The organism is Micromonospora sp. NPDC023966 (genome assembly GCF_040639095.1).
Lineage (GTDB): Bacteria > Actinomycetota > Actinomycetes > Mycobacteriales > Micromonosporaceae > Micromonospora.
This window is the reverse complement of record NZ_JBEZZJ010000032.1, coordinates 1-56,149: the sequence shown is the minus strand read 5'-3', so window position 1 is coordinate 56,149 and position 56,149 is coordinate 1. Positions and strand designations below refer to the sequence as shown.

General features: G+C 74.2%; 51 protein-coding genes. 31 read left to right on the top strand and 20 right to left on the bottom strand.

Going from position 1 to position 56,149, the window contains the following annotated elements; all coding sequences use genetic code 11:
- Positions 1-404 precede the first annotated feature (404 nt).
- Positions 405-764 carry an ankyrin repeat domain-containing protein gene (locus tag AB0F68_RS28380; protein WP_357343713.1) on the top strand — a complete coding sequence of 120 codons (360 nt, stop codon included), beginning with the start codon at positions 405-407 and terminating at the stop codon, positions 762-764.
- Positions 765-828: 64 nt separating this feature from the next.
- On the opposite strand, the gene AB0F68_RS28375 is transcribed toward AB0F68_RS28380, so the two are convergent.
- Positions 829-1,722 (bottom strand): sigma-70 family RNA polymerase sigma factor, encoded by an 894-nt coding sequence (locus AB0F68_RS28375; RefSeq protein ID WP_357343711.1) that lies wholly within the window; start codon positions 1,720-1,722, stop codon positions 829-831.
- 349 nt (positions 1,723-2,071) lie between these two features.
- On the opposite strand from AB0F68_RS28375, the gene AB0F68_RS28370 reads away from it, so the two are divergent.
- The 17 genes from AB0F68_RS28370 to AB0F68_RS28290 all read left to right on the top strand — a co-directional run bounded on the left by AB0F68_RS28370 (position 2,072) and on the right by AB0F68_RS28290 (position 18,242).
- Entirely contained in the window at positions 2,072-3,124 is a 1,053-nt protein-coding gene (locus AB0F68_RS28370) for a lytic polysaccharide monooxygenase (RefSeq protein ID WP_357343709.1), read from the top strand.
- Between the two features lie 163 nt (positions 3,125-3,287).
- Entirely contained in the window at positions 3,288-3,548 is a 261-nt protein-coding gene (locus AB0F68_RS28365) for a hypothetical protein (RefSeq protein ID WP_357343707.1), read from the top strand.
- Between the two features lie 97 nt (positions 3,549-3,645).
- Positions 3,646-4,695 (top strand): methyltransferase, encoded by a 1,050-nt coding sequence (locus AB0F68_RS28360; RefSeq protein WP_357343704.1) that lies wholly within the window; start codon positions 3,646-3,648, stop codon positions 4,693-4,695.
- A 25-nt stretch (positions 4,696-4,720) separates the two neighbouring features.
- A complete protein-coding gene (locus AB0F68_RS28355; protein ID WP_357343702.1) occupies positions 4,721-5,599 on the top strand; it encodes an FAD binding domain-containing protein in 879 nt (292 codons plus the stop codon).
- Positions 5,600-5,614: 15 nt separating this feature from the next.
- Complete coding sequence (locus AB0F68_RS28350) at positions 5,615-6,109, top strand: (2Fe-2S)-binding protein (protein ID WP_357343700.1); 495 nt, start codon at positions 5,615-5,617, stop codon at positions 6,107-6,109.
- Positions 6,106-8,466, top strand: coding sequence for a xanthine dehydrogenase family protein molybdopterin-binding subunit (locus AB0F68_RS28345; protein ID WP_357343698.1), 2,361 nt, complete (start codon positions 6,106-6,108; stop codon positions 8,464-8,466). Before AB0F68_RS28350 ends, AB0F68_RS28345 begins: the two co-directional genes overlap by 4 nt.
- Before the next feature lie 26 nt (positions 8,467-8,492).
- Entirely contained in the window at positions 8,493-8,864 is a 372-nt protein-coding gene (locus AB0F68_RS28340; RefSeq protein WP_357343695.1) for a VOC family protein, read from the top strand.
- Positions 8,865-8,976: 112 nt separating this feature from the next.
- Positions 8,977-9,990 carry an ATP-binding cassette domain-containing protein gene (locus AB0F68_RS28335; protein ID WP_357343693.1) on the top strand — a complete coding sequence of 338 codons (1,014 nt, stop codon included), beginning with the start codon at positions 8,977-8,979 and terminating at the stop codon, positions 9,988-9,990.
- A complete protein-coding gene (locus tag AB0F68_RS28330) occupies positions 9,987-10,796 on the top strand; it encodes an ABC transporter permease (protein WP_357343691.1) in 810 nt (269 codons plus the stop codon). The genes AB0F68_RS28335 and AB0F68_RS28330 overlap by 4 nt, the downstream gene beginning before the upstream one ends.
- Positions 10,797-10,938: 142 nt before the next feature.
- On the top strand, positions 10,939-11,310 hold the full coding sequence (locus AB0F68_RS28325; protein WP_091316676.1) for a VOC family protein: 372 nt from the start codon (positions 10,939-10,941) through the stop codon (positions 11,308-11,310).
- A gap of 3 nt (positions 11,311-11,313) precedes the next feature.
- Entirely contained in the window at positions 11,314-11,658 is a 345-nt protein-coding gene (locus tag AB0F68_RS28320) for a metalloregulator ArsR/SmtB family transcription factor (protein ID WP_357343689.1), read from the top strand.
- Complete coding sequence (locus AB0F68_RS28315; protein ID WP_357343687.1) at positions 11,655-12,095, top strand: SRPBCC domain-containing protein; 441 nt, start codon at positions 11,655-11,657, stop codon at positions 12,093-12,095. The genes AB0F68_RS28320 and AB0F68_RS28315 overlap by 4 nt, the downstream gene beginning before the upstream one ends.
- 134 nt (positions 12,096-12,229) lie before the next feature.
- Positions 12,230-13,432, top strand: a complete 1,203-nt coding sequence (locus AB0F68_RS28310; protein WP_357343685.1) for a cytochrome P450 — start codon at positions 12,230-12,232, stop codon at positions 13,430-13,432.
- A 42-nt stretch (positions 13,433-13,474) separates the two neighbouring features.
- A complete protein-coding gene (locus AB0F68_RS28305) occupies positions 13,475-14,686 on the top strand; it encodes a cytochrome P450 (protein WP_357343683.1) in 1,212 nt (403 codons plus the stop codon).
- A gap of 55 nt (positions 14,687-14,741) precedes the next feature.
- Positions 14,742-15,854, top strand: a complete 1,113-nt coding sequence (locus AB0F68_RS28300) for a class I SAM-dependent methyltransferase (RefSeq protein ID WP_357343681.1) — start codon at positions 14,742-14,744, stop codon at positions 15,852-15,854.
- Between the two features lie 34 nt (positions 15,855-15,888).
- Positions 15,889-17,349, top strand: coding sequence for an alpha/beta fold hydrolase (locus AB0F68_RS28295; protein ID WP_357343679.1), 1,461 nt, complete (start codon positions 15,889-15,891; stop codon positions 17,347-17,349).
- Entirely contained in the window at positions 17,346-18,242 is an 897-nt protein-coding gene (locus tag AB0F68_RS28290) for an NmrA family NAD(P)-binding protein (protein ID WP_357343677.1), read from the top strand. Before AB0F68_RS28295 ends, AB0F68_RS28290 begins: the two co-directional genes overlap by 4 nt.
- Before the next feature lie 120 nt (positions 18,243-18,362).
- Here AB0F68_RS28290 and AB0F68_RS28285 read toward each other — a convergent pair whose 3' ends face one another.
- Entirely contained in the window at positions 18,363-18,866 is a 504-nt protein-coding gene (locus AB0F68_RS28285) for an ester cyclase (RefSeq protein ID WP_357073795.1), read from the bottom strand.
- A gap of 36 nt (positions 18,867-18,902) precedes the next feature.
- On the bottom strand, positions 18,903-19,331 hold the full coding sequence (locus AB0F68_RS28280; RefSeq protein WP_357343675.1) for an ester cyclase: 429 nt from the start codon (positions 19,329-19,331) through the stop codon (positions 18,903-18,905).
- Positions 19,332-19,529: 198 nt separating this feature from the next.
- On the opposite strand from AB0F68_RS28280, the gene AB0F68_RS28275 reads away from it, so the two are divergent.
- Together AB0F68_RS28275 and AB0F68_RS28270 are read left to right on the top strand one after the other, a co-directional pair.
- Positions 19,530-20,666 (top strand): FAD-dependent monooxygenase, encoded by a 1,137-nt coding sequence (locus AB0F68_RS28275; protein WP_357343673.1) that lies wholly within the window; start codon positions 19,530-19,532, stop codon positions 20,664-20,666.
- A gap of 10 nt (positions 20,667-20,676) precedes the next feature.
- Positions 20,677-21,933 (top strand): AarF/UbiB family protein, encoded by a 1,257-nt coding sequence (locus AB0F68_RS28270; protein WP_357343671.1) that lies wholly within the window; start codon positions 20,677-20,679, stop codon positions 21,931-21,933.
- A 62-nt stretch (positions 21,934-21,995) separates the two neighbouring features.
- On the opposite strand, the gene AB0F68_RS28265 is transcribed toward AB0F68_RS28270, so the two are convergent.
- Genes AB0F68_RS28265 through AB0F68_RS28255 form a run of 3 tightly spaced genes read right to left on the bottom strand, consistent with a single transcriptional unit; the run spans position 21,996 to position 25,236 of the window.
- Positions 21,996-22,847 carry an AraC family transcriptional regulator gene (locus AB0F68_RS28265; protein WP_357343740.1) on the bottom strand — a complete coding sequence of 284 codons (852 nt, stop codon included), beginning with the start codon at positions 22,845-22,847 and terminating at the stop codon, positions 21,996-21,998.
- Positions 22,848-22,852: 5 nt separating this feature from the next.
- Positions 22,853-23,704, bottom strand: coding sequence for an SRPBCC domain-containing protein (locus tag AB0F68_RS28260; RefSeq protein WP_357343670.1), 852 nt, complete (start codon positions 23,702-23,704; stop codon positions 22,853-22,855).
- Positions 23,705-23,742: 38 nt separating this feature from the next.
- On the bottom strand, positions 23,743-25,236 hold the full coding sequence (locus tag AB0F68_RS28255; protein ID WP_357343668.1) for a KR domain-containing protein: 1,494 nt from the start codon (positions 25,234-25,236) through the stop codon (positions 23,743-23,745).
- Positions 25,237-25,382: 146 nt separating this feature from the next.
- Here AB0F68_RS28255 and AB0F68_RS28250 point away from each other — a divergent pair, with 146 nt between their 5' ends.
- From AB0F68_RS28250 to AB0F68_RS28240, 3 genes are all read left to right on the top strand, one after another.
- Positions 25,383-26,708 (top strand): HEAT repeat domain-containing protein, encoded by a 1,326-nt coding sequence (locus tag AB0F68_RS28250; RefSeq protein WP_357343666.1) that lies wholly within the window; start codon positions 25,383-25,385, stop codon positions 26,706-26,708.
- A gap of 21 nt (positions 26,709-26,729) precedes the next feature.
- Complete coding sequence (locus AB0F68_RS28245) at positions 26,730-27,362, top strand: DUF6073 family protein (RefSeq protein ID WP_357343664.1); 633 nt, start codon at positions 26,730-26,732, stop codon at positions 27,360-27,362.
- 117 nt (positions 27,363-27,479) lie between these two features.
- Entirely contained in the window at positions 27,480-28,592 is a 1,113-nt protein-coding gene (locus AB0F68_RS28240) for an SRPBCC domain-containing protein (RefSeq protein WP_107079666.1), read from the top strand.
- A gap of 32 nt (positions 28,593-28,624) precedes the next feature.
- On the opposite strand, the gene AB0F68_RS28235 is transcribed toward AB0F68_RS28240, so the two are convergent.
- Genes AB0F68_RS28235 through AB0F68_RS28225 form a run of 3 tightly spaced genes read right to left on the bottom strand, consistent with a single transcriptional unit; the run spans position 28,625 to position 31,153 of the window.
- On the bottom strand, positions 28,625-29,197 hold the full coding sequence (locus AB0F68_RS28235) for a copper resistance CopC family protein (RefSeq protein ID WP_357343661.1): 573 nt from the start codon (positions 29,195-29,197) through the stop codon (positions 28,625-28,627).
- On the bottom strand, positions 29,194-29,760 hold the full coding sequence (locus tag AB0F68_RS28230) for a hypothetical protein (RefSeq protein ID WP_357343659.1): 567 nt from the start codon (positions 29,758-29,760) through the stop codon (positions 29,194-29,196). Before AB0F68_RS28230 ends, AB0F68_RS28235 begins: the two co-directional genes overlap by 4 nt.
- 31 nt (positions 29,761-29,791) lie before the next feature.
- Positions 29,792-31,153, bottom strand: coding sequence for an AarF/UbiB family protein (locus AB0F68_RS28225; protein ID WP_357343657.1), 1,362 nt, complete (start codon positions 31,151-31,153; stop codon positions 29,792-29,794).
- A gap of 108 nt (positions 31,154-31,261) precedes the next feature.
- Between AB0F68_RS28225 and AB0F68_RS28220 the strand changes: the two genes are divergently transcribed.
- The gene (locus AB0F68_RS28220) at positions 31,262-33,163 is read left to right on the top strand and encodes a BTAD domain-containing putative transcriptional regulator (protein ID WP_357343655.1); all 1,902 of its coding nucleotides are present in this window, start codon (positions 31,262-31,264) and stop codon (positions 33,161-33,163) included.
- Here AB0F68_RS28220 and AB0F68_RS28215 read toward each other — a convergent pair.
- Positions 33,127-34,053, bottom strand: a complete 927-nt coding sequence (locus AB0F68_RS28215; protein WP_357343653.1) for a hypothetical protein — start codon at positions 34,051-34,053, stop codon at positions 33,127-33,129. The two genes, AB0F68_RS28220 and AB0F68_RS28215, sit on opposite strands and share 37 nt — an antisense overlap.
- Positions 34,054-34,122: 69 nt before the next feature.
- Between AB0F68_RS28215 and AB0F68_RS28210 the strand changes: the two genes are divergently transcribed.
- Positions 34,123-34,797: a helix-turn-helix domain-containing protein gene (locus AB0F68_RS28210; RefSeq protein WP_357343651.1), complete on the top strand. Its 675-nt coding sequence runs from the start codon at positions 34,123-34,125 to the stop codon at positions 34,795-34,797.
- 5 nt (positions 34,798-34,802) lie between these two features.
- Here AB0F68_RS28210 and AB0F68_RS28205 read toward each other — a convergent pair whose 3' ends face one another.
- From AB0F68_RS28205 to AB0F68_RS28180, 6 genes are read right to left on the bottom strand one after another with little or no spacing between them, the layout of a single operon-like run.
- The gene (locus AB0F68_RS28205) at positions 34,803-35,459 is read right to left on the bottom strand and encodes an NADP oxidoreductase (RefSeq protein WP_357343650.1); all 657 of its coding nucleotides are present in this window, start codon (positions 35,457-35,459) and stop codon (positions 34,803-34,805) included.
- Positions 35,456-35,890: an acyl-CoA thioesterase gene (locus AB0F68_RS28200; protein WP_357343648.1), complete on the bottom strand. Its 435-nt coding sequence runs from the start codon at positions 35,888-35,890 to the stop codon at positions 35,456-35,458. The genes AB0F68_RS28205 and AB0F68_RS28200 overlap by 4 nt, the downstream gene beginning before the upstream one ends.
- A gap of 4 nt (positions 35,891-35,894) precedes the next feature.
- Positions 35,895-41,606, bottom strand: coding sequence for an SDR family NAD(P)-dependent oxidoreductase (locus AB0F68_RS28195; protein WP_357343646.1), 5,712 nt, complete (start codon positions 41,604-41,606; stop codon positions 35,895-35,897).
- 33 nt (positions 41,607-41,639) lie between these two features.
- A complete protein-coding gene (locus AB0F68_RS28190; RefSeq protein WP_357343644.1) occupies positions 41,640-42,629 on the bottom strand; it encodes an enediyne biosynthesis protein UnbU in 990 nt (329 codons plus the stop codon).
- Between the two features lie 28 nt (positions 42,630-42,657).
- Positions 42,658-44,556, bottom strand: coding sequence for a CRTAC1 family protein (locus AB0F68_RS28185; RefSeq protein ID WP_357343642.1), 1,899 nt, complete (start codon positions 44,554-44,556; stop codon positions 42,658-42,660).
- Between the two features lie 59 nt (positions 44,557-44,615).
- Positions 44,616-45,602: a DUF1702 family protein gene (locus AB0F68_RS28180; protein ID WP_357343640.1), complete on the bottom strand. Its 987-nt coding sequence runs from the start codon at positions 45,600-45,602 to the stop codon at positions 44,616-44,618.
- A gap of 202 nt (positions 45,603-45,804) precedes the next feature.
- Here AB0F68_RS28180 and AB0F68_RS28175 point away from each other — a divergent pair, with 202 nt between their 5' ends.
- From AB0F68_RS28175 to AB0F68_RS28165, 3 genes are read left to right on the top strand one after another with little or no spacing between them, the layout of a single operon-like run.
- On the top strand, positions 45,805-47,682 hold the full coding sequence (locus AB0F68_RS28175) for a BTAD domain-containing putative transcriptional regulator (protein ID WP_357343638.1): 1,878 nt from the start codon (positions 45,805-45,807) through the stop codon (positions 47,680-47,682).
- Positions 47,683-48,279: an NTP transferase domain-containing protein gene (locus AB0F68_RS28170; protein WP_357343636.1), complete on the top strand. Its 597-nt coding sequence runs from the start codon at positions 47,683-47,685 to the stop codon at positions 48,277-48,279. It begins immediately after the preceding gene.
- On the top strand, positions 48,272-49,387 hold the full coding sequence (locus tag AB0F68_RS28165; protein WP_357343634.1) for an XdhC/CoxI family protein: 1,116 nt from the start codon (positions 48,272-48,274) through the stop codon (positions 49,385-49,387). Before AB0F68_RS28170 ends, AB0F68_RS28165 begins: the two co-directional genes overlap by 8 nt.
- A gap of 8 nt (positions 49,388-49,395) precedes the next feature.
- Here the strand turns inward: AB0F68_RS28165 and AB0F68_RS28160 are convergent, their stop codons facing one another.
- From AB0F68_RS28160 to AB0F68_RS28145, 4 genes are all read right to left on the bottom strand, one after another.
- Positions 49,396-49,851, bottom strand: coding sequence for a DUF6098 family protein (locus tag AB0F68_RS28160; RefSeq protein WP_357343632.1), 456 nt, complete (start codon positions 49,849-49,851; stop codon positions 49,396-49,398).
- Positions 49,852-49,926: 75 nt separating this feature from the next.
- The gene (gene argS / locus AB0F68_RS28155) at positions 49,927-51,645 is read right to left on the bottom strand and encodes an arginine--tRNA ligase (protein WP_357343630.1); all 1,719 of its coding nucleotides are present in this window, start codon (positions 51,643-51,645) and stop codon (positions 49,927-49,929) included.
- Between the two features lie 283 nt (positions 51,646-51,928).
- Positions 51,929-52,987, bottom strand: a complete 1,059-nt coding sequence (trpS, locus tag AB0F68_RS28150) for a tryptophan--tRNA ligase (protein WP_357343628.1) — start codon at positions 52,985-52,987, stop codon at positions 51,929-51,931.
- A 307-nt stretch (positions 52,988-53,294) separates the two neighbouring features.
- On the bottom strand, positions 53,295-53,738 hold the full coding sequence (locus AB0F68_RS28145) for a PRC-barrel domain-containing protein (protein ID WP_357343626.1): 444 nt from the start codon (positions 53,736-53,738) through the stop codon (positions 53,295-53,297).
- A gap of 271 nt (positions 53,739-54,009) precedes the next feature.
- On the opposite strand from AB0F68_RS28145, the gene AB0F68_RS28140 reads away from it, so the two are divergent.
- From AB0F68_RS28140 to AB0F68_RS28130, 3 genes are all read left to right on the top strand, one after another.
- Positions 54,010-54,480 (top strand): hypothetical protein, encoded by a 471-nt coding sequence (locus tag AB0F68_RS28140; protein ID WP_357343624.1) that lies wholly within the window; start codon positions 54,010-54,012, stop codon positions 54,478-54,480.
- Positions 54,481-54,549: 69 nt separating this feature from the next.
- Entirely contained in the window at positions 54,550-55,110 is a 561-nt protein-coding gene (locus AB0F68_RS28135; protein WP_357343738.1) for an alpha-ketoglutarate-dependent dioxygenase AlkB, read from the top strand.
- 41 nt (positions 55,111-55,151) lie between these two features.
- On the top strand, positions 55,152-55,409 hold the full coding sequence (locus AB0F68_RS28130) for a hypothetical protein (RefSeq protein ID WP_357343622.1): 258 nt from the start codon (positions 55,152-55,154) through the stop codon (positions 55,407-55,409).
- The last annotated feature ends 740 nt before the right edge of the window (positions 55,410-56,149 follow it).

Genomic DNA, 56,149 nt, shown 5'->3' with positions numbered 1-56,149 from the left:
GATGAGAACGCCTCGCGGGTCTGCTTCGAGCTGACCCTGGTGTAGATCTCCATCGTGACATTGAAGTCAGCGTGCCGCAGGATCTGCAGCGCCACCCGTGGGTGTGGTGGGATGCCCGCACATTCTCGCGGGCTCAGACCATCCGTGGCGGTGAAAGCTGCGTAAGAACGACGGTGGCTTGCGCGTGTGGTCCGTCGAGCTGCGTCCGTGGTGCGGGACGCATGTGCGGACCGGCGCCCGCCGGCGATGAGGACCAGGGCGTGGCCCGGAGATCCTGAAGCTACGGCTAGTTCGCCGGGCCGGGCGGGTCTCGTCAGGCAGCAGTCGTTCGAGCACCTCGCCCTGTCACATTGGCTCGTGGCCTGGGCTCATAGGTACGAGTGCAACCACGCGAGGAGGACGCAATGCAGTTCAAAGACGCCGCCGAGGCCGCCGACGAAGCGACGATGCGGTCGATGCTGGCCGCCGATCCCGGGCTGCGCGATCGGCACGCAGACCTGGTTACGCGGATGGCCGAGGCTCGCAACTGGTCAACGGTCCGTCTGCTGATCGAGCATGGCTTCGACGTCAACGGTGTAACGGCCGACGGCGCGACCGCCTTGCACTATGCGGCGGCGGCTGGCGAGCTGTCGATCGCGCGCCTGCTGGTCGAGCACGGTGCCGACCACACCGCCCGCGAACCTGGGTTCAATGCGCAGCCGGCGGGCTGGGCACAGTATTTCAAGAAGCGGGAAACCCAGAAATATCTCGAATCCCTGGCCTGATACCGCGTGACCGGGCGGCGCGGCAACAGGCCCCAGGCTCGTCGAAGTAGGGCGCGCTCGCCATTCACCGCCCTGTTCGCTCGGTCAGGTGGAGGAAGGCGGACGCGAGGCGGTGGACGCGGTCGGGGTCGCGGACAACGTCGATCCTGACGATCTTGTTGCCCGCGACGGTGAAGGCCATGACTGAGAACGGCCGCCCGTCGCGGGTGATCAACGTTCCGATCGCGCCGTTCACCAGGGCGGGGCGCAGTTGGCCACCACGTGGGGCGCGGGCCTGCTTGGCCACGGCTGGCGCGCCGCGGACGACGGTTGGCGGCCGGGTGGTGCCGAAGTCGGTGCGCAGGACGACGTCGGGGTCGAGGACCTGGACGAGGGCGTCGAAGTCGCCGTTCCACGCAGCCGCGTAGAAGGCACGGACGACCTGTCGCTGGCGCGCCAGATCCGGGTCGGGTGATGGGATCTCGGCACCGCTCACTCGGCGTCGTGCCCGGCTGGCGAGTTGCCGCGCGGCGGCCGGGGTGCGGCCCACGATGCCGGCGACCTCCTCGAAGGGCAGTTCGAACATGTCGTGCAGCACGAACGCCAACCGTTCAGCAGGAGTGAGCTGGTCGAGCACGACGAGCAGGGCCAAGCTCACCGAGTCGGCCAGCAACGCCTCCTGCTCAGGGCCGAGGTCCCCGTCCGGGATGACAACCAGGTCGGGCAGGTGCGCGGCGAACGGATCCTCCCGGCGGCGTCGGCGGGAGCGCAACACATGCAGGCACTCCCGGGCGACGACAGTGGTCAACCATCCGCCGAGGTTGTCGATCTGCTCCGCGTCGGACCGACTCAGCCGTAGCCAGGCATCCTGAACAGCATCGTCCGCGTCAGCCAGCGAACCGAGCATTCGGTAGGCCACCGCCCGCAGCCGAGGTCGGTGCTGCTCGAAGCGCGCGCCCAGCCACTCATTCTCATCCATCGGTCACACCATCCCATCGCCAGGGCTCACAGAAGTGAGCCCTCAGACACGGCGAATGTGACACGCCTGGCCCGGCTCACCGTGAGCCTCGCGTTGAACGCCGCGCGCTGACGCAGACGGGGGTTTCGTCGCGGCGTGGCGATTCGCGGCCTTTGGGGCGACTTCCGGAAAGATTCGCTTGTCTCGATTTCTCTAGTACCCTCCTGGTTGGGAGCCGCCAGCAGGAGCAGGCAGTCGCAGCCATATCGCCTGCTCCATCGAGATCGTTCAAGTCGATCGACGCTTGCCTCTCCGGGTTGGGCATCCCGGCGAGCGACACACCTGCGTCGGCGGATCAACCGGAGCATCGATGAAATTCTCACGAACAGCACGCCGTCTGGGACTCGGCGCGGTGACCGTGCTCGTCGCCGCGTTCACGATGGTCGTCGTCAACCATGCCGGCCCGGCCTCGGCGCACGGATCCGTGACCAACCCACCGTCCCGCAACTACGGATGCTGGGAGCGCTGGGGTTCCGACCATCTCAACCCGACCATGGCCCAGACCGACCCGATGTGCTACCAGGCCTGGCAGGCCAACCCGAACACGATGTGGAACTGGAACGGCCTGTTCCGCGAGAACGTCGGCGGCAACCACCAGGCCGCGATCCCGGACGGACAGCTGTGCAGCGGCGGCCGTACCCAGAACGGCCTGTACGCCTCGCTCGACGCGGTGGGCGCGTGGACCGCGAAGCCGATGCCGAACAACTTCACCCTGACGCTGACCGACGGCGCCAAGCACGGTGCCGACTACCTGTTGGTCTACATCACCAAGCAGGGCTTCGACCCGACCACCCAACCCCTCACCTGGGGCAGCCTGGAGCTGGTGCTCCGCACCGGCAGCTACCCGACCACCGGGCTCTACGAGGCTCAGGTGAACGCGGGCAGCCGCACCGGGCGGCACGTCGTCTACACGATCTGGCAGGCGTCCCATCTCGACCAGTCGTACTACCTCTGCAGTGATGTGATCTTCGGCGGTGGCGGCACCCCGCCGCCCACCACTCCGCCTCCGACCACTCCGCCGCCCAGCACTCCGCCGCCGACCACCCCGCCGCCGACCGGCAACGGTGCCTGCACCGCCACCTACCGCAAGGCCAGCGAATGGTCCGGTGGCTTCGGCGCCGAGGTCACCGTCCGGGCCGGGAACAACGCCATCTCCGGGTGGACGGTGAGCTGGACGTGGCCCAACGGCCAGCGCCTCACCAACTTCTGGAACGCGTCGATAACCTCGAACGGATCGTCGGTCACCGCCGCGAACGCCAGTCACAACGGCGCCTTGGGCGCCAACAGCAGCACCACCTTCGGATTCAACGGTTCGTGGAGCGGCACCAACTCCGCACCCACCCTCACCTGCACCGCCAGGTAACAGCACCCCTGACGGGGGTGGCGCCCAACCAGCGCCGCCCCCGTTCGGTGTCGGCCCTGGAACTGGCCCGCGCATCGGCACGCTGATCGCGACGGCGCCGAGCCAGGCCAGGGTGCCCATCACCGCGACGGCCCGGAGGCCGCCGGTGATCCAGCAGGCGAGGATGACGGCGAGTCCGCCGGCCGCGACGCCCCAGCCCCACCGGGTGGGCAGGTGCCGCAGCGCCGAGCCGACCAGCACGGCCAGCGCCAGCGAGGCGATCGGGGACACCGCGGTCCGCCTGGCGAAGCATGACGTGCACGTGGCGATCGCGTACCAGCGACCAGCCGGTACTGGCGTTCCAGTGGCTGGAGCGTTCTACCTGGTGCTGGCCGGGCTGTTGGCCGGCTTCGGGTTCTGGCGGCTCCAGCGTCGCCCGAGCTGAGCCCGGACACCTTTCCAGCAACCGAGAAGAAGATCCGGTACGTCCCGCCTGGATAGCTTGAGTGCGACGCAGCCGACGGGCAACGGGAGGCCGAGCCATGGAAAACCCACCGCAGCAGTTCGCGCCCCCCGTGTCGGTGACCGTGCTGGAGAAGCTGCTCGGCCGGTTGACCTCGGTCTGCATCCAGGTGGCGACGGCCGGCCTCGATCTGCCCGACCGGCTCCGGGACGGTCCGAAGTCGATCGACGAGTTGGCCGCCGAGGTGGGCGGCGACCGGGATGTGCTGCTGCTCTTCATGCGGGCGCTAACCAGTGAGTCGATCTTCCAGGAGGTCGAGCCGGGGGTGTTCGCGCACACCGAGGAGTCGCGCTGCCTGATCAGCGACGCGCCGAACTCCCTGCACAGCATCGCCGAAATGCTCGGGGCCGAGTGGGCCTGGAAGGTGTGGGAGCCGGCCGAGGTGCTGCACACCATCCGGACCGGGCAGCCAGCCTTCGAGCACGTCTTCGGCCGGGACATCTGGGACTACATGACGGCCAACCGCGACCAGTACGCCGTGTTCAGCCGTGCCCAGACCATCTTCTCCGGCCCGAAGGACGACGCGATCGTCGACGCGTACGACTTCGAGGGGGTCAAGACGATCGTCGACCTCGGCGGTGGCGAGGGCACCTTCCTGGAGAAGATCCTGCTCAAGCACCCGGGGATCGAGGGCGTCCTGTTCGACCTGCCGCCCGTGGTGGAGCGGGCCCGGGCGCGGGTCGCCGGCAGCGCCGTCGCCGACCGCTACACCTGCACGGGCGGCAGCCTCTTCGACCGGGTGCCGCCGGGCGCCGACGCGTACGTGCTCAAGCAGGTGCTGCACGACTGGAGCGACGACGAGTCGGTGGAGATCCTGCGCAAGGTCCGCGAGGTGCTGCCGCCGTCGGGCCGGATCCTGGTCGCCGCCCACCTGGTGCCCGCGCCGCCGCGCCGCCCGCTGAAGTACCTGATGGCCGGCATGTGGGTGCGGCTCAACACCCCCGGCGGCTACGAGCGGACCGAGCAGGAGTTCCGCGACGTGTTCGACCGGGCCGGCCTGGAGCTCATCCGGATCCTGCCCACCGCCTCCACGCACAGCATCCTGGAGACCCGCCGCGCCGAGGACTGACCGGCCGAGCCGAGGGAGGTGGCGCGTGAAGGCCGCGCCCTTCGACCACCACGCCCCGACCAGCCTCGCCGAGGTGCACGACCTCCTCGCCCGCCACGGCCCGGACGCCACGCTGATCGCCGGCGGGCAGAGCCTGGTGCCGCTCATGGCGCTGCGGCTGGCCCGGCCCCGGGTGCTGGTCGACCTCAACGAGGTGGCCGGGCTGGCCGGGATCCGCGACGAGCCGGACGCGGTGACCGCCGGCGCGCTCACCAGGCAGCGAGCCGTCGAGCGGTCCCCCGTGGTGGCGGCCCGGCTGCCGCTGCTCGCCGCGGCGGTCGGCCGGATCGGCCATCCGCAGGTGCGCAACCGCGGCACCGTCGGCGGCAGCCTGGCGCTCGGCCACCCCGCCGCCGAACTGCCCGCCGTCGCGCTCGCCCTGGACGCCACCCTGGTCCTCGCCGGCATCGGCGGGGCGGAGCGCGAGATCGCGGCCGGGGACTTTTACCCCGCCACCGGAGGCACCGGGCTGCGGCCGGGCGAGGTGCTGACCCGGGTCCGGTTCCCGGTGCCGCCGGCCGGCGCCGGGTACGGCTTCCACGAACTGGGCCGCCGGTCGCGGGACTTCGCGCTGGCCGGCGCCGCCGTGGTGCTCGGCCGGGGCGTCGACGGCGAATGCGCGTACGCCCGGGTTGCGGTGCTGGGCGGCGGCCCGGTGCCGCGCCGCGTGCCCGGCGTGGAGCGGGCGCTGCGCGGCGGACCGCTCGACGCCGACGCGATCGCCGAGGCCGCGGACGGCGTCGCCGGTGAGGTCGAGCCGGTCGGCGACGTCCAGGCCGACGCCGGGTACCGCCGCGAGGTCCTCGTGACGCTGGTCCGGCGGGCCCTGTCCGACGCGGCGCGCCGCGCCGACCCGACGCACTGACCTGGGGAGCGACGCATGGAGTCCGTCGAGCTGATGGTGAACGGGGTACGCCGGGAGGGGCGGGTCGAGCCGCGCCGGACGCTGGCCGACTTCCTCCGCGAGGAGCTCGGGCTGACCGGTACGCACGTCGGCTGCGAGCAGGGCGCCTGCGGGGCCTGCACGGTGCTGCTCGACGGCGAGCCGGTCTACGCCTGCCTGCTCTTCGCGGTGCAGGCCCGGGGCCACGAGATCACGACGGTCGAGGGGCTCGCCGCCCCGGGTGAGCTGGATCCGGTGCAGGACGCCTTCCGCCGGTGCCACGCGCTGCAGTGCGGCTTCTGCACCCCGGGCATGCTGCTGGCCGCGCACGGACTGCTCGCCGACGACCCGGACCCGGACGAGGCCGACATCCGGGGCGCGCTCGCCGGCAACATCTGCCGCTGCACCGGCTACCAGAGCATCGTGGCCGCGGTCCGCCTCGCCGCCGCGGAGCGGCGCCGGCCGGCCGCGCCGGAAGGAGCGGCGCGATGACCGGGGAGCCCGAGGAGGGCCGGATCGGCAGCCCGGCCCGGCGGATCGAGGACCCGCGCCTGCTCACCGGCCGCGGCCGGTACGTGGCCGACCTGACCGCCCCCCACCTGGCGCACGCGGCGTTCCTGCGCAGCACCGTGCCGCACGCCCGGATCACCGTGGACGCCTCGGCCGCCCGGACCGCCCCCGGGGTGATCGCCGTGTTCACGGCGGCGGACCTCGCCGGGACGCTCGGCCCGGTCCGCTTCGACGCCTCGATCCCCGGGATGACCCAGCTCGTGCACACCGCGCTGGCCGACGACCGGGTCCGGCTGGTCGGCGACCCGGTGGCCATGGTGGTGGCAGAGAGCCGCTACCTGGCCGAGGACGCGCTGGAGCTGATCGAGGTCCGGTACGACGAACTGCCCCCGGTGCCGGACGTGGCCACCGCCCTCGACCCGGCCGCCCCGGCCCTGTACGACGTGGCGCCGGGCAACGTGCCGTACCACGACTCCGCGCGGTACGGCGACGTGGACGGCGCCTTCCGCAGCGCGGACCGGGTGATCGGCCGGACGCTGCGGCAGCACCGGTACATGGCCGCCCCGCTGGAGACCCGGGGCGGGCTGGCGGTCCACGAGCCGGCCGGCGGCGAGCTGACGTACCACGCCAGCGCGCACGCGCCGCACCTGATGCGGATGGTGCTCGCGGCGCATCTGCGGCTGCCGCCGCACCGGGTGCGGGTGGTGGTGCCCGACATGGGCGGCTCGTTCGGGTCGAAGTGGGGGATCACCCGGGAGGACCTGCTGGTCTGCGCCGCGGCGGTGCGGACCGGCCGGCCGGTGCGGTGGATCGAGGACCGCCGGGAGAACCTGCTGGTCGGCGGGCACGCCCGGGACGAGTCGCTGCACCTGGAGGCGGCGGTCCGGGCCGACGGCACCCTGCTCGGGCTGCGGGCGAAGCTGGTCATGGACATCGGGGCGTACTCGGTCATCCCGATGAACCCGGCGTTCTTCACCCTGGCGCTGCGGCTGCTGATCCCCGGCCCCTACCGGGTTCCCGCCTACGACTTCGAGGTCAGCACGGTCTGCACCAACAAGGGGCCGTACGTGGCGTACCGGGGGCCCTGGGCGGTGGAGACCTGGGCTCGCGAGGTGCTGCTCGACATCGTCGCCGGTGAGCTGGGGCTGGCTCCGGAGGAGATCCGGCGCCGCAACCTGGTCACCCCGGCCGAGCAGCCGTACCGGACGGCGGCCGGGTGGCGGCTGGACGGGACGCGGGCGCCGGCCACCCTGGAGCGGGCGCTGGAGCTGGCCGACCTGACCCGGTTCCGGGCCGAGCAGCGGCGTGCCCGGGAGCGGGGCGAGGTGCTGGGCTTCGGGCTGGCCACCTTCATCGAGCCCTCGCCGGGCGGCGCCGAGTTCCTCGCCATGTCCGGCGGCGGCAAGGAGACCGCCCGGGTCCGGGTCGAGCCGACCGGCGAGGTCTCCCTGTTCACCTCGCAGATCCCGCACGGGCAGGGGCACGAGACCACGCTCGCCCAGGTGGTGGCGGCCGAGTTCGGGCTGCCGTACACCGCCGTGCGGGTGGTGCACGGGGACACCGACGCCACCCCGTTCAGCATGGTGGGCACCGGTGGGAGCCGGGCCGCCACCTTCGGCAGCGGCGCGGCGACCCGGGCCGCCCGAGCGGTGCGGGACCAGGTGCTCCGCCTGGCCGGCGGCATGCTCGGGGCCCCGGCCGACGAGCTGGAGCTGGCCGGCGGCCGGGTCTACGTGCGGGAGCGGCCGGCCACCGGGCTGAGCATGGTGCAGCTCGCCGGCATGGTCTCCCTGGCCCCCGCCTACCTGCCCCCGGACACGCCGACCGAGCTGGCAGCCACCGCCACCTACGACGGGGCGGACGGCGGGTTCGCCCAGGCCACCCACTGCTGCTGGGTACGGGTGGACCCGGGCACCGGGCAGGTGGAGATCACCCGCTACCTGGTGGTCGAGGACTGCGGCTCGATGATCAATCCGGCCGTGGTGGAGGGGCAGATCCGCGGCGGTACCGCGCAAGGGGTGGGCGGGGTGCTCTACGAGCGGCTGCACTACGACGAGGCCGCCCGGCCGCTCACCGGCACGCTCCGCGACTATCTGCTGCCCACCGCGGCGGACGTGCCGCCGATCGAGATCGTGCACCTCGGTCCAGAGCCCGGGGCCGGCCCGCCGGACCATCGGGGGGTCGGGGAGGGGGGTGCCATCTGCGCGCCGCCGGCCATCACCAACGCGCTCTCCGACGCGTTGGGCACCGAGATCACCCAGCAGTCGGTGACGCCGTCGTTCGTGCTGGCGGCGCTGCGCAAGGCCGGCGCGACACTCGCGGACCCGCTTGACAGGTAGGAAGTTCCCTACCTATCGTCGTCGGCATGAGCATCAAGGGAATCAAGTTGATCACCGTGCCCGTGTCCGACCAGGACGCCGCCAAGCAGTTCTACGTCGAGCAGCTCGGCTTCGAGGTGTCGCAGGACTCCCAGATGGGGCCCATGCGCTGGCTCGAGGTGGCGCCCAAGGGATCGCCGGTCAGCTTCGCGCTGCTGCCGAGCGTCCTGGGTGTGCCCGTGGGCGGCCTCAAGGGCGTCCAGCTCTTCACCGACGACCTCGACGGCGACTGCGAGAGCCTGCGCGCCGCCGGCGTCAAGGTGGACGGGCCGAACGCTCGCCCGTGGGGTCGTGACGCGAACTTCTCCGACCTGGACGGCAACGGCTTCGTCCTCATGTCGGTGCCCGGCGGCCAGTAGGCCGACGCGCCCCGGCTCGGCCGCCCCGACCTCTCCCCCCGAGGTCGGGGCCCCGAGCCGGGCACGGCCCGACGGATTCCCGGTCCTCAGTTGAGAGAGTGCCATGTCATTGATGATCGAGGCCGTGGGCCTCAGCAAGTCCTTCGGGAAGGTCGTCGCCCTCAACGGGCTCGACGTGCGTCTGGAGTCCGGCCAGGTCGCCGCGATCCTCGGCCCCAACGGGGCCGGTAAGACCACCTTCCTGCGCATGATCTCCACGCTCACCCGGCCTGACGGCGGCACGCTGCGGGTCTGCGGCATCGACGTCACGGCCGAGCCAGCGCGGGTCCGCCAGCTGATCGGCCTGGCCGGGCAGCACGCCACGGTCGAGCCCGCGCTGACCGGGCGGGAGAACCTCCAGATGATCGCCCGGCTGTTCGGCCAGGACCGGCGTACCGCCCGGGCCAGCGCCGAGGAGACGCTGGAGCGGCTGCGCCTCGGCGAGGCCGGCGACAGGCTGGTCCGCACCTACTCCGGCGGCATGCGGCGCCGGCTCGACCTGGGCGCCAGCCTGGTCGGCCGTCCGCAGGTGCTGCTCCTCGACGAGCCCACCACCGGGCTCGACCCGCAGAGCCGGATCGAGCTGTGGGACACCATCCGGGCACTCACCACCGAGGGCACCGACGTGCTGCTCACCACGCAGTACCTGGAGGAGGCGGACCGGCTCGCCAACACCATCCTGATCATCGACCACGGTCAGGTGATCGCCTCCGGCACGGCGAAGGAGCTGAAGAGCCGGGCCGGCCGCGACATCGTGGAGATCCACGTCCGCGACCGGGAGGATCTCGATCCGGCCGTGCGGGCGCTGACCCGGATCGGCGCCGAGGCGCCGGTCGTCGACCACGGATCGCTGATGGCCTCGGTGGCGGTCGACTCCGGCCCGGAGCGGCTCCGCGAGGCGTTGCAGGAGGTCAGCGAGCTGGGCGTGCACGTCGAGGACGTGGCCCTGCGCCGGCCCACGCTCGACGAGGTGTTCCTGTCGCTGACCGGGTCGACCCCGGCCGGCGAGCCCCGCGGCGGCGAGCCGCGGTCGCCCGAGTCCACCGCGGGCGTCGAGCCCGAGACCGTGTCGAGGAGTGCCCGATGACCGCCGTGGCCGCGCCGCACCCGGCCAACAACGCCCGCCTGCTGCCCAGCGTCGGCGTGCTCACCGGGCGCGCCCTGCGCATCTACCGGCGCACGCCCCAACTGCTGATCCTGCGGATCGTGCAGTCGGTGGCGTTCCTGCTGATCTTCCGGTACGTGTTCGGCGGCGCGATCGGCACCGGCACGATGCGCTACGTCGACTTCATGGCGCCCGGGCTGCTCACGGTGGGCATCATGTTCGCCACCATCGGCACCGCGCTCGGGGTGGCCGAGGACCACGTCGGGGGCCTCTTCGACCGGCTGCGGTCGCTGCCCATGCCGCGCAGCGCCGTGCTCACCGGCCGGGTCCTCGCGGACCTGGCCATGACCGTCGCCGTGCTCATACCCACCATCGCGATCGCCTTCGCGGTGGGGATGCGGGTGCACACCGACTGGGCCTCCGCACTCGGCGCGCTGGGCCTCCTGGTGCTCTTCGGGTTCGCCTTCGTCTGGATCTTCGTGGCGGTCGGGTTGCTGGCCGGCAGCGTCCAGGCGGCGCAGGGCATCTCGTTCATCGTGATGCCGATCAGCTTCGCGTCCAGCGCCTTCGTGCCGACCTCCAGCATGCCGGGCTGGCTCCAGGCGTTCACCGAGCACCAGCCGGTGACGGTGGTGGTCAACGCGGTGCGCACCCTCACCCAGGGTGCGCCCGCAGAGGCGCTGCTCGGCCACAGCACCGGCTACTACGTCACCCGGGCGCTGATCTGGATCGTCGCCCTGATCGTGGTCTTCGCGGGCCTGGCCATCGCCCGCTACCGGAGCCGCTGACCGGCGGCCCCTTGCGATGGTCCGTGCCGTGCCGCCCGTCCCGTGGCGGTACGGCACGGACCGGCGTCATGTTTTCTCACCCTCTGCCATAGTCGCGTCACTCGGTTGACAGGTAGGAATTCTCCTACCTATCGTCCTGTCCATGACCATCACCCAGATCAGGCTCATCACGGTCTCCGTGTCGGACCAGGACCGGGCGAAGGCGTTCTACGCCGACGTGCTGGGGTTGACGGTCGTGCAGGACCTGACCATGGGGCCGATGCGCTGGTTGCAGGTGGGTCCGGAAAAGGGCGCCACTGGTATCGTTCTGGTGCCGGGTCGCACCGGTTTCGGGCCAGGTGACCTCCAGGGAGTCCAGTTGGAGACCAACGACCTCGACGCCGACTGCGCGCGCCTGCGCGCCGCGGGCGTGGCGGTCGACGGCCCGCACGACCGGCCGTGGGGCCGCGACGCCACCTTCGTCGACCCAGACGGCAACGGCTTCGTCCTCGTCACCCGCGAATCGGGCGGTTGAGCCATGTCCTCCGCCACGGGAGTGGACGTCTTCGCGGCGCTGGCCAGCCCGGTGCGGCGCGACCTCATCCGGCTGCTGCGCGACGGCGGCCCGCAGTCGGTGCAGGATCTGGCCGCCTCGTTCGACATGCGCCGTCCCAGCGTCTCCGAGCACCTCAAGGTGCTCCGCGACGCCGGCCTGGTGACCGAGCGGCGGGCCGGCCGCAAGCGGCTCTACCGGCTGGAGCCGGAGCCGCTCATGGACCTGCGTGACTGGCTCACCCCCTACGAGCGGTTCTGGCGCGAGCGGATGAGCGACTTCGCCGCGCTGGTCGCCGAGGAGGCCGCGACCGAGGGGAAGTCGGTGTGACCGAACCCGACAAGATCGAAGTCGACCAGTTCCTGCCGTACCCGCCTGCGCAGGTGTGGCGGATCCTGGTGGATCCCGATCTGATGGCCCGCTGGCTGATGCCCAACGACTTCAAGCCGGTGGTCGGTCACCAGTTCACCTTCCAGGCCAAGCCGATGCCGGCGCTGCACTTCGCCGGCACCATCCACTGCGAGGTCCTCGCGGTCGAGCCGGAACGGCTGCTCCAGATCACCTGGGCGGACCGCAGCGGCAGCGGGCTGGACTCGGTCGTCACCTGGCGGCTGGTGCCCGAGGGCCGGGGCACCCGGATGCTGATGGAGCACAGCGGCTTCGACCTCGACAGCCCGTTCCAGGCGGTCGCCCACCGCACCATGGGCAGCGGCTGGCGCTCCTCGGTGGTGCGCTCCATGCTCACCGTGCTGGAGCAGGAGTCCTGACCCTCCGGCGGGCCTGACCGCCGGAGCAAGGTGGAGGAAGCCTCTCCCCGTCGCCGACGCATAGCGTGGCCGTACGCCGCTGATCTCGAAAGCGGTGTCCCCGCCCGCATCGCGCCGGAACGGCAGGTGGCCCCGTGAGCAGTGACGATTCGGCCCCCGCGTACCCGTTCACACGGGACGTCGGCCTGACCATCGACCAGCGGTACCGGCAGCTCCTGCACGAGCGGCCGGTCTCCCGGGTGACCCTCCCGTACGGCGGCGAGGCCTGGCTGGTGCTGGACCACGCGGCGAACCGGACGGTGCTGGCCGACCGCCGGTTCAGCCGCGCAAAGATTCTCGGCGCCGACCTGCCGCGGATGTTCCCCCAGCCGATGACGCAGGTGTCCCTGCTCAGCATGGATCCGCCCGACCACACCCGGATCCGCCGCCTGGTGGCGAAGCCGTTCTCCCAGCGCCGGGTCGAGCAGCTGCGGCCGGAGATCGGCCGGCACGTCGACCTGCTGCTGGACGACGTCGAGCGGGCCGGCGCCCCGGCGGACCTGATGTCGCTGGTCGCCGCCCGGCTGCCGCTCCGGGTGATCTGCCTGATCCTCGGCGTACCGGAGGAGGACCGGTCGCAGTTCGACGCCTGGTCCGAGACCGCCATGTCGATCTTCACGCGGACCCGGGCGGAGACCGCCGAGGCGCTCGGCCACCTCTCCCGCTACATCGCCGGGCTGGTCGCCCAGCGCCGGCTGCGTCCCACCGACGACCTGCTCAGCGAGCTGGTGGCGGCGCGCGACGGCACCGACCGGCTCAGCGAGGACGAGCTGGTCTTCCTCGGGGTGACCCTGCTGGTCGTCGGGCACGAGACCGCGGAGAAACAGATCGGCAACCTGGTCCACACCCTGCTGACCCACCCTGACGAGCTGACCGAGCTGCGCAAGCGGCCGGAGCTGGTGCCCGCCGCCGTGGAGGAGCTGCTCCGCTACATCCCGGTGCAGACCGCGCACGGGGTCTTCCCCCGGGTGGCCACCGAGGACGTGCAGCTCGGCGACGTGCTGATCCGGGCCGGGGAGACGGTCTTCCCGTTCTCCTCGGTCGCCAACCGCGACCCGCGGGCCTTCGACCACCCGGACGAGCTGGACTTCGACCGGGAGTCGAACCTGCACCTCGCCTTCGGCCACGGCATTCACGCCTGTCTGGGCTCACAGGTCGCCCGGATCGAGCTCCAGGAGCTGGTCCGGCGGCTGCTCGACCGGTTCCCGGAGCTGGCGCTCGCCGTACCGGAGGCGGAGCTGGCCTGGAGCACGGAGGGATTCGTCCGAGGTCTGCGGGCGCTGCCGGTCACCTGGTGATCCGGCGGGGCCAGAAACCGATCCGACCATGGAGGCCGCAGCATGAGCACCCAGTCCGAGGCGACCGGCGCCCGCCACGCCACCTTCCCGTTCCCGCAGGACGACCCCTGCCTGCCGCCGCCGCAGTACGCCCGGCTCCGGGCCGAGGAGCCGGTGACCCAGGTCGTCCTGCCCACCGGTGACCGGGCCTGGCTGGTCACCCGGCACGCCGACGTGCTCACCGTGCTCGGCGACGAGCGCTTCAGTCGCCGCGCGCTGACCGGCCCGGACGCGCCCCGGCTCGCCCCCATCCCGCCGCTGCCGTCGCTGTTCTACCTCGACCCGCCGGACCACACCCGGGTCCGCCGGCTGGCCGCCCGGGCCTTCGACCCGGCCCGGCTGGCACGGCTGCGGCCCCGGGTCGACCGGGTCGTCGCCGCCCACCTGGACCGGCTGGCCGCGGCGGACCAGCCGGCCGACCTGCTCGCCACGGTGGCCCGGCCGCTGCCGCTGGCCGTGGTCGCCACCGTGCTCGGGGTGCCGGACGACGAGTACGAGCCGTTCGCCGGCTGGATCCGCACCGCGTTCAGCTTCGGCGCCGTCCCGCTGGACGAGCAGATGGCGGCGATGGGCGGCCTCCAGCAGTACCTGGCCGGGCTGATCGGAAGCCGGCGCAAGGAGCCGGCCGAGGACGCGCTCAGCGACCTGGTGGCCCCGACCGGCGACGACCAGCTCGCCGACCACGAACTGGTCGCGCTGGTCTTCGATTTGATCGGTGCGGGCGACCAGCCGGTCACCGCGGAGATCGTGCACCTGGTGCTCAACCTGCTGCGCGACCCGGCCCGGCTGCCGGCCCTGCACGCCGAGCCGGAGCTGGTGCCGACCGCCGTCGAGGAGCTGCTCCGGCACTCCCAGTCCGCCGGCGGCGGCCTCGGCTCGGTGCGGATCGCGGTGGCCGACGTGGAGCTGTCCGGCGTGACCATCCCGGCCGGCGACCCGGTGATCCCCTCGTTCAACGCCGCCAACTTCGACGAGGCGGTCTTCCCCGACGCGGACCGGATCGACCTGGCGCGGCGGCGCAACCCGCACCTGACCTTCGCCCAGGGAATCCACCACTGCCTCGGCGCCCCGGTCGGTCGGATGGAGTTGACCGCCCTGCTCGCCGGCCTGGCCCGGGACTTCCCGGGCCTGCGGCTGGCGGTGCCCGAGGACCAGCTCCGGTGGCTGCCGGTGCCCGCGTTCCGGACCCCGGGCGAGATCCCCGTGCACTGGTGACCCTGCCCGCCCCGACCGACCGGCCACGAGCCCCCTCCCCTCCGAGGTGATCACCGTGAACCAGCCCACCCTGACCTCCGAAGCCCAGCAGCCGCCCGGCCCGCCGGGGCAGTTGGACATGTCCGCGCTGATGGCCTTCATGCAGCGCTTCCTCGCCGACGTGTCGGCGGCCGGCGTGGTCGTCATGTGCGCCCTCGGCAGCCGGCTCGGCCTCTTCGCCGACCTGGCCCGCTCGGGGCCGGCCACCGCCGGGGAACTCGCCCGCCGCACCGGCAACCACGAGCGGTACGTCCGCGAGTGGGCGCTGGCCCTGGCCAGCGCCGGCTACCTGACCCGGGACGCCGAGGGCCGGTACGCCCTGCCGCCCGGCCCGGCCGCCGCGCTCGGCGACGAGAACGGGCCGTTCTACCTCGGCGACATGGCCCGGCTGATGCCCGCCCTGTCGGCGGTGCTGGACGGCGTGATCGAGGGCTTCCGCACCGGCTCCGGGCTGCACCCCGAGGAGTACCCGGCGGAGCTGTTCGAGACCGTCTGGCACAAGGACGCCAACCGGCTCGGCAAGGTGCTCGTCCCGCAGTGGGTGGTCGCGGTGGACGGCCTCACCGAGCAGCTCACCGTCGGCGGCCGGGTGGCGCAGGTGCACTGCGGCGACGGCCGGGCGCTGATCCTGCTCGCCCAGGCGTTCCCGAAGCTGGAACTCGTCGGGTACGACCCGGTCGAGATCAACGTCCGCCGGGCCCGCGCCGAGGCGGCCGCGGCCGGCGTGGCGGACCGGATCCGGTTCAGTACCGCCGACCCGGCCGAGGACCTCGGCGACGGACTGGCGCTGGTGCTGGCGATCGACGTGCTGCACGAGGCGCCGGACCCGGCCGCGCTGCTGCGCCGGATCCGCGGCTCCCTCCAGTCGCACGGGGTGTTCCTGCTGCTGGCCACCAACGGCGAGGACGTGCCGCTGGCCAACGCCGGGCCGGTGAGCAGCATGCTCTACGCGATCAGCACCCTCCAGCACGTGCCGCAGGGCCTCGCGACCGGCGCCGCCGACCCGGCCGGGCTGATGGGGCTGCCGCCCGCGCTGCTGCGCCGGCTGTGCGAGGAGGCCGGCTTCGCCAGCGTCGAGAAGCTGCTGGAGCCCAGCCCGTTCAACACCCTCTACGAGCTCCGGGCCTGACCGGCCAGCCGCGGCGACGAAGGGAGAACGTCACATGTCCGCCGATGTTCTGCGTACCCCGACCAGCGACGGGCCGGCCGGGGGCGACCTGGCCGGCTACCACCGGCAGCGGCTGACCTGGCAGCCGGCCGAGGGCGAGGCCGGGGCGGAGACCACCCGGGTCACCGTCCCGCTCGACTACCGGGATCCCGCCGGGCGCACCATCGAGATCGCCGTGGCCCGCCGGCCGGCCGGCGACCCCGGGCGGCGGATCGGGGTGCTGATGATCGCGCCCGACGACCCGGGTAACCGGGGCATCCCGCTGATCGGGCAGCTCGTGGGTGCGCTCCCCACCGAGGTGCTGGACCGCTTCGACCTGGTCGCCTTCGACCACCGGTTCAGCGGCGACAGCCACCCGATCGAGGTGGACTGGACGCCCGAGGAGCGGCTCTGGGTCTTCCACCGGCCGCAGAGCCTGACCGAGGAGATCCGGTTCCAGTCCAAGGTGGCCGCCAAGGTCGCCGACGTCGCGCTGGACCTGCTGCCCTACGCCAGCACCCGCAACGTGGCCCGGGACATGGACGTCGTCCGGGCCGCCCTCGGCGAGGAGAGGATCTCCTACCTCGGCTGGTCGTACGGGACGTACCTGGGCGCGGTCTACACCCAGCTGTTCGGCGAGCGGGCCGAGCGGGTGGTGCTGGACAGCGTGCTCAGCCCGGACTGGCCCTGGCGCGGGCTCTTCCTCAACGTCGCGGCCAGCACCGAGGCGGCGGTGAACCGCTGGTGCGGCTGGGCCGCGGCGCGCGACGGCGAGCTGCGCCTGGGTGACACCGCGGCGGCGGTCCGGTCCCGCTACGACGAGCTGCTGGAGCGGGCCGGGCGGGAGCCGCTGGCCGTGCCCGGGCTGCCGATGCCGCTGGACCGGTTCGCGCTGGAGTTCTTCACCGTGGTGATGCTGACCGCGGACCGCACGTACCCGCTGCTCGGCACGGTGCTGAAGGCCGCGGTGCACGGCGAGCCGGTGCCCGGCCCGGCGGTCGGCGAGCTGATGGGGCTGGTCAACCAGCGCCAGGACAGCACCCCGGCCGGTCAGCTCGCCATCCTCTGCGGGGAGTCGAGCTGGCCGCGCGACCTGGACACGTACGAGGCGGAGATGGCGAGTGTGGGCGAGGAGCTGCCGTTCATCGGGCGCACCCTGGCCTCGGTGAAGGCCGGCGCCTTCTGGCCGACCTCCCCGCTGGAGCCGCTGACCGAGATCGGGCCGGGCAACAGCGCCCGCTCGATCCTGCTGGTGCAGTCCGAGGCGGACATCTTCACCCGGGCGGTCGGGGCGTGGCGCCTGCGGGAGCTGTTGCCGGAGAACAGCCGGCTGGTGCTGGCCGCCGACACGGCTTGCCACAAGCTCTTCCCGTTCGGCGGGCACCCCGTGGTCAACGAGCTGACCACCCGTTACCTGCTAACCGGTGAGCTGCCGGAGAAGGACGTCACCGTCGAGAACCACCAGGAGTCGGCATGAGCGGGACGATCCTGGTCACCGGGGCCACCGGCCGGGTCGGGTCGGAGCTGGTCCGGCTGGTCGCCGCGGCCGGCTTCCGGCCCCGGGCCCTGGTCCGCGACGTCGAGCGCGCCCGGGAGAAGCTCGGTGACACCGCGGAACTGGTCGCCGGCGACCTGAACCGGCCGGCCGAGCTGGACGCCGCGCTGGCCGGGGTGGACCGGCTGTTCGTGCTCACCGCGACCAGCCGGGGGCAGCTCACCCAGGAGCGCAACGCGATCGACGCGGCGGTACGGGCCGGGGTGCGGCACGTGGTGAAGCTGTCGGTGCTGGACGCCGGCCGGGAGTCGCCGCTGCGCCACGGCGTCTGGCAGGGCGACGCGAACGCGCTGCTGGTGAACTCCGCGGTCGACCACACCGTCCTGCAACTGGCGTTCTTCATGCAGAACCTGTTCGGGATGGTGGCCGGGGGCGCGATCCGCAGCTCGGCCGGGGACGGCCGGGTGGCGATGGTCGACGCGCGGGACGTGGCGGCCGCCGCGGCGGCGGTGCTCACCGACTGCCCCGACTGGGCGCGCAACCAGACGCTGGCGCTGTCCGGGCCGGAGGCGCTCTCGTTCGACGACACGGCGAAGGTGCTGGCCGAGGCGACCGGGATTCCGGTGCGCCACCTGGCGGTGCCGCGCGAGCAGGTGGCCGCCATGCTGCGGCAGTTCGGCGCCGAGGAGTGGTACGCCGAGGACGTGGCCGTCTTCAACGACCTGATCGCCGCCGGCCGGGTCCAGGCGGTCACCGACACCGTGCGGCGGCTGACCGGCGCCGAACCCCGGTCGCTGGGCGACTTCGCCCGCGAGCACGCGGCCGTCTTCCAGCGGGCCGCCGCGCCGCCACCGGGCGGGTGGCGGGCCGGCTGACGGGCGGGACCGACGAGGAGACCCGGGCATACGCCCGGGTCTCCTCGTTGCCGCGTCGAGCCGTACCCATGACGTGGGCCCCGCCGGATCGCCGGCGGGGCCCATCGGGGTGGCGGGTCGTCAGCCCTTGCCGGCGGTGCCGATCTCCTCGCGGTCCCACATGGACGACCAGCCGCCGGTCGCGCCCGGCTCGCCGGCCAGCAGGTCGGGGATCTTCGCGACGTCGAAGACGCCCCAGTGCTCCGCGATCCTGCCGTTCTCGAACCGGAAGGTGTTGGACCCGCCGATCTCGAACCGGCGACCGGTCGCCGGGATGCCCATGAACGGGCCGGTGTGCTCGAAGTGCAGCAGGATGGCCTGGGCCAGGATGTCGCCCTCGCACACCGACACGAGCACCTCGACCTTGCGGGTGGTGAGCACCTGGTTCGCGTGGTCGAACCGGTGCGCCACGCCGTCGCGGCTCGGCGGGTCCCACGGCGGGGCGAAATGGTCGACGAAGCCCGGCGCGAGGACGTGCTGCACCGCGGTGAGGTCGTAGTCGAACAGCACCGCCTTGCGGAAATTCCGCACGGTCTCCTCGAACTCGCGTTTGCGCTGCGCCAGATCCGGGTGGTGTCCGGTCATGTCGGTCTCTCCGTTTCCTCGAAATTGCCCGGCTGCTCAGGAAAAGGCGTTGGACAGTTCGGACGGCAGCATTCCGATCTGCACGAGGATGCCGAGCGCGTCGGCCACCCCCCAGTGGTCGACCACGACGCCGTCGACGATCCGCAGCTGCCCCATGAGGGCGCAGCTCACCGGGCGGCCGGTCGGCGGGATGCCCATGTACGCGCCGGTGTGGGTGGCGTGCACGGTCATCCGGGTGGCCACCAGTTCGCCCTCGGAGACGATGCTGTGCAGCTCCATGCGCAGGTCGGGGAAGGCGTCGAGGAACCGCCGCATCTCGGCCGCGGTGTCGTCGGCGCTGATGGTGCCGGCCCGGCCGTGGTGCACCATCGTCGGGGACCAGAAGGTCATCAGGGCGTTGATGTCGCCGTTGTTCCAGGCGTCGATGAGTTGCCGCACGACGGCCTTGTTGTCAGGTGCTGACACCGCAACCTCCGAATAGATGGGTCGTACCGGGCCGCCGCGGCACCCGGGATCACCCATCGATCCTCGCCCGCGGCCGGCCCATTCCCTTATCCGGTGTTGCTGTCTTTCCGGCCCCGGAAACGGAACAGCAATCGGCGAGAACCGGCCCATCGGCCCGTCGCTCTACCGTTTCGGCAGATGAGGCGGAAAGGCGGCGACATGACGACTCGACGGGCACTCGTCGTCGGCGGCGGACCGGCCGGCCTGGCGACCGCGCTCGCCCTGCGGGATGCGGGCTGGGACGCGGTGGTCTTCGAACGCTCCGCGGACGAGGGGCCGTCCGGGGTCGCCCTCACCCTCTGGCCGAACGCGCTGTCCGCGCTCGCCGCCGTCGGCGCCGACAAGCCGGTCCGGGCGGCCGGCTGCCCGGCCGACGGCAACCAGATCCGCGCCGCCGACGGGCGGATCCTCGACGACGTGCCGGGGCCGGTGATGGCGGAACGCTTCGCCGGCCGCGGCCTGGCGCTGCTGCGCGCCGACCTGGTGGACGCGCTGCGCGCCCAACTCTCCCCCGGGATGCTGCGCACCGGCGCCCGCTGCGTCGGGTGGACCGAGGCGGGCCACCGGGTGCGCGCGCTCTTCGAAGACGGCGGCACCGAGGAGGGCGACCTCCTGGTCGGCGCGGACGGGCTCCGCTCGACGATCCGCCGCCAGCTTCTCGGCGGCGGCGCGGACCCGCTGCGCTACGCCGGCTACCCGGTCTGGCGGGGCATCGCCCGATACGACCTCGGCGCCGCGCCGGGCCTGCTCACCATGGGGCGGGCCGCCCAGTTCGGGCTCTTCCCGTTGCCGGAGGGGCGGGCGTACTGGTTCGCCACCCTGCCGCTGCGCCGGGGATGGGGCGAGCAGTTGCCGCGCCGGGTCTGGTCGGCCCGGTTCGACGGCTGGCACGCGCCGATCCCGCAGGTGCTGGCCGCCACCCCCGACGAGGACATCCTGGTCACCGACATCTACGACCGCGCGTCCGTGCCCCGGTGGAGCGCCGGCCGGGTGGTCCTGGTCGGCGACGCCGCCCACCCGAGCACCCCGAACCTGGGCCAGGGCACCTGCCAGGCGCTCGAGGACGCCGTGGTGCTGGGCCGCTGCCTGCGCGACCACGACGTGGTCCGGGCGCTGCCCCGCTACGAGGCGGCGCGCCGGCGCCGGGCCGACGGCCTGACCCGCCAGGCCCGGATGCTCGGCCGGGTCGGCCAGTGGAGCAACCCGGTGGCCTGCTGGATCCGGGAGCAGATGATCCGCCGCGCCCCGGCCGGCCCCCGGCTGCGGCAGATGGCGGAGATGTTCGCCTTCGAGTGAGGAGTGACCGATGTCGCTGCGGATGTTCCTGCGGGTGCTGGCCATCGTCGCCGTGGCGGCCGGGGAGGCGCTGCGGACCCTGCCGGCGTCCCTCGTGCTGCGGGTGACCCGGGGGCCGGCGGCGGCGGCCGATCGCCGGTACCGGGGAATGGTGCGGGCGCTGCAACGACTGGGCCCGACCTTCGTCAAGTTCGGGCAGATCGCCGGCACCCGCCGGGACGCGCTGCCGCCCGCGCTCTGCGCCCGGCTCGGCACCCTCTTCGACGAGGTGCCGCCGATGTCCGCCGCGGCGGCCGGCGAGGCGCTGCGCCGGGCCCGGGCGGAGCAGCCGCGGCTGGTGCTGCGCTCGGTGGACCCGGAGCCGCTGGCCAGCGGCAGCATCGCCTCGGTCTACCGGGCGGTGCTGGACGACGGCACCGTCGTGGCGCTGAAGCTCAAGCGACCGGGCATCGACGACCGGATGCGGGCCGACCTGCGGCTGATCGAGCTGATGGCGCGGCTCGCCGCGCGGGCGCCGAAGATGCGGGGCATGCCCATCGCCGACCTGGTCGGCTACCTCAGCGCGGCGATCCTCGGCCAGCTCGACTTCCGCCGGGAGGCGGAGAACAGCGAGCGGCTCCGCGCCGAGCTGGCGGAGCTGCCGGAGGTCCGGGTGCCCCGGCTGCACCGGGACCGGTCGGCGTCGAACTGCCTGGTCTTCGAGTACCTGCCCGACCTGGACGGGCGGACCGTCGAGCTGCTCGACCCGCGGGTGCGGGCGCACCTCGCCGAGGTGGTGCTGGCGGCTGTGCACCGGCTCTTCTTCGGCGCCGGCTTCGTCCACTGCGACCTGCACCCGGGCAACCTCTACCTGACCCGCGACGAGCGGGTGGTCGTCCTCGACGCCGGCTACTGCGTCCAGCTGCCCGACGACGTACGGGCGGCGATCGGCGAGTTCTTCGCCCGCCTGGGGGCCGGCGACGGCCGGCGGTGCGGGGAGATCGTGCTGGCCAGCGCGGTGAACGCCGGCGCCGGTCTGGACCGGGACGGTTTCGTCCGGGACGTGGCGGAGCTGGTGGCCCGGACCGCCGGCCCGGACAACGAGTTCGACATGTCGGTCTTCGGCAACGGCGTGTACGACCTCCAGCAGCGGTACGGCATCTACGCCGCCTCCGACTTCGCCTTCCCGCTGATGTCCCTGCTGGTGGTGGAGGGCACGGTGCGCGGGATCAGCCCCGACGTCGACTTCCAGCGGGTCGGCGGCCCGGCGCCCACCCCGCACGCCTGACACCCCCGCACCGGACGCGGTGGCCTCCCGGGCAGGGGAGGCCACCGCGGACGCGTCCCGGCTCACGACCGGGCGGCGAGAGGAAGCACCGGCAGTCCGGTGAGGATCGGCGGGTCGATGGGGCGGGCCGGGGAGAGCCGCACGGCCAGCGGGCCGGTGGTCCGCCCCGGGCGGACCACCACCGGCGCGTCGGCCACCCCGACCCAGACGTCCGGATCGCGGGCGCCGGCCAGCACCTCGCCGACGGTGACCGCCTCCGGGTGCGCGCAGGCCAGCAAATGCCAGGTGCCCTCGGGCGCGCCGGTGAGGGCGAACGGGCCGTCGCCGGTGACGCTGGTGCAGGCGACGGGGAGGCCCTGCGCCAACGGGGTGGGGAAGAGCCCGAGCAGCACCAGCCGGGCGTCCTCGGCAGGGGTCTGCACGGTGCCGGTGACCACGCCCCCAGGCACCTCGTCCTCCTCCGCCGGCTCGGTGTCGGCGGCGACCACGTGCTCCAGTGGCCGGCCCCCGTGGGCGGCGTCCAGCCGGCGCAGCCGGCCCGGCCCGACCCCGATCTGCTCGGTGAACTGGGTGGTGAAGGTGCCCAGGCTGCTGTATCCGACGGTGGTGCAGATGTCGGTGACGTTCATCCGGCTGGAGACCACCAGCCGGCGCGCCTCGGCCATCCGCAGCGCGGACAGGAACCGCCCCGGCGGGGTGCCGGTGACCAGCCGGAACACCCGGCTGAAGTGGAACGGGCTGAGGTACGCCACCTGGGCGAGCCGGGACAGGGTCCACGGCTCGTCGAGCCGGTCCCGCATCGCCCGGATCACCCGGGAGACCGCCTCGCGGTGCTGCTGGAGGACGGTCGACCGGCCCGGCCGGTGCGCCGGCTCGGTACGGTCGCCCCGGACCGCGGCGCGGTCGTGGGCCATGGCGGTCACGGCAGCTCCTGCCGGGTCCGGGCGCACTCCTCGGCCAGCGCGAGCGCGGCCGTCCAGGTGGCGGCGAACCGGTGTCGCAGCGTCCGTTCCTGCAGGTCGCTGAGACCGAGCCGGTGCCAACCCTGGTGCGAGACCGAGAGCGTGCGGCCCCGCTCGCCCGGTTCGGTCCGGACCTGGCAGACGGTGACCGTACGCGCGGCGGGGATCTCGATCGCGAAATCGAGCGTCCGCTCCCGGTCGAGCTGCCAGTCGCGGAGGGTGAACCGGCGCGGCCCCTCCTCGTCGACCACGAAGAACCAGCCGGGGCCGGCGCCGTCGGTGGCGATGGGGAGCCAGTCGACCACCGTCTCCTCACGCAGCGGGTGCCAGGAGCCGTTCGGCAGGACCACGCTGCCGTCGATCTCCTGTCGCCACTCGTAGCGGGAGGGGCGGCCGGTCTCCAGATAGCGGGCCAGCCGGCCGACGAAGTCCAGCCAGCCGGCCTTGAGCTGGGCCACCTCGGACCCGGGACGGCCGGGGCAGCTGTCGTCCACGGTCAGCGTGGTGGCCGCCGCCCCGCCGGTCAGCGTCCAGCCGACCTGGCACTCCGGGCCGACGCCGAGGAAGCTCCAGCGGAACAGCAGGCGGTCGCGCGGCTCGACGTGGTCGACCTCGATGTCGAAGAAGTCGCCGTCGCCGAAGTCCACCCGGGTGCTCGCCCCGGTCGTCATGGGCGCGGACAGGTGGCCGAACCACTGGGCGACCCGGCGCGGGTCGGTGACCGCCTCCCACACCTCGTCGATCGGGGCCGGCACGCTGACCATCACGCGCACCCAGTCGTCGGGCAGTTTCAGATATCCGTCGGGCATCGTTCTCACCTCTCTCAGGAGCGGGCGGACCGGATGTCTCAGGTGCCGGCAGGCAGCAGCCGGTAGCGGGAGCTGCGCAGCGCCGGCCCGTCCGGGTCGGCCCCGGAGCGGACCACGCACTCCACGCCGTCGCCGGTGACCGTGGCCCGGACCAGCAGCGGGGCGCCGGGGCCGGCCGTCCCGTCCGGGATCAACGCGGCGCCACCGGCCGCCGCCTCGGCCACCGCGCGCATCGCCCGGTCGAGGTCGCCGCCGGCCGGCACGACCAGGGCGGCGTCCACCCCGGGTACGCCCTCCGGCCGCCCGGACCAGGCGCCCTGCGTGCCGGGGCGCTCGCCGCAGACGAGCAGCGAGTCGGGCAGGTCCTCGTCGGGCGGGGCGTCGACCAGCACGGCGAGCAGCCTGGCGGCCGCGGCAACCCCGGTGGCCACCGGCACCGGCACCATGCCGAGCTGCCGGGCGGCGACCCGGGCCACCTGGCGGGCCATCCCGGCGCCGGACCAGAGCGACCACTCGGCGGTGCAGCAGCGGACCGCGGGGTGGGTGGCGGCGTACCGGGCGGTGGCCCGGTGCAGCAGTTCGTTGGCGAGGGCGTAGCCGGCGAGCCCCGGGTGGGCGCCGTGCGCGGTGAGCGAGCCGAAGGTGAGCACCGCCCGCAGTCGCTTGGTGCGGACCGCCGCGAGCACCGTCTCCAGGGTGGCGACCTTCGCGGCGACCAGCGTGTCGACCTCGGCGGGGCCGAGCCGTTTCCCGGTGCCGCCGGCGATCCGGCCGGCGCAGTGCACGATCGCGGTGGGCCGCAGCCTCGCCAGGGCCGCGCTGGCCGCCGCCGGGTCGGTGAGGTCCACGGTGAGCAGCCGGGCCCGCGGGCAGCGCCGGCGCAGCACGGCGAGCATCCGGCTGACGTCGGGCGGGGCGTCGTCCGGCGTACGCAGGTCGAGCAGGACCGGGACGGCGCCGGCGACGGCCAGCGCGACGGCGAGGCGGCTGCCGAGCCCGCCCAGCCCACCGGTGACCAGGACGGTGGCCCCGGCGAAGCGCGGCGCCCGGCCGGGCAGCGGGGCGGCCTGCCAGCCGAGGGTGTGGACGGTGCCGTCGGCGGCCACGGTGAGCTCGTCGCCGGCGGCCGGCGCGGCGAGCAGTCCGGCGGCCCGGCGCAGCGCCGCCGGGGTGGGCTCGCCGAGCGCGACGGTGCCGATCGCCCGGCCGTCCCCGGCGGCGAGCCCGCGCAGCAGGCTGCCGCCGCCGGCTCCGTTGTGGACCAGGGTGAGCTGCCGCCCGGCGGCCCGTTGGTAGGCGTCGAGCAGCCCACCGGCACCGCCCGCCGGCCACCGTCCGTCGAGGACCAGCACGTCGACCTCGGGTCCGGCCGCCGGATAGGGCTGCCGGCGCAGGTGCCGGACGAGGGGATGGTCGGCGGGTCCGGTCACTCGCCAGCGGGCCGCGCGGGGGGTGGGCCGGACGGGGGTGGGCGTGGGCCGCAGGGCCCGCAGGGCGATCCGGGAGGGGCGCGAGAGGGGCTCAGGTGACATGGGGCACCTTCCACTCAGCAACTTCATAAAGATATATCGATCGTGGTCTTGAAGCAATCAGAAGGCTGAGCAACTTGAAAGAAATATAGGGAAGGCGGAAGCCCTAGCGTCGAGGCACAGGCCAGAAAGCGCCGAAGGAGGCAGCAATGGCAATCGATCTCTGCAACAAGTCGCCGGGTGCACTCGCCGAGGGTGCCCAGGGTGCGTGGGAGGAGGCGGTCCCGGCCGAGGCCGCCCCGGTCAACCTGGACGCCCTCACCGCGGACCAGCGCGACGCGCTCAACTTCTCCTACCGGACCACGCTGCCGGCGATGGACCCGCGCTTCGTCGCCGGTGACCCGGCGGCCTGGGCGAGCGACTTCGGATACGCGCTGAACAAGGTCGCGGTCCGGCTGGACAACCGCACCAACCAGGAACTGCGCGACGCCGCGTTGAACCACCCCGACGCGGCCATGCGCGAGCAGGCCCTGTTCGAGTACGCCGACCGCGACCTGCCGGACGCGATCGAGCTGCTCGGCCAGGCCGTGCTGCACGACCCCAACCGCGAGGTCCGCTGGGACGCGCTGTGGGCCATCGAGAAGCTGGGCGGCGCCCACGCGGTGGCCAGCCTCAGCAAGTTCGCCAAGGACGCGGACCCGGAGATCGCCGAGTGGTCGCACCTGTTCCGCAGCGAGCTGCAGACGGGTGACCCGGCGTTCGACGGCCGGGCCGGCAAGTTCACCGCGGGCCGCACCTTCGACGAGACCATCTACCTGCTGATCCACTGCGACCTGTACGTGCGGCTGGACGACTCCAACCAGCACTGGGGCAAGATCTCGCTGGCCCCGCAGGGCCTGGCCCGGATCTACGGCCAGGCGCACGCCTGCCCGAACGTGGCGACCCGCGAGCGGCAGCTCGTGATCGCCAAGACCATCGACGGGCTGCACGCCGACGGCTCGCCGCACTGCGACAACTACCTGTTCCGCGGGTTCACCGACCGCACCCGCCGGGACCGGGGGAACTTCTTCTTCGAGTCGCTGGTGCCCCGGACGTTCTTCAAGTCCGGCCACGCCGACGACCCGAGCGAGGGCACCCGCCAGGCCAACATCGGCTTCGCCCGGTACGGCACCTGGCACCTCGACCCGAAGTTCCAGATCCACGACGAGGCGGCCATCCGCTACGTGCGTGGTCGCTTCCAGGGCTGGGGCTACATCAACCTGGCCCGGATCGCCGGCCGCTCCATGGAGGAGATCCTCCAGCCGGGCAACGGCGTGCTCTCCACCCTGCACGACCCGGAGATCGGCCACATGACCAACGCGTTCATTTTCGGCACCTTCAAGGGGAAGCTGAACGACTGGGACGGCGACGGGGTCATCGACATGAACTCCCGCGACGTCTACTCGACCGTCGACGGCGAGATCGACATGAACCAGGACGGCGTGGCGGACCAGCCCGGCCTGACCTGCTGCGACCACACCACCCTGCTGCCGTAACGAAGGAAGAGGACACCAGAGATGAGCACCAAGAGCGTTCTTTTCGGTCGCCCGGTCCAGACCGAGGGCGTGCCGAACGTCTACGCCGGCGCCCCGGTCGTCCCGTGGACCCCGCCGGAGCCCGGCATCGACAACCTGGGCATCAACTCGATCGACACCTTCGCGGTGCCGGGCGTGGGCGAGTACACCGTCGCCTTCGACGGCTGGGTGCGGGTGGTCCGGTCGCCGTCCACCTCGGGTGACTGGGCCGACGCCGAGGTCTACACCAACCTCATCGAGATGAAGATGGTCGGTGAGTGCGAGGAGCTCGGCAAGATCACCGTCACGCTCAACCCGGACTGCCTCTCCGCCGGCCAGATCCGCACCCCGTTCGACCCGTACGCGGGTGAGGGGCCGTCGGCCAAGGCCTGCCGGATGGCGGTCGGCGCGATCTTCGACATGCCGAAGCTCGGGCTGAAGCTGATGAACCGCGAGCCGATCATCCTGACCATCGACGACGTGCGCAGCATCCCGCCGGCGGGCGCCCCGGGCAAGGGGCAGATCTACCGGATGATGCCGCTGCTCGACGTCAATGACCCGGACGGTCAGCCGGTCGCGTACCTGACCAGCCTCCGGTTCAACATGGGCGGCTACCTGCAGCCCGACCAGATGTGATTCCCCGCGGTGCGGGAGGCCGGCTCCGGCCGGTCTCCCGCACCGGCGCGACCGCCCCGCCCGGTCCCAGGGGCGGGGCGCGGCAACCCGAAGGAGCGACCACAGTCGGAGGTTGGCATGCCCGTGGACGACCGGAGCGCACCCGCTCCCCGGTTGGAGCCCCGACCGGGCTTCACCGGGGTCGAGCCCGATGACTTCCCGTTGCTGCACCGCAACGGCGGCTATCCGCTGGCCCAGGACCGCTGGGAGCGGCTGGTCAGCCAGGTCCACATCCCCGCGCCCGCCGACCGGGTCTGGTCGGCGCTCACCGATCCCGAGCAGGTCGCGCAGTGGCTCGCGGTCTGCCGGGGCGGGTGGGCCACCGCCGACGGCGAGGCGATCCTCGACTTCGAGGACGGGGAGTTCTTCTTCTGCCGGATCCGCGACGTGCGGGAGCCGGCCTCCGGCGGCGAGGGCCGCCTGTCGTACCTCTGGCGCTGGGTGGGGGTGGGTCCGGCCACCGAGGTGACCTGGCAGCTCACCGCCACCCCGCACGGCACCCAGGTCACCGTCGTCGAGGAGGCGTTCAACCCGCCCTCGGACTGGCGGTCCTGGAACGGCATGGGCTGGCCCGGCATCCTCGACCAACTCGCCGACTTCATCCGCACCGGGGTGCCGTGGCGCTGGCCGTGGCGCCGGATGGGCCCCTACGTGCAGACCGAACTGCCCGGCACCACCTTCGAGGTCTGGGGGCTGCTCACCTCGACCCCGGCCACCCAGTTCTGGCTCAGCCGCACCAGCGGCAGCCTGGACGCCGGCAGCGAGGTCGGCCTGATCCTGGGCGACGCCAGCGGGGTGGCCACCATGAAGGTCACCCGGCACGTCGAGGCGTACCAGCAGTTCCCGTCGTACCTGCCGCGGCTCGAGTTCAACCTCCGGCGGCCGGGCTGGCCCGGTGAGCTGGAGGGGCACCTCTGGATCGAGCCGGCCGGGCTGGGCGGCAGCATCATCCAGGTCTTCCACTCCAACTGGGAAGCGTTGAGCACGATCGCCCCGCCGCTGGACGAACGCAAGATCCTCACCGGTTACTGGGTGGGCGCGTTCGGCCGGGCCGCGCTGCTCTGCCAGCGGGCGTTCGGGGACTCGTTCCCGGCGGCGCCGCCCGGACGGGACCTGGACATCCCGGCCGACCTGAACGGCACCGGGAACGGCCAGCGGGTCGACGCCGGCCCGCACGGCTGGAGCCGGTAGGCCACGGTGGCGGCGCCGGCGGTGGGCACCCATCAGGACCGCCGGCGGCGTCGCCACCAGGCCAGCCGGGCGCCCAGCACCACCAGCACCACGGCGTTGGCGCCCAGCGCCACCAGGGTCAGCGGATCGGGCGGCCCGGCGTGCCCGGCGTGGCCCTCGGCCGCCGCCGGAGCCGCCGCCCCGGCGTCCACCGGGGGCGGCGGACCCGCCGGGCGGCCGACCGCGAAGGCGTACGCGCCGCTGGGCTCGGAGCCGTCGGCGAGGGTCACGTGGTACGCCACCACGTACCAGCCCTCGCCGAGCGGGGGCAGCGTCTCGCGTACCCCCGTGCCCTGGACGGTGGTGGCGCCCCGGTCGACCCGCTGCCCGGCGGCGGCCGTGACCGTGACGTGCGCGTCGCCCCGGCGGGGGCGGCTGCCGAAGGCCAGCTCCACGGCGGGCGGGGCGGTGGCGAGCACCGCCCCGCGGGCCGGCGTGGCCGCCACCACCGGGTCCTCGGGGGCCCGGAACAGCGGCCGGAGCAGCACCACCGCGCCGATCAGCAGCACCAGCACCGCCGGGACGCGGCGCAGCGCCGCGCCCCGGCGGGGAACCGCTGGCGTCATGCCGGCACCCGGTGCGGCGCGGCCCGGTCCGGCGCGGTCGCGGTGGACCGGCGACCGGAGTCCCGGAGGTAGTGGTACATGGCCACCACCATCGGCAGGAACACCACCGCGTTGTAGAACAGGTGCAGCTCGACGCGGGGGAACCAGAACTGGAGCACGCTGGTCGGCGCCGGCCGGCCGGCCAGGTGCGCGCCGGTCTGGGCCTGGATCAGCAGCAGCAGGTGCTCGATGTGGTGCCAGAACTGGATGGCCAGCGCCACCGTCCACCAGGTGCGGGCCCGGCCGGTGAAGCCGGGTCGCAGCGCCCAGAGACCGACGAGCATCACCAGCGCGTAGCCATAGTGCAGCCACTCCGAGGTGACCAGCCAGGGGAACGGCAGGCCCAGCACGCCGCGGGCCTCGGGCACCGGCCAGCCGAGCCCCCAGATCTGCACGGCCTGGGCGATGTGTTCGGCCCAGTGCCCGAGGACCACCAGCATGAACAGCATCACGGCGGTCCGGTGGTGACGGCCGTTCAAACTGGCCAACAGCCCGGTGCGGTCGGTGTGCGGTCGGTCGGTCACGATCTTCTCCTCGGAGAGTCGGGTGCGACGGTCAGCCCGCCCGGCGTTGCGGGGCCAGGTGGGCGGTCTCGGCGGCGGCGCGCAGCAGCATCGGGCGGGCCGCCGCCTGGAAGTCGATGTCGGGGTCCAGGTCGCGGACGGTCCCCTCGATCACCAGCAGGGACAGCAGCGGAAAGACGAACTCGGACGCGGCGTACAGGCCGAAGTCCCGTTGCAGGGTGAACAGCTCGGCGCCGAAGCGGGTGAGCTGGAACTCCTTGGCCGGCACCCCGGTGTTCCGCTCGACCAGCTCGGCCACCCGGCTGATGAAGCCCTCGACGTCCGCGTCCGGCGCCACCCGGACGGCGCTGTCCACCACCACCTCGCCGCACTGCCGGCCCCGGCCGAGAGCCAGGCCGAGGAAGAAGTCGGCGAACTGCCGGCGTACGGTCGGGTTCAGCCGGATGCTGAACCCGGCGTCCAGCACGACCACCCGGGGTCCCTTGAAGTAGACGTTCCCCGGGTGCAGGTCACAGTGGACGAAGCCGTCCAGGAAGAGCATCTGGTAGACGGCGCTCACCGTGCGGGCGGCCAGCCGGGGCCGGCGGGCCGGGTCGATCTCGGCGACCGGCCGGGCCACCAGGTCCGGAATGAACTCCATGGCCAGGCAGGTCGGCCGGCACAGGTCGGGCAGCGTCGCCGGGATCCAGACGTTGTCCGACCCGGCGAAGTTGCGCCGCAGCTCGGCCAGGTTGGCCCGCTCCCCCGCGAAGTCGAGCTGCCCGAGCACCGCCGCGCAGACGAAACCGGTCAGCTCGGCCAGCGGCACCCCGCGGCCCGGGGGCAGCTTCTCCGCCAGCGCCGCGGCGCCGTGGATGAGGGCCAGGTCGAGCGCCATCCGGCGGCGGATGCCCGGACGTTGCAGCTTCAGCGCCACCTCCCGACCGTCCGGCCGGACGGCCCGGTAGACGCCGGCGATGCTGCCGCTGGCCCGCGCCGTCCGCTCGACCTCGGTGAAGTGCCGGGCCAGGTGCGGGCCGTACGCCTCGCGCAGCGCGCGGCGCAGCTCACGGCCGGACATCGGCCGGACCCGGTCGTGCAGCCGGCCCAGCTCGTCGCAGAGCAGGGGCGGCAGCAGGTCCCGCCGGGTGCCCATGATCTGACCGAACTTGACCGGCGCCGGCCCGAGCCGTTGCAGATGCCGGACCAGCCGGCGGTAGAAGAAGCGGGCCGCCGCGGTGCGGCCGCGCAGGGGTCGCAGCACCGCCGCGCCGGCCGCCGCCGGCAGCAGGTACGCGGCGCTGCTGGCCAGCACCAACGCGCCACGGGTGGCCATGGCGAGGCGGGACTGGCGGGGGATGGTGCGGGAGAGTCCGGCGGGGCGGTCGCCGGGGAGGGGGTTCTCCGGGAGCATCAACGCCTCCTTGCACGGGGACGGGTGTGCGTTGGGTAGTCCGAACGTGGCGCACTGTCATGGACAGGGTTCTATAGATCCCATAGCCTCTTGATGGGGGGAGGCGACATGGGCGCTGCCGTAAACACTGTCCGGATAAGGGTTCTGGGCCCGGTCGCCGCGTTCCGCGACACCACCGAGATCCCGTTGGGGCCGTCCCGGCAGCGCGCGGTCCTCGGCTACCTCGCCCTGCATCCCGGGCAGCCGGTGCCGCTCGGCGCGCTCACCGAGGCGGTCTGGGGTGACGACGCCCCGGCCAGCGGTGACCACCTCGTCCGGACGTACGTGGCCCGGCTGCGCCAGGTGCTGGAGCCGGACACCGCGCCACGTGCCCGGACCAACGTCATCGCCTCGGTGCCCGGCGGCTACCGGCTCGACGTGCCGCCGGAACGCGTCGACGCGGCGCACTTCCAGCAGCTGCTCTGCCGGGCCCGCGCCCGGCAGGCGGCCGGCGCTCCGCACGAGGCCTTCGAGCTGCTCGACGCGGCGCTCGGCCTCTGGCAGGACCCGACCCTGGCCGACCTCGGCGGCCTGCTGGCCAGCCCCCGGCACCTCACCGCGCTGCGCGACGACTGGGTCGACGCCGGCCTGCGCCACGTCGCGGTGGGGCTGACCCTGGGCCAGGCGTCGGTGGTGCTGCCGGTGGCCGAGCAGCTCGCCGCCGTCGAGCCGCTCCAGGAGGCGGTGCAGGCCCGCTACCTGGAGGCGCTCACCCGCAGCGGGCAGCGGGCCGCCGCCGTGCACCACTACCTGAGCGTCCGGGCCCGGCTGCGCGCCGAACTCGGGGTGGAGCCCGGCCCGGAGCTGCGCCGGCTGTACGCCGCCCTGCTGCACGCCGGGGACGAGCCGGAGCCGGGCGTGGAACCGCCGTCCCCGGCCGCCCCGGCCGGGGCGGAACCCGACCGGCGGCCCGGCTGGCGCGGTCCCGGCCCGGCCATCGGCCCGCTGATCGGTCGCGAGGACGACGTCGCCCGCTGCGCCACGCTGCTGGTCGCGCACCGGCACGTCACCATCGTCGGGCCGGCCGGCTGCGGCAAGTCGGCCACCGGGCTGGCGGTCGCCGAACGGGTCGCCGCCGCGTTCCCCGACGGGGTGGCCACGGTCGACGCCGCCGAGGCGCGGGACTGCGGCGAGGTGCTGCGCCTGCTGGCCGAGACGCTGGAGCTGCCGGGGCCGAACGCCGACCCGCTGCGCGCCGTCGGCGACCAGCGGATGCTGCTGGTGCTCAACGACGTCGAGCACCTCGGCGCCCGGGCCGGCGAGATGGTGGAGCACGCGCTGCACCGCTGTCCGCGTACGGCCATGCTGGTCACCTCCCGCCGCCGGCTCGGGCTCACCCACGAGGCGGTGTTCCGGCTGGCGCCCCTGCCGCTCCCCGACACGGACAGCCCGGACGCGCTGCCCGACAACCCGGCCGTCCGCCTCTTCGTGCACCGGGCCGGGCTGGTCCGGCCCGGCTTCCGCCTCTCCCCGGCGGACGCCGTCACCGTGGCCCGGATCTGTCGCGGGCTGGACGGCCTGCCGCTGGCGGTCGAGCTCGCCGCCGCCTGCCTCTACACCGACAGCCTCGACGGGGTGCTGCGCCGGGTCGACGACCCGCTGGACGAGCTGCGGCCGCAGCGGCGCGGCCATCCGCAGCACCACCGGTCGCTGCGCGCCGCGCTGCACCGCACCCTGGCCACGCTGTCCCCGGTCGACCGGGCCTGCCTGGGCCGGCTGGCCCGGCGCGCCGGTGGCGACCGTTGCTTCTCGCTCGACGAGGCGGCCGCGAGCTGCGCGGACCTGGTCCCGCCGGCCGAGCTCGGGGCCGTGCTCGACCGGCTGGCCGACGAGTCCCTGCTGGACCGCCGGCCCGGGCCGGACGGCCCGCGCTTCGGGCTGCTCCGCACGGTGGCGCTGGCGGCCGCCGCCGGGCCGGGGAACGTCGGGGATCATCAGGCGTTCCACGGCATGGTCGGGAACCAGCCGTAGCCGAACATGGCGGGCAGTCGGACGTCCCAGTAGAAGACCAGGAACGCGCCGAGCGCCAGGAGGCTGACCCCGACCAGCAGGGCGGCCCGGCCGGGGCGGGACAGCCACCGCTGGAAGGCGCCGCGGGTGCCGAGCACCAGCAGCAGGGCCAGCACCGCCATGATCAGCACGTTGCCGAGCGACTGGAGCACCAGCACGAGCGCCCCGTAGAACGGGTTGTGGCTCTCCACCGCCTGCTCCAGCAGCTTGTGGAACAGCGGGTACGGCCGGCCCACCAGGAAGCCACCGACCAGCGCGCCCAGCGTCACCAGCCGGGCCACCGGCCGGCCGGCGAACGGGTCGGGGAGCAGGCCCAGCGCGGCCAGGCCGAGCCAGGCGAAGGCCAGCCCGATCACGCCGAACACCACGGATGCCTGGACCAGCCGGACCGGAAGGCCGTCGCCCACCGTGTGCGTGGAGAGCTGCGGCAGCCGGGAGCCGATCAGGACGGCCACGAAGCCGTACACCGCCGCCACCGACACCAGCCCGAGGGCCAGCCAGCCGAGCGGGGCGAGCGCGGCGGCGAGCCGGCCGCGGCGCGGGCCGGCCGAGCACTCGGCGACGTCGGGCAGCGCGCCGAACACGGCGATGTTGCAGGCGGTGAACGTGCCGGCGAAGCCGGAGACGAAGGCGAACACCACCCCCGCCGCGGAGCCGGCGATGGCGCTCTGCTTGGCGTCGGTGCCGAGCATCGAGTTGGCGACGTTGTCGCCGATCACGTGATCGACGAACTCGAAGGACCAGAGCACGGCGAGCAGCAGGCCGCCGAGCACGCCGGCGACCGCGGCGACCGGGCGGCGCCGGGTGGGGGTGAGTTCGGTACGGGGAGTGGAGCTGGCGAGGGCGGTCATGTGGCGGTCCTCTCCGTGGCCGGAACCATGGAATAGTGAAGGGATGGGATGCCCGAAAGGGAGCGAGCGATGGGGCTGCTGAAGGACCGACGCACCTACGACCAACAGTGCGGACTGGCCTATGCGCTGGACGTTCTCGGCGAACGCTGGACGCTGCTGATCGTCCGGGAGCTGCTGATCCGGCCCCGTCGCTACGGCGAACTCCTCGATGCTTTGCAAGGAATCGGCACCAACCTGCTGGCCGACCGGCTCGGCTTCCTCGTCGAAGCGGGACTGGTCCGGCCACTCGATCCGCACCGGCGGACCGCGGGCTACGCGCTGACCGAGCTGGGCGAGCGGATGCGGGAGCCGGTGCTGAGCCTGGCCCGCTTCGGCCTGACCTACGCCGCCCACCAGCCGCCGCCGGCCGCGTCGGTGACCCGGCCGGCCTGGGCCATCCTGGCCACCGACGCGATGCTCGACGACGCCCGCGCGCCCGGCATCGACGAGGTCTACGGCTTCGACGTCGACGGCGAGCAGTTCCACGTCGTGGTGGAGGGCGGCCGGGCGGTCCTGCACCCCACCGCGGCGCCCGAGCCGACCCTGCACGTGAAGACCGACGCCAAGACGTTCTTCCAGCTCGGGGTGCGGCGGCTGGACCCGCTGGAGGCGGTGCTCGCCGGCTCGGTGCAGGTCTCCGGGCCGCCGGCCGCCATGTCGCGCTGCCTGCGGCTGCTCGGGCTCGCCGGCAACCCGGTCGGCTGACCCGGTCAGCCGGCCCGGCACGCCGGCTCCCACACGGTCCGTTCACCGCTCGGCACGCCGATGTGGATGGAGACCTGGCCGCGCAGGCCCTGCCGGTCGCTGACCGCCATCAACAGCCCGGTCAGCGCCTCCAGGTGGCGGGCCGTCCGGATGCCCCCGGCGTCCAGCGGCGCGAAGCCCAGCGCCCGGGCCAGCGCGAAGACGTCCCGCAGCGCCGCCGGATGGTCGGCGGCCACCGGCAGCGACACCGGCAGGCCGTTGACCCGGCACCGGGCCAGCACCCCGGCGGGCACCGTGTTGAACGCCTTCGCCACCCGCCAGCCCTCGCCCGGGTGGTCCGGCCCGCCGGCCCGGTCGGCGGCGAGTTCGGCCAGCAGTTCGCCGCCGGAGCGGCCGAGCGGCACCAGCGAGGGCTCGCAGAACACCGGGTTGGTCGGGTCGACCAGGGTGCGGCCCCGGCCACGCCGCCCGGCCGGCCCCCGCAGGAACTCGACCGCGGCGGGGAACGGCACGGCGAGCACCACGAGCGCGGCCCGGTCCAGCAGGTCGGCCACCCGGCGCGGGTCGGCCCGCCCGGGCACCAGGAGGGGGTGGAGGCCGGCCTGCCGGACCGCCTCGGCCAGCCCCCGGCCCATCCGGCCCCGGCCCAGGATGCCGATCACCGGGCCACCACCGCGTACCGGCTCAGGGCCCGGCGCAGCTCGGCCGGCACCTCGACCGGTTCCAGGCCGTGCCCGCCCCGGCGCATGCAGGCCACCGTCTGCCGGCCCTGGGCCAGCAGCGTCGGCGGACCGGGCGACACCCGGACGTAGTCGAAGGACATCCCGATCCGGTGGCCGTCCAGCCGGTCGAGCATCATCCGCACCTCGACCTCGTCGAACGCGTTGCCCTCGGCGTAGAAGTCGGCGTGGCAGTCGACCGTCACGAGGGCCAGCCCGTCGGCCAGCGCGGCCATCACGCCGGGCGCGTGGTCGGCCAGGAAGTGCTCCCGGCAGTGCCCCTGCCAGTGCAGGTAGTGGGCGAAGTAGACGTTTCCCACCAGGTTCGTCTCGTCGAAGGTCACCACGTGCCGGTGGACGTAGCTGTCGGGCATCTCCTCACGCCTCCCCGTCGGGGTCCGCGGCGACGGCCAGGCTCACCGCGACCGGCCCGGGCGTGGCCGGCACGAGCGTGCCGTAGACCGCGTGCCGGCCGGCGTGCAGCGCCACCCAGCCGTCCGGCCCGGTCTCGTCGCGCAGCACCAGCGGGGCGTCCACCGCCGCGCCGGCCTTGACCAGCGCCTCCAGCCCGGTCCACACCCGGGTCCCGGCGGTGGCCGGGTCCTCGCCGGTGAGCCGGGCCAGCGCCGCGGCGACCCGGGCCGCCGCCGTGGGCAACGGTGGGGTGGCGGTGACCACCTCCCAGTCGACCCCGACCGGCCGGTCCGCCGTGGCGGTCAGCAGGTGCCCGTCCAGATGGCTGACGCTGATGCCGCGCCACCCCAGCGGCGTGACCGGTACGCCGGGCCGGAGCCGGCCGGTGGCGTCGGCGCGTATCTCGCCGCCGAGCAGCCAGCCGGCCAGCGCCCGGCTGCGTTCCCGGTCGGCCCGTCCGGCCGGCGCCGCTGCCAGGTCCACCCGCAGCTCCGGCCGCCAGCGGCGCAGCCGCCGGGCCACCAGTGGCCCGATCAGCTCGGCCGGCCAGACGCTGTTGTCCACCGGGCCGACCGCCCGTAGCCGCAGCCCGGTCCAGCGCTCCACCGGCGAGCCGTCCGCGTCGATGACGGTGAGGTCGAAGCGGAACTCGTCGCCCGCCTCGGCGACCTGTCGGGCGTGGACGGTCAGGGTGCCCTCCGGGCGGGCGTGGATGTCGATCCGGTCCACCCCGACCGGCAGCACCCGCCGGTCCGGCACGCAGGCCTGGAGCAGGTGCAGGAAGGCGTCCCGCACCCCCGGGTCGCCCAGTTGCAGCCGCTGGTCGTGGAACCCGCCGAACCAGGTCGCCGCCTCGGCGTGCACCTCGGCCACGCACCGGTAGGCGCTCAGCCCGTGGTAGCCGGCCACCCGCCGGAACCGGGGGCCGTGGAAGAAGGCCGGGCCGTAGAGCGGGCCGCCGGGCACCAGCAGCCCGGTCGAGGGCGGCGGCACCGGCTCGCCGGAGGTCACCGCGCCGCCGTACGTGCCGGTGAGATGGTCCACCGCGAAGCCGGTCTCCGCGCTGCGCACCGCCGCCCGGACCGTGCCGTCCGCGCCGGTCAGCGCGGCCACCCGGACCGGCCTCGGCTCCCGGTCGCCGACCGTCACCGGGCGGGTCAGCGCCACGTCCCGGATCACCGTAGGCACCTGCTTCGCGCCGAGCGCGGCGGCGGCCTGCGCCATCGCCTCCAGCCCGAGCACCGCCGGCAGCACGGCCGCGCCGTCGATCCGGTGGTCGTCCAGGTAGGGGTCGGCGCCGAGCGAGAGCCGGGCCTCGCTGACCAGCTCCACGCAGGGCGTGCCGATCAGCCGCGACTCCAGGAAGCGGCCGTGCTCCTCGGCGCACTCGTCCCACTCCAGGGTGTCGCTCACCGGCAGCCGGCCGGCCACCAGCACCACCGGCGGCAGCGCGGGCGTGGCGAGCAGTTCCAGCAGCAGGCGGGTGCCCTCGTCCGGCGGGATCGGGCTGACCCCGCGCCGGAGCAGCCCGTCGAGCACGCCGAGCCGGACGCCCATCCCGGTCCCGGACCAGACCGACCACTCGATGCTCAGCCAACGCACCTGCGGCACGGCGGCGGCCAGCTCCGCGCAGCGCCGGGAGAGGTACTCGTTGGCGGTGGCGTACGCGGCCTCACCGGGGAGCCCGGCCCGGCCGATCACCGAGCCGAACGCCACGGCGAAGCGCAGCTCGTCGGGGTCCAGCGCGGCCACCACGTGCTCGAAGCCGTACGCCTTCGGGGCCAGGGTGCGGTCCAGCTCCTCGGCGGTCAGCTCGGTGACCGGGGCCGGTTCGTTGCGACCCGCCGCGTGCAGCAGCCCGCGCACCGGGCCGTACTCGGTGCGGACGGCGGTGACCGCCGCGGCCACCGCCGCCGGGTCGGCCAGGTCCACCGACCGGTAGACCCCGCCCGTGCGGCGTACCGCCTCGACCACCTCCGGGTCGTCCGCGGGGCTGCGACCGAAGAGCACCAGCCGCGCCCCGGTGGCCTCGCCGAGGGCCGCCGCGCAGGCCGCCCCGATCCCCTTCGCGCCCCCGGTCACCAGGCACACCTCGCCCGGGCCCAGCGGGATCCGCCGGTCGGTGCGGGGCTGGCCGTCCAGCAACCGGGTCACCGGCACGGTGCGTACGCCGTCCGCGCCGTACACCACCTCCTGGTAGCCCGACCACGGCCGGGACGCCTCGACGGCGGCCAGCCGGACGCCGGCCGGGCCCGGCGGGGTCTCCACCACCAGCACCGGCCCCCCGGCCTCCACGGCCAGGCTGCGGCCGACGGCCGCGCCGACCCCGCCGTGGTGCAGCACCACCAGCGGCCGGCGGTCGGCCGCCGCGGCGCGCACCGCGGCGGCCACGTCGGCGGTCGGAATGTCGGTCAGGCCCGGCGGCAGCGCGAGCAGCCGGCCCGCCGTCACCCCGGCTCCGACCCGGAACGCGGTCCGCACCGCCTCGGCGTGCGGGTGCCCGGCCAGCGGGCCGACCACATCCCAGCCGGGCGGCTCGGTCGCCGGGGCGGCGGTGGCCGGCCGGGGCACCAGGTGGTGGCGGAACACCCGGACCCAGGGGCCCACCCCGGCCGCGGGCAGCTCGGCGGCGGGTTCGTCGGCGGTCGGCAGCCCCTCGATGGCGGCGGCGAACTCGCCCACCGTGGCGTCGGCCAGGGACAGCGGGGTGGCGGGCAGCGCCCGGCCCAGCTCCCCGGCGATCTCGGCGGCGAGCTGCCCGACCCGGATCGAGTTCAGGTGCAGGTCGGCGAGGAGGCGGGTGCCCGGGCCCACCTCGGCGGCCGGCAGTTCGGCCAGGTCGGCCACCCGGGCGGCGACCAGCTCGGCGGTGCCCCGGCCGTCGGCCGCCGGGCGGGCCGCCGGAACCGGGCGCGGGTCCGGCGTCGCGGCCCGGGGCGTCGGCAGGGCCACCGCCGGCACCTCCTGCTCGCACGGGTTGACCAGGAACTCCCGCTTCCGGTCCAAGTCGAACGGGTAAGTGAACCGCGGGGTGAAGAAGGGCGTCACGTCGTCGACCGCGCCGGCGGCGAAGAGCGCCGCGGTCCCGGCGGCCACGCCGGCCGCGCTCGCCGCGCCGGCGTCCAGGCTGACCGCGGTATGCCCGGCCGCCTCGGCCAGCGCGGTCAGCATCCGCCCGGGGCCGACCTCGACCAGCAGGTCGGCGTCGAGCAGGCTCAGCGCCTCGCGGAACCGGACCGGCCCGGTGAGCTGCCGGACCAGCACCTCCACCGGGTCCTCGTCGGCCCACCACGCCCCGGTGACCGTGGACGCCACCGGCCGCGCCGGCCGCCGCCACGGGATCCGCCCGGCCGCCGCGCGCAACGCCTCGGCGGCCGGGGCCATCAGCGGCGAATGGAAGGCGTGCGAGACGGGCAGCGGCGTCGCCTCGATCCCGGCGCGGCGCGCGGCCACGGCGACCCGGTCCAGCTCCGGCCGGGCGCCGGCCACCACCACGTGCCGCTCGCCGTTGTCCGCGGCCACCACCGCGCCGGTCCCGTCGGCCAGCTTCCGGGCGGCGGCCAGGTCGGCCCGGAGCGACAACATTCCGGAGGGCACCTCGGTCGCGGTGGACATCGCCACGCCGCGCGCCCGGGCCAGGGCCAGCGTGTCCTCGGCGTCCACCGCGCCCGCCCAGCTCAGCGCGGCCAGCTCGCCGAGGCTGTGGCCCAGCGCGCCGACCGGCCGGGTGCCGAGCCGCTCCAGCCAGCGAATCCCGGCCAGGCTGTCGGCGATGATGGCTGGCTGGGCCACCGCCGTGTCGACCGGCTCGGCCCTCACGCGGTCCGGACCACCGCCGGGCGCGGCGGCCGAAAGATGGCCGGCGCCGATCCGCGCGTCCGCGTCGTCGAGGAGCTGCCCCAGCGCGCCCCGGTCGGCGTGCACCGGGGCGGCCTGGCCCGGAAAGAGCAGCCCCACCCGCAGCGGCTCCCCGACCACCAGGAACACCCCGCGACCCGGGTCGAGCAGGCGCCGGCCGCCTTCGGCCAGGTGCCCGAGCGCCCGGTCGAGGGCGGTGACCAGCTCGTCGGCGTCGCGGACGGCGGCGGCGAACCGGGCCGGGGCGTCGCCCCGGTGACCGGCGGCCAGACCGGCGGCCAGGTCGGTCAGCTCGGGGCGGGACAGCGCGGTCGACGCCGCCCGGAGCCGGGTCAGCAGCCCGGTCAGCGCCGCCGCGTCCGGCGCCCCGCAGACCACCAGTTCGTGGTCCGGGTGCGGCCGGCTCAGCCGCCGCACGTGCGCGCTGAGCGGCCGGGGCGCCGACGGAGCCGTCCCGCCGAGCACCACGTGCGTGTTGATCCCGCCGAAGCCCATCGCGCTGACCGAGGCGTACCGCTCGCCGGCCGGCCAGGGCCGGGCCTCGTCGGTGACCCGCAGCGCGCCCCCCTCGGCGAGCAGCGGGTGCGGCCGGCGGCAGCCGGTGGTCGGCGGCAGCACCTCCCGGTGCACGGCGAGCACCGCCTTGATCAGCCCGGCCACCCCGGCCGCCGCCTTGGTGTGCCCGATGTTCGCCTTGATGCTGCCCAGCACCGCCGGGGGCGCGGCCGGTCCGCGTACGCCGAGCAGCGCACGCAGTTCCGCCTCGTCGCCCACGGCGGTGCCGGTGCCGTGCCCCTCCACCAGCCGCACCGCGCCGGGCTCGAGGCCGGCCCGGTCGTACGCCCGGCGCAGCGCCAGCCGCTGGCCGCTCTCCTCCGGCCGGGTCAGCCCGCCGCTGCCGTCCGACGAGGACGCCCAGCCGACCAGCCGCCCGTACGGGCGCAGCCCCCGCTCCAGCGCGTACCCGGCCCGGGCGAGCACCACCACGCCGCAGCCCTCGCCCGGCAGGAACCCGGTGGGCCGGGCGTCGTACACCCGCATCTCGTCCCCGGCCAGGGCGCCGACCCGGGAGAACCCGACCAGCTCCAGCGGGTCGAGGCTGAGGTCCACCCCGCCGGCCAGCGCCACGTCGAGCTGGCCACCGGCCACCGCCTCCGCCGCGGTGATCACCGCGAGCAGCGACGAGGCGCAGGCACCGTCCACCGTGTAGCCGGTGCCGTGGAAGTCGAACTGGTTGCAGATCCGCCCGGCGATGGTGTTGGCCAGCGCGCCGGCCAGCGTCTCGTCGCCGGGCACCGGGAACGGCGCTTTGAACCGCGGCTCGACCCGCTCCAGCAGCGCCGCGACCTCGTCGGTCGCCAGCCCCCCGTCGACCAGGCCGGCGGCCACCGCCCGCCGCACGTACGGCCAGCGGGTCCGCATCGCGGCGGCCCGGGAGAACTCGCCGGTCAGCGAGTTGCCGATGACCACGCCGACTCGGGACCGGTCGGTGCCGGCCCCCTCCGGCAGGCCGGCGTCGACCAGGGCGTCCGCGGCGGTCTCCAGCGCCAGCCAGTGGGACAGGTCCACGGCCCGGAAGGTGCTGCCCGGGATCCGGAAGCGGGCCCGGTCGAAGTGCCAGCCGTCCAGCACCGCGGCCCGGCGGACCGTGGTCTGGTCGGGGCCGTCGCCGCCGTACTCGGCCAGCGGCAGCCGGCCGGCCGGCAGCGGACGGAACGCCTGCCGTCGGTTGAGGACGTTCTCCCACAGCTGGGCCGGGTTGTCCGCCGCCGGGTAGCGGCAGGCCAGACCCACGATCACCACATCGTCGTCGACCATCACGGTCTCCTTGCTCGTACGAAAAGGGGTGGGTCACCTGGCGGCGGGCACCGGCAACTGACCCACGCCGACGGGTGCGGCCTCGGCCGGTGGGGTCCCGGCGGGCCGGTCCGCGCCCGGCGCGGGGGCGCCGTCGGCCCGGTCGCGCAGGTTGGCGCCGAGGATCACCAGGGCGCGCAGCCCGCAGACGATGACCAGCGCGAAGAACAGGCCGAAGGTGATGTGGGCGAGCACCAGCAGCCCGTAGACGGCTGCCGTGGCCAGGCCGAACATCACCTGCCGGCGCGGGGCGGCCGGCGTCGTGCCCGGGTCGGTGATCATGTAGTTGGTGAAGAGGACGAAGGCGATCCCGGTCATCGGCAGCAGCGCGGCGGCCAGGTGCGCGTCGAAGAACACCGAGCGCAGCAGCGCTTGGAGGACGAAGCCGCCGGCCCAGCCCAGGATCAGCGGCAGCCGCCGGGTCAGCTTGCCGTTGAGCATGGTGCCGGCGGCCAGGATGGCCAGCGGGATCACCACGTCGACCGGCCCGTCCACGTCCTCGCTGAAGTGGTACGGCGGGGCGATGCTGACCCAGCTGAACAGGATCAGCGTCACGCTGATGCCGAAGTTGCTCGGGTTGAGCACGTGCCGCAGGCTGCCCCGGACCCGCAGCCGGATGACGTACTTGCTGCTCACCGCGACCGCGGCGGCGAACATGGTGGGCGCCAGGCTCTGGTTGCCGTAGAGCAGCATGGCGCAGGCCAGGCCGGCGATGTGCGCGGGCAGCAGGAAGTTCAGCAGCGCCACGGGCCCGCCCCGGTAGCGCTCGGGGCGCCCGGTGGCGCGCGCCTCGACGGTCTCCAGCAGCAGGTCCACCGCGTACGCGGTGAGCACCGCCACGACCGGCGTGACGTACGCCTGCTCGAAGCCGAGCAGCAGGTGCCCGACGATGTTGAAGACGGTGATGGACAGCGCGAACCGGCGCAGCGCCGTGATCCGTGGGTCCGGTCGGTTCGCCGTACATGGAGTGGCCTGTTCGGACACGGTCGACCTCCTGTGGCTCGACGGTCGGCTACGCGGTCGGGGTGAGCACGAGGCTGTGCCACCCGGGGTTCAGGGACCTGGTCATGGCGTGCTGGCCGGCGGCGTCGCGCCAGGTCACCGTGACGGTGGCCGGGCCGGACGAGTCGCCGAGCCCGAAGAGCAGGTCGGGGGAGTTGCCGCCGGTGTGACCGTTGGCGGGGTAGAGCTGGGCGGTCAGCGGGGTGCCGTCGGCACGGCGCACCTGGACCGTCGCGCCGACCGCGGGCCGGGGCCGGCCGCCCGGGCCGGTCGCCGGGAGCAGCAGTTGCAGGCCGAGGTGGGCCCGGGCCGGGCCGGTGTTGTGCAGGAACTGCGACCGGGCCCACTGGTTGGCCACCACCAGGTCGAGCCGCCCGTCGTGGTCGACGTCGCCGACGGCCAGGCCGCGGGTGGTGGCGTGCTGCCGGAAGGCGAGCCGGTCGGAGACGTCCACGTAGCGGCCGTCGTCGCCCCGGACGAAGAACGGGTTGCGCTGGTGCCCGGCGATGTCGTCGCCGTCCCGGAAGTTCGGCCAGGCGTACGGGTACTGGAGGAAGACGTCGTTGCCCATGGCCAGCTCCTGCAGCTCGGCCCAGCGGTTCACCCGGCCGCGCAGGAAGCCCAGCGCCTGGACGATCTCGTCGGTGCCGTCGCCGTCGAAGTCGGCCACCTTGATGTCCCAGGCCCAGCCGGTGCGGGCCAGCCCCAGCCGCTGGCTCTCGTCCCGGTAGGGGGCGTGGTCGGTGAGCGGGGCGGCGTCGGTGCTGACGAACGCGAAGTTGCTCTCCTGGAGCGCGTACGGGGTGGTGATGTTGCTGACCAGGATGTCCGGCCGCAGGTCGGCGTTGAGGTCGGTGAAGGTGACGCCCATGCTCTTGAACGAGTCGTTGCCGAGCACCTTGGACTTCGGCATGTCCGCGTCGCGCCGCCCGGGCAGCTCGGTGAACCGGATCCGGCCGGGCTGCGAGACGTTGTGCAGCAGGTAGTCCCGGCCGAAGTCGTTGGCCACGTACACCTCGGGCAGGTTGTCGCCGTCCAGGTCCTGCCCGCCGATGGCCAGGGTCCAGGAGCGGGCCTGCTCGTCGGTGAGCGCCGCGGAGGCGTCCGCGTACGCGGGGCGGGCCGGGCCGCCGGCGACCGGGGTCAGCCCGGTGAAGCGCAGGATCCGGTTGCGTCCGCCGTTGCGGGCCCAGGACATCGAGTCCTGCATCCGCATCCGCGGGTCGTCCTTCGCGGCCGGGTCGAGCACCCGCGCCCCGTCCGGGAAGTAGTTGCCGACCACGATGTCGAGGTGGCCGTCGCCGTCCAGGTCGAGCACGTTGGCGGTGGTGCTGTTCCACAGCTCGGTGGGGCGGTCGGTGACGTCGACGGCGGTGAACGCGGCCGGCCCGAACGGCACGTCGGCGCGTTGCAGCCAGGCCAGCGGCGCCCGGCCCCAGAAGTAGACCAGCACGTCGAGCCGGCCGTCCTCGTTCAGGTCGGCGGTCGCGCAGCCCATCGGCGCGGTGATCCGCGCGTCGTACGGCACTCCGGCGGGCCGCAGCGGGAAGGCCGGGTAGCGGGCGGCCCGGTCCGGGGTCGGGGTGACGCTCACCGAGTCGTCCCGCGGGTCGACCAGGCAGGTGTCGTTGGGCAGGCCGTCCCCGTCAAGGTCGGCCAGCGCCGCCCCGGCGCCGACGGAGGAGATCCAGGCCCGCAGGTGTTCCAGGGCGGGTTCCACGGTCCGCTGGGTGCGGGCGCCGGCCGGGTCGGAGTTCAGGTCGTCGACCGTGAAGGCGAACCGCCCGGCGAGCGTCCGGCGGTCGGCGGCGCTCGCGTCCGGCAGCTGGCTGGCCAGCCCGAGGGTGGTGGCGATCAGGACGGCCAGCAGCGGGGCGATGATCCTGCGGGCGCGATGGGGACTGGGCATGGAAGCTCCTTGTCGCAGGTTCAGCGGATGGGGCGCGGGATCGGCGGTGGACGCCCGCTTCAGCCGGCGACGTGCCGGGCGGCGAGCCGCTGGACGCGGGCGCGCCACTCGCCGTAGTCGGCCGGGGTGGCGCCGGCCCGGTCCAGGCCGTGCCGGGCCTGCCAGGTCCACTCGGCGGCGGTGTCCGCGGACACCCCGGTCAGGGTCCGGGCGGTGGCGTCGACCGCCGGGCCGGCCGTGCCGTCCGCCCGGCGGGCCTCCGCCGCGAACGCGGCGCCCTGGGCCAGGGCCGGCCGGTGGTTGCCGGCGAGCCGGAGCAGCAGGGCGTGGTCGTCCGGCGGAACCCCGTTGGCGTACGTGGCGGCGAGACCGACGCCGCTCCACACGTCGCCGCGGTGCGAGGCCGGCAGGCCGGCGATCCGCTCGGCCAGGGCGGCCGGGTCTCCGCAGTCGCGGAACCAGAGACAGCGGCCCAGCCCCTGGTAGCGGATGGCGCACGTCGGGTCGCAGGGCTTCCGGTGCCGGCGCCAGCCGGCGAGAGTCGGATCCTTGACGAAAAAGACCTTGAAAAAGCCATAGCCGTCGTACGCCAGCCAGCGGAGCAGGCCATTCTCCGAGCCGAGCCGGCCGAGCCGTCCCAGCGCCCCGGCCGAGATGGCGTCCAGCTTGGCCAGCGCCCAGCCCGCACCGACGTGCAGCAGATAGTCGTGGCGCGGGTGCCCGCGCAGTTGGGCGGCGAAGCGGCCGTGCCGCCGCGGGGACAGCCGATCCAGCAGGACGGCCGACATGGCCGACCCCTCGGCGGCGAATCCGCGCAGCTCAGCGGGGATGCCGTCCAGTGTGGTGGGCTGCCCGTAGGGCGTGTCTAGGCCCCGGTTGTAGCCGTTCAGGAAGGCGGTGGCGGCGCGTTCCAGCACCGCTCTCGTCTCGGGCCGATCGGTCCGGAAACCCCGGTTGGCGAAGTCGACCAGATCCGGACTCAGGGCCAGCCGGCTCCGCCAGCCGCCGGGTCGGTGCACCGCGTCCCGCGCGAGCGTCGATGTCATGTGGCTCCCCCTTGGTCTGCGCCCGGCGCAAGTTCCACGCCGGGGGCGGCAAACATGAAGCAGCCTGACACGAGCGGTATGCAGCATTCTTGAAGCGCATATAGTGGGACGCTCACGTGCCGCAACGATCCATGTCTGGAAAGTGATCGCCGTAGTGCCTACGCTGCTGTGGAGACAGGCGACCGGAAGGATCACCGATCCCGTGAAACGTCAGCTGTCGGTCACCGTGCTCGGCACGGTCCAGGTCCACGACGGCACCGCCCCGGTGGATCTCGGCCCGTCGAAGCAGCGTGCCCTGCTCGCCCTGCTGGCCCTGCAGGTGGGCGAGAACATCCCCGTCGGCACGCTCAGCCTGGCCCTGTGGGGCGAGAACCCCCCGCCCAGCGGCAGCCACCTCCTGCACACCTACGTGGCGCGGCTGCGGCGGGCCCTGGAACCGGGCTCGCCCCGGCACGCCCGCACCAACGTCATCGCCTCGTCGCCCCGGGCGTACCGGTTGCAGCTCTACGCGGACCAGGTCGACCTGGCCCGGTTCCGCCGGCTCACCGAGGCCGCCCGGGAGCTGGTCCGCCGGGACCGGCGCTCGGCCGCGTTCGAGCTGCTGGTCGCGGCCGCCGCCATCTGGACCGACCCCGACCTGACCGACCTGCGGGCCCTGCTGCCCGGGGAGGAGGCGGTCGCCGCGCTGCGCCGCGAATGGGTCAGCGCCTGCCTCGACCTGGTCACCCTCGGGCTCGAACTGGACCGGCCGACCGAGGTGCTGGCCACCGCAACGCACCTCGCCGCCGCCGAGCCGCTGCACGAGGCGGTGCAGGCGCGGCACCTCACCGTGCTGGCCCGCACCGGCCGGCGGGCGGCGGCCCTGGACCGGTTCGCCGAGATCCGCGCCCGGCTCGCCGCCGAGCTGGGCATCGAGCCGGGCCCGGAGCTGACCGCCGCCCATCGCGAGCTGCAGCACGGGCCCGCCGCCGCCCGGCCCGAGACCCCGCCGGCCGGCTGCGTGGTGAGCCGGCCCCGACCGCCCTGGCGGGGCCCGCGCCCCGACGCCACCGAGCTGATCGGCCGGGAGACCGACCTGGCCCGGGTCGCCGGGCTGCTCGCCGACCACCGGGTGGTCACCGTGGCCGGGCCGGCCGGCTGCGGCAAGTCCGCGCTGGCCCTGGCCGCCGCCCGCCGGGCCCACCCGGAGTACGCCGACGGCGTCCTCTCCGTCGACCTCGCCGCGGCCCGCACGCCCGGCGACGTCACCCGAGAGATCCGCCGGCTGCTCCGCCAGCCCGGGCCGGAGCGGGGCGGGCTGCCCCGGCTGCTGGCCGACCGCCACCTGCTCCTGGTGCTGGACAACGTCGACCACCTCACCGACAGCTGCGCCGGCCTGGTCGACGGCGTCGTGCAGGTGGGCCGCCGGGTGTCGGCGCTGGTCACCTCCCGGGAGCCGCTCGGCCTGGCGTACGAGTCGGTGTGGCGGCTGCCGCCGCTGCCGGCGCTCAGCACCGGCCCGGACGGCGTGCGGGGGATGCCGGCCGTGCAGCTCTTCGCCCGCCGGGCGGCCCAGGCGCGTCCCGGCTTCGAGGTGGGCGCCAAGGAGGTCGGCACGGTGGCGGTGATCTGCGGGCTGCTCGACCGGCTCCCGCTCGCCGTGGAGCTGGCCGCCGACCGGATGGCCGACGAGAGCCTCGACGAGCTGCTGCGCCGGCTCGACGATCCGCTGACCACGCTGCGCCGGCCCGGCCGGCGGGGCCAGCCGGCCCACCAGACCTCGCTCTCGGCCGCCCTCCAGCGCAGCCTGGACTGTCTCACCCCGGCCGAGCGCTGGTGCTTCGTCCGGCTCGGCGCGCTGCCCCGGCTCTTCGGCCGCGACGAGGTGGACCGGGTCTGCGGCGCCGCGCCCTGGTGGCGGCTGCGGACCAGCGTGGTCCTCGACGGCCTGGTGGCCAAGTCGCTGGTGACGGTCCGCCACCACGCCGGCCGCCCCACGTACACGATGCTGCGCACCGTGCACCAGTTCGCCGCCCGGCTGCTCGCCGGCGAGCTAGGCCAGTACGCTGCCGCCCCGGCGCTGTCCGGCCGGGTGGGCTGAGTGTCCCCGCCCGCCGTGCGGCCGGCCGGCGTGCTGCTCGCGGCCGGTGCGGGCCACCGGTACGGCGGCCCGAAGGCGCTGGTCCGGCACGGCGACGGCCGGCTGCTGGTGGAGCGGGCGGCCGGGGTGCTGGCCGACGGCGGCTGCGCGCCCACGGTGGTGGTGCTCGGCGCGGCCGCGGCCGAGGTGCGGGCCCGCGCCGACCTGTCCGGCGCGGTGCTGGTCGACAACCCGGAGTGGGCCGGCGGGATGGGCTCCTCGCTGCGCGCCGGGCTGGCCGCGCTGGCCCGCACCGACGCCCCGGCGGCGGTCGTGCTCCTGGTCGACCTGCCCGGCGTCACCGCTGCGGCGGTCCGCCGGGTGGCCCGGCGCGCCACCGCCGACAGCCTGGTGACGGCCGGCTACCCGGCCGGCCGCCGGGGGCATCCCGTGCTGCTCGGCCGCCGGCACTGGCCCGGCGTGGCGGCGGTCGCGGTCGGCGACACCGGCGCCCGTGACTACCTGCGCGCGCACCACGACGAGGTCCGGGTGGTCGACTGCGCCGACGTGGCCGACGACGCCGACCTGGACCTGCCGCCGGGGCCGGCGGATGCGTGACGTCCTGCCCGACCTGCTGCGCTGGTGGCGTGCCGGGGCACCGGTCGGCATGGCCACGGTCACCCGCACCTGGCGCAGCGCCCCGCGCCGGCCGGGTGCTGCGCTGCTGGTCGGCCCGGACGGCAGCGCGGCCGGCAGCGTCTCCGGGGGCTGCATGGAGGCGGCGGTCTACGAACTGTGCCGGGAGGTCGTCGCCGACGCCACGCCCCGGCTGGTCCGCTTCGGGGTGAGCGACGACGACGCCCTCGACGCCGGCCTGACCTGCGGCGGGACCGTCGAGCTGTACGTCGAGCGGGTCGACCGGGCGAGCTTCCCGCAGCTCGACCTGGTCGCCGCCGAGGTGGCCGCCGGCCGGCCGGTGGCGGTGGCCACCTGTGTGGCCGGCCCGCCCGGGCGGCGGGGCCGGCGGATCGTGCTGGCCGGGCAGGACCGGCACGGCACCCTGGGCGCGTCGGCCGTGGACGCGGCGGTCGACGCCGAGGCACGGGCGCTGCTGCGCGCCGGCCGTTCCGGAGTGGTCCGCCCCCGGTCGGCCGAGAATCTGTGCGTGCTGGTGGTGGCCCATCCGGCGCCGGCCCGGATGCTGGTCTTCGGGGCGATCGACTTCGCGGCCGCGGTGGCCCACGTCGGCCGGTTCCTCGGCTACCGGGTGACCGTCTGCGACGCCCGGCCGGTCTTCGCCACCGACCGGCGGTTCCCGCAGGCGCACGAGGTGGTGGTCGACTGGCCGCACCGTTACCTGGCCGCCGAGGCCGCGGCGGGCCGGGTCGACGAGCGGACCGTGGTCTGCGTGCTCACCCATGACGCCCGGTTCGACGTGCCGGTCCTGCGCCACGCCCTGGACCTGCCGCTGGCGTACGTCGGGGCGATGGGCTCGCGGCGCACCGCCGAGGACCGGCGGCGCCGCCTGCGCGAGGCCGGGGTGGGCGAGGCGGCGCTGGCCCGGCTGCACGCCCCGATCGGCCTGGACCTGGGCGGGCAGAGCCCGGAGGAGACCGCGGTCAGCATCGCCGCCGAGATCGTGGCGGTACGCCGCGGCGGTGGCGGCGCGCCGCTCTCCGCCCGGTCCGGCAGCATCCACGGCGGGGGCCGGGTCCCGCATCCCTAGCGGACCGGTCAGTCCGCCCGGTGCAGCGGCCCCCACTCCGTGGACGGCTGCGCCTCCACCGCCCGGTGGGCCTCGCGCAGCGCCCGTTCCGACACCCAGGCCACCGGGCGCCGGCACTGCACCAGCGGCTCGTTGTCCGGTCCCCGCCCGCACTGCTCGCCCACCAGCACCCACGGTCGTACCCCCGGCCCGCGCAGGTCGCGCAGGTGGCAGTAGTCGTAGAGCCGGCGGGCCACCCAGAGCCGCAGCGGGCGGTCACCCCACCAGGGCTCGACGGCGAGCGGGTTGGCGGAGAGCCCGGGCAGCTCGATGCCGGTCAGGGCATCACGGCTCGACTGCGCCGACCCCGGCCCGTCCGGCAGGTCGGCGACGGGGCCCTGGGACCACCGGACGTACAGCTCCTCGTCCGGCGCGCTGTTCCGGATCAGGGCGACGAGCCGGTCCAGGTCGTCGACCACCGGCATCACGGAACCTTCCCGCACGTCGCGCATGACCCCCATGTGCCCGGCCGGGCGTCGCCCATTCATCCCGGTTTCGGGTCACAGCCGCTCCGGGGTGCGGATGCCGAGCAGGTAGAGGCCCTGCGCGAGCACCCGTGCGGTCAGGTCGCAGAGCGCGAGCCGGCTCTCCCGGACCGGCTCGTCGGCCCGCAGCACGGGGCAGCGCTCGTAGAACGCGCTGAACGCGCCGGCGAGCCGGGACAGATACCCGGTCAGGTGGTGGAACTCCAGGTTCTCCGCCACCGCGCCGACCACCGCCCCGAAGCCGACCAGCTCGAAGGCGAGCGCCCGCTCGGCCGGCTCGGCGAGCGAGATCCCCGCCTCCGGCCGGGCCGCCACCCCGGCCCGCCGGAAGATCGACCGGATCCGGGAGTACGCGTACTGGAGGTAGGGCGCGGTGTTGCCGTCCAGCGACAGCATCCGCTCCCAGTCGAGCACGTAGTCCTTGTGCCGGTCGCTGGAGAGGTCCGCGTACTTGACCGCGCCGATGCCGACCGCCCGGCCCACCTCGGCCGCCTCCGCCTCGCCCAGCTCCGGGTTCCGCTCGCGGGCCAGCGCGGTGGCCCGGGCCACCGCCTCCTCCAGCAGCCCGACCAGCTTCACCGACCCGCCGGCCCGGCTGCGCAGCATCCGCCCGTCCGGCCCGAGGATCGAGCCGAACCCGACGTGCTCGGCCCGCGCCGGCGGGGCCAGCCAGCCGGCCTGCGCGGCCGCGGCGTAGACCATCTCGAAGTGCCGCCGCTGCGGCAGCCCGACCACGTAGAGCATCCGGGTCGCGCCCAGCGTGCCGGTCCGGTGGCGGATCGCCGCCAGGTCGGTCGCCGGGTAGCCGTACCCGCCGTCGGACTTGCGCACGATCAACGGCAGCGGCTCCCCGTCCCGGCCCACCGAGCCGGGCGGGAACACGCAGGCCGCGCCGTCGCTCTCGCGCAGCAGCCCGAGCCGGTCCAGCTCCTCGACCACCGGGGCGAGCAGGTCGTTGTAGCTGCTCTCGCCGTTGAAGTCCCGCTCGGTGAGGGTCACGTCGAGCAGGTCGTACACGGTCAGGAAGTAGCGCTCGGACTGCTCCACGAGCAACCGCCACAGCCGCAGCGTCGGCGGGTCGCCGCCCTGCAACGCCACCACCCGCAGCCGGGACCGCTCGCGGAACGCCGCGTCGGCGTCGAACTTGGCCCGGGCCGCCTTGTAGAACGAGTCCAGGTCACCCATCGACAGCTCCTGCGTCGCCTCGGCCTCGCCCAGGTCGACCAGGTGCTCGATCAGCATGCCGAAGGGCGTGCCCCAGTCGCCCAGGTGGTTGGCCCGCAGCACCCGGTGCCCCAGCCACTCCAGCAGCCGGGCCGCCGCGTCCCCGATCACCGTCGAACGCAGGTGCCCGACGTGCATCTCCTTCGCCACGTTCGGCGCCGAGTAGTCGACCACCACGGTCTCCGGCGCGGCGGCCACCGGCACCCCGAGCCGCGGGTCGGTGGCCAGCGCGGAGACCAGCCCGGCCAGGGCGCCGTCGGCCACGGTCAGGTTGAGGAAGCCCGGGCCGGAGACCTCCGTGGCGCTGCACAGGTCGGCCAGCTCCGCGCGCTCCAGCACCTCGGTGGCGATGGCGCGCGGCGGCCGGCCGAGCCGCCGGGCCAGCGCCAGCGCCGCGTCGGACTGGAAGTCCGCGCGCTGGGAGCGCCGCACGACCGGGTCCACCGGCCCGCCGGCCACCGTCGCGAACGCCGGCGCCAGCCGGTCGGTCAGCAGTTTCTCCAGATCCATGGGTACGCCGATCTCGCTCGGATCCGCCTCACGCGGATCACCGGAAGGGGATGCGGGCGGACCGAGGACGATCGGAGATGACCGGCGGCTCGATCCGCCGGTCGCAGGTGAGGAATGCTCAGCGCAGGCGGTCGCGGGACCGCCGGCGTCGCAGCGCGCCGAACAGGACGTCGGGCGACGCCGTCGGGAACGCGTGCGAGCTGGTCATGCGAGCAGCCTAGCGGGCCGGCCCGGGGGCGGCGCAAGGCCGTACCCGGGCCGGCCGGCCGGCGTACCCGGAATCTCAGGCCGGCGTGCCGACGGCCTTGCGGTAGCGCTCGGCCCGCCGCCGCACCTGGGTGTACGCGCTGGTGAGGCCCATGCCCCGGCGGACCTCGACCAGGGTGCGGCGCACCTCGGCGCGGGTCCGCTCGGTGCCCTCGAAGATCAGCTCGTCGACCAGGCCGGGCTGCCCCTTGAACCGGGCCCGCCGCTCCCGGATCGGGTCGAGGAACCGGTTGAGCGCGCCCGCCAGTTCCTCCTTGACCTCGACGTCGCCGACCCGGCCGGCCCGGTAGCGTGCCTTGAGCTCGTCGACCTTCGCCCGGTCCGGGTGGAACACGTCGTGGTACGCGAAGACCGGGTTCCCCTCGACCGTGCCGGGCACGTCGGCCCGGACCCGGTTCGGGTCGGTGTACATCCCCATCACCTTGCGCCGCACGGTGGCCGGGTCGTCGGAGAGCGCGATGGCGTTCCCCTTGCTCTTGCTCATCTTCCCCGCGCCGTCGGTGCCGACCAGGGTGGGCGTCTCCGACATGATCATCTCCGGCACCGGGAAGACCTGGCCGTAGAGGTGGTTGAAGCGCCGGGCGATCTCCCGGGTCACCTCCACGTGCGCGGCGTTGTCCTTCCCCACCGGCACGACCTGCCCCTTCACGCAGAGGATGTCGGCGGCCTGGAGGACGGGATAGCCGAGCAGCCCGTAGGGCATCTCGTCCTTGCCGGCGTCCCGGCTCATCTCCTTGAGCGACGGGACCCGTTCCAGCCGGGGCACGGTGACCAGGTTCTGGAACAGGGTGTTCAGGTCGCCGACCTCGGGGATTGCCGACTGGAGGTAGAAGGTGGCCCGGTCCGGCTCGACGCCGGCGGCGAGGATGTCGGTGACCATCTCGCGGGCGTTGCGGGAGACCTGCTCGATGTCCTCGCGACTGTTGCGCGTGGTGAGCATGTGCAGGTCGGCGATGATGAAGAAGCTCTCGTAGCGCTGGTGCAGCTTCACCCGGTTGGCGATGCTGCCGACGTAGTGGCCGAGGTGCAGCCGCCCGGTCGGGCGGTCACCGGTGAGCATCCGTGCTGCGGACATGGTCGTATGCCTCTCGTGCTGTTCGGTAAGGACGCGCGGGCGCGCGGAGAAGACCCGGGGTGTGCCCGGATCAGTGGGGTTGGCTCGTCAGTGCGAGCGCCGCCATCGCCCGCCGGCGCGGAACCGCAGCCCACCGGCACGGAGGACGTCGAGGATCTGCTCCCGACCGTCGTCGACACGGGCCGGGAGAACCGGAGCGGCAGCCGCCGGGAGACCGTCGAGGGTCTCCGGGGCGCAAGTGCTCGGCCGGACCATGCCTGACACGGTAGCCGGTCCATCGCTCTGTACGCAGACCGGAACGCCCTGATCAGTCCCGCCGGTAGCTCTCGGCGTAGTAGCTGCCGACCTGCTCGCGATACTCGGCGCGGCGGAAGCCGTCCGGGTCGAAGGCCGGTGACTCCTTGACCTGTTCCCGGGTCCGGTCCACGTGGACTACGCGCTCCAGGTGGTCGACCCGGGCCACCGTGCCGGCCGGCAGCAGCACCTTCCGGCCGAAGATCCACGGCCCGGTGTCCACCACCAGGTAGCCGGCGCCCGCGTCCTCGCTCGCCTCGTCGATCGCGCCGATCCGGCCGTCGGTCGCCTCCACCCGGTAGCCGGTGAGGTCGATCGGGGTGCCGGGGCCGGGCGCGTCAGGGCCGTCGTCGGCGCCCGTCGACCGCTGCCGCGGCACGTCGTCCGGGCGGGTCTGCTCGTAGCCGCCGGCGAGGGCGGACGGGTCCCGCCAGGTCCACGGATTGAACGGCTGCATGGTGACCACCTCCGTGTCGTCCTGCTGGAACAGTGCCCTCCGACCGAATGCGGGAAACACGAATGCAATTTCGAATTCATCCGGGAGCGTTTCTGCGAGATACCTCATAATCGGTGTCCGCCGATGCGAAGCGCCACTCCCGTCCAGGTGAGCGGCCGTTCCGCAGCCTGCTCGCACACCGGAACGCGGGCCGGAGTGTCCATCACGCACATTCGTCCGGGCCCGCGACCACACCATTCTGGTCCCGCATCAGTCGGCACGAGGAAGGGGAATGCAGATGCAGCGGGTCATTCGACGAATCGGGATCGCGGTGGCCGGGGCGGCCGTCCTGGTGCCCGTGGCGGGCACCGGCGCGCAGGCTGCGGTGGTCAACCCGTACACCCCGGAGGCGCTCTGCGGTCCCGGCTTCGCCGCGGTCGACCAGGACCCGATCCACGACGCCACCGGCGCGCGGCTCGGCACCGTTCACCTGCTGCGCAACCCCTTCACCGGATACGGCTGCACGGTCACCGTCAAGTCCGCGTACGTCGGCACGCTCACCGGGACCCGGGTCTACCTGGACCCGGAGTGGACCACCTTCGGCGTCGACGAGGGCAGCCGGCGCTACGCCGCCGGCCCGGTCCACCGGTACCTGGGCGCCGGCTGCGTGATCTGGGGCGGGTCGATGACCGACCCCTCCGGCGCGGTACACCACCACGACCGGGCGAACCCCGCGATCGGTGGGGCGGTCACCTGCTTCTGACCCCGTGCGGCGGCCCGGGTTCGCGCGGCGCGCGGCCCGGCCCGCCGTTAGGTTCGCCTGGTGGGCAGGATGCGGGGAATCCACGAGCGGCCGGCGGGGCTCACCTACCAGCCGGACCTGGTCGACGACGACGAGGAACGCTCCCTGCTCGCCACCCTCGACGCGCTCGACTTCCGCGAGGTCCGAATGCACGGGCAGATCGCCCGCCGCACCGTCCGGCACTTCGGCTACGACTACGACTACGGCTCATTCCAGCTCACCGCCACCGAAGCCCTCCCGGTGGCGTTGCGCGGGGTCCGCGAGCGTTGCGCGGCGCTCGCCGGGGTCGACCCGGAGGCGCTCGCCCAGACCCTGGTCACCCGCTATCCGCCGGACTCCGTCATCGGCTGGCACCGCGACGCGCCCGCCTTCGGGCCGACCGTCGTCGGCCTGTCGCTGGGCTCCGCGTGCCTGTTGCGGTTCCAGCGGGGCAGCGGGGAGAACCGCCGGGTGTATGAGCTGGAGCTGGCCCCCCGCTCGGGCTATGTGCTGACCGGGGCGGCCCGGTCGACCTGGCAGCACAGCATCCCGCCGGTGCCGGCGCTGCGCTATCCGCTGACCTTCCGCATCCTCGGGTCCGCACACTCCTGACCGCGGCCCCGGCCGACACTTCGCTGGCATACTGGCCAGCCATGGTGCTGTCGCGTGGCTGGTCACTGTTCCTGGTCGGGGTCGGGGTCTGGACCTGGGTGATCTGGCCGAGGTTCGCGGTCGCCATCTGGAACGACCCGCGGGCGTGGTCGGCCGGCACGGTCGGCGAGGGCAGCCCGACCAGCTTCCTCTGGGTGCACGCGCTGCTCATCGCGGCGTCGCTGGCGATCGGCACGACCGTCGGGGTGCTCGGCGTCCGAGGCTGGCTCGCGGCCCCGCGCCGGACGACCACCGACTGAGCGCCACCCGACGCCGCCGCCTCGCGAACTGCGGGGATTTCGCCGCCGGCCGGGAATGCCGAGGCCTGGAGCGCTGTGCCTCCTGTACGCGGGTCGTCCGGCCGGACCGGACCGGGGAATCCCCGTCGTAGCATCGTTGAGCAGGGAAGATAGTCCTGCGGTGATGATGTGACGCGGGACGCCACCCCTGGATTTGACGATCAAACCCGAACCCGCGTAACTTTCTCTCTGCCAGCGCGGAACGGGGCAAACAGGACGAAGGTCCTGGGTGTCACGAGCCGGGAATGGCACCGGGTCCGAAGGGGTTGCACCTCTCCACGGAGCCGGACCGGGCGGGGCCCGCCGAAACGCCGCAGGGCGGATTTGGCGGAGCGGAACCGACCGGGTAAGGTTGACGACCGGCAGGGCACCGGGCGAGCTAGCGGGAAACCGCAGCGGCCGGCCTGTTAAATCCGATGACCAAGCACAGCGGTTCGCCGCTGCGCGAGTTCAGCGGTGCTGACCCGTACGAAGCGTGACAGACCGGGACACACGGTTTTGACACGGCAGAGACGGTGAGGTAACGTAGTAAAAGTGCCCGGCGCGAGAGCGGCGGGCGGTTGAACGAAATGCCCCGGATGGGGGGTCCTGCTGGTGCGGGGTTTCCGGATGGTGTGTGGTTGTTCTTTGAGAACTCAACAGGGTGCTTGTTAAGCCAGTGCCAAATTGATTTATACCCCGGACTGGTCAGGCTTTTGGTT

Coding starts and splice junctions, on each gene's coding strand:
- AB0F68_RS28145 (WP_357343626.1), bottom strand. CDS start 53,738: ATGCAGCCGTTCAATCCGTGGACCTGGCGGGACCCGTCCGCCCTCGCC.
- AB0F68_RS28260 (WP_357343670.1), bottom strand. CDS start 23,704: ATGCCCGACGGATATCTGAAACTGCCCGACGACTGGGTGCGCGTGATG.
- AB0F68_RS28140 (WP_357343624.1), top strand. CDS start 54,010: ATGCAGATGCAGCGGGTCATTCGACGAATCGGGATCGCGGTGGCCGGG.
- AB0F68_RS28275 (WP_357343673.1), top strand. CDS start 19,530: ATGACGACTCGACGGGCACTCGTCGTCGGCGGCGGACCGGCCGGCCTG.
- AB0F68_RS28240 (WP_107079666.1), top strand. CDS start 27,480: ATGCCCGTGGACGACCGGAGCGCACCCGCTCCCCGGTTGGAGCCCCGA.
- AB0F68_RS28345 (WP_357343698.1), top strand. CDS start 6,106: ATGACCGGGGAGCCCGAGGAGGGCCGGATCGGCAGCCCGGCCCGGCGG.
- AB0F68_RS28130 (WP_357343622.1), top strand. CDS start 55,152: ATGGTGCTGTCGCGTGGCTGGTCACTGTTCCTGGTCGGGGTCGGGGTC.
- AB0F68_RS28200 (WP_357343648.1), bottom strand. CDS start 35,890: ATGCCCGACAGCTACGTCCACCGGCACGTGGTGACCTTCGACGAGACG.
- AB0F68_RS28340 (WP_357343695.1), top strand. CDS start 8,493: ATGAGCATCAAGGGAATCAAGTTGATCACCGTGCCCGTGTCCGACCAG.
- AB0F68_RS28265 (WP_357343740.1), bottom strand. CDS start 22,847: ATGGCCCACGACCGCGCCGCGGTCCGGGGCGACCGTACCGAGCCGGCG.
- AB0F68_RS28350 (WP_357343700.1), top strand. CDS start 5,615: ATGGAGTCCGTCGAGCTGATGGTGAACGGGGTACGCCGGGAGGGGCGG.
- AB0F68_RS28255 (WP_357343668.1), bottom strand. CDS start 25,236: ATGTCACCTGAGCCCCTCTCGCGCCCCTCCCGGATCGCCCTGCGGGCC.
- AB0F68_RS28290 (WP_357343677.1), top strand. CDS start 17,346: ATGAGCGGGACGATCCTGGTCACCGGGGCCACCGGCCGGGTCGGGTCG.
- AB0F68_RS28225 (WP_357343657.1), bottom strand. CDS start 31,153: ATGCTCCCGGAGAACCCCCTCCCCGGCGACCGCCCCGCCGGACTCTCC.
- AB0F68_RS28305 (WP_357343683.1), top strand. CDS start 13,475: ATGAGCACCCAGTCCGAGGCGACCGGCGCCCGCCACGCCACCTTCCCG.
- AB0F68_RS28360 (WP_357343704.1), top strand. CDS start 3,646: ATGGAAAACCCACCGCAGCAGTTCGCGCCCCCCGTGTCGGTGACCGTG.
- AB0F68_RS28180 (WP_357343640.1), bottom strand. CDS start 45,602: ATGACATCGACGCTCGCGCGGGACGCGGTGCACCGACCCGGCGGCTGG.
- AB0F68_RS28375 (WP_357343711.1), bottom strand. CDS start 1,722: ATGGATGAGAATGAGTGGCTGGGCGCGCGCTTCGAGCAGCACCGACCT.
- AB0F68_RS28370 (WP_357343709.1), top strand. CDS start 2,072: ATGAAATTCTCACGAACAGCACGCCGTCTGGGACTCGGCGCGGTGACC.
- AB0F68_RS28365 (WP_357343707.1), top strand. CDS start 3,288: ATGACGGCGAGTCCGCCGGCCGCGACGCCCCAGCCCCACCGGGTGGGC.
- AB0F68_RS28235 (WP_357343661.1), bottom strand. CDS start 29,197: ATGACGCCAGCGGTTCCCCGCCGGGGCGCGGCGCTGCGCCGCGTCCCG.
- AB0F68_RS28165 (WP_357343634.1), top strand. CDS start 48,272: ATGCGTGACGTCCTGCCCGACCTGCTGCGCTGGTGGCGTGCCGGGGCA.
- AB0F68_RS28320 (WP_357343689.1), top strand. CDS start 11,314: ATGTCCTCCGCCACGGGAGTGGACGTCTTCGCGGCGCTGGCCAGCCCG.
- AB0F68_RS28330 (WP_357343691.1), top strand. CDS start 9,987: ATGACCGCCGTGGCCGCGCCGCACCCGGCCAACAACGCCCGCCTGCTG.
- AB0F68_RS28270 (WP_357343671.1), top strand. CDS start 20,677: ATGTCGCTGCGGATGTTCCTGCGGGTGCTGGCCATCGTCGCCGTGGCG.
- AB0F68_RS28335 (WP_357343693.1), top strand. CDS start 8,977: ATGATCGAGGCCGTGGGCCTCAGCAAGTCCTTCGGGAAGGTCGTCGCC.
- AB0F68_RS28160 (WP_357343632.1), bottom strand. CDS start 49,851: ATGCCGGTGGTCGACGACCTGGACCGGCTCGTCGCCCTGATCCGGAAC.
- AB0F68_RS28380 (WP_357343713.1), top strand. CDS start 405: ATGCAGTTCAAAGACGCCGCCGAGGCCGCCGACGAAGCGACGATGCGG.
- argS (WP_357343630.1), bottom strand. CDS start 51,645: ATGGATCTGGAGAAACTGCTGACCGACCGGCTGGCGCCGGCGTTCGCG.
- AB0F68_RS28195 (WP_357343646.1), bottom strand. CDS start 41,606: ATGGTCGACGACGATGTGGTGATCGTGGGTCTGGCCTGCCGCTACCCG.
- AB0F68_RS28185 (WP_357343642.1), bottom strand. CDS start 44,556: ATGCCCAGTCCCCATCGCGCCCGCAGGATCATCGCCCCGCTGCTGGCC.
- AB0F68_RS28210 (WP_357343651.1), top strand. CDS start 34,123: ATGGGGCTGCTGAAGGACCGACGCACCTACGACCAACAGTGCGGACTG.
- AB0F68_RS28135 (WP_357343738.1), top strand. CDS start 54,550: ATGCGGGGAATCCACGAGCGGCCGGCGGGGCTCACCTACCAGCCGGAC.
- AB0F68_RS28250 (WP_357343666.1), top strand. CDS start 25,383: ATGGCAATCGATCTCTGCAACAAGTCGCCGGGTGCACTCGCCGAGGGT.
- AB0F68_RS28295 (WP_357343679.1), top strand. CDS start 15,889: ATGTCCGCCGATGTTCTGCGTACCCCGACCAGCGACGGGCCGGCCGGG.
- AB0F68_RS28285 (WP_357073795.1), bottom strand. CDS start 18,866: ATGACCGGACACCACCCGGATCTGGCGCAGCGCAAACGCGAGTTCGAG.
- AB0F68_RS28220 (WP_357343655.1), top strand. CDS start 31,262: ATGGGCGCTGCCGTAAACACTGTCCGGATAAGGGTTCTGGGCCCGGTC.
- AB0F68_RS28245 (WP_357343664.1), top strand. CDS start 26,730: ATGAGCACCAAGAGCGTTCTTTTCGGTCGCCCGGTCCAGACCGAGGGC.
- trpS (WP_357343628.1), bottom strand. CDS start 52,987: ATGTCCGCAGCACGGATGCTCACCGGTGACCGCCCGACCGGGCGGCTG.
- AB0F68_RS28325 (WP_091316676.1), top strand. CDS start 10,939: ATGACCATCACCCAGATCAGGCTCATCACGGTCTCCGTGTCGGACCAG.
- AB0F68_RS28215 (WP_357343653.1), bottom strand. CDS start 34,053: ATGACCGCCCTCGCCAGCTCCACTCCCCGTACCGAACTCACCCCCACC.